The 56564-nt window shown below is 66.0% G+C and carries 52 protein-coding genes and 4 pseudogenes (1 of these 56 running past the window's edge); 32 read left to right on the top strand and 24 right to left on the bottom strand.

Translation table 11 applies throughout. The annotated features are described in order from the left end of the window. Nucleotides 1-140 carry the 3' end of a glycoside hydrolase family 32 protein gene (locus AC50YA_RS17350; RefSeq protein ID WP_494983476.1) on the top strand. The gene continues 1387 nt to the left of window position 1, outside the view, so the window shows 140 of its 1527 coding nt (coding positions 1388-1527); its start codon lies beyond the left edge, outside the window; its stop codon occupies nt 138-140. Nucleotides 141-165: 25 nt separating this feature from the next. On the opposite strand, the gene AC50YA_RS17345 is transcribed toward AC50YA_RS17350, so the two are convergent. The 4 genes and pseudogenes from AC50YA_RS17345 to AC50YA_RS17330 all read right to left on the bottom strand — a co-directional run bounded on the left by AC50YA_RS17345 (nt 166) and on the right by AC50YA_RS17330 (nt 3571). Beyond that, nucleotides 166-1254 (bottom strand): LacI family DNA-binding transcriptional regulator, encoded by a 1089-nt coding sequence (locus AC50YA_RS17345; RefSeq protein ID WP_494983475.1) that lies wholly within the window; start codon nt 1252-1254, stop codon nt 166-168. A gap of 148 nt (nt 1255-1402) precedes the next feature. Continuing rightward, nucleotides 1403-2533: pseudogene (locus AC50YA_RS17340) on the bottom strand (MFS transporter); the annotation flags it as partial. Nucleotides 2534-2717: 184 nt separating this feature from the next. After that, complete coding sequence (locus AC50YA_RS17335) at nt 2718-3224, bottom strand: SRPBCC family protein (RefSeq protein WP_494983474.1); 507 nt, start codon at nt 3222-3224, stop codon at nt 2718-2720. A 14-nt stretch (nt 3225-3238) separates the two neighbouring features. Next, a complete protein-coding gene (locus AC50YA_RS17330) occupies nt 3239-3571 on the bottom strand; it encodes an ArsR/SmtB family transcription factor (protein ID WP_494983473.1) in 333 nt (110 codons plus the stop codon). A 176-nt stretch (nt 3572-3747) separates the two neighbouring features. Between AC50YA_RS17330 and AC50YA_RS17325 the strand changes: the two genes are divergently transcribed. Together AC50YA_RS17325 and AC50YA_RS17320 are read left to right on the top strand one after the other, a co-directional pair. Continuing rightward, nucleotides 3748-4500 (top strand): GAF and ANTAR domain-containing protein, encoded by a 753-nt coding sequence (locus AC50YA_RS17325; protein ID WP_494983472.1) that lies wholly within the window; start codon nt 3748-3750, stop codon nt 4498-4500. 23 nt (nt 4501-4523) lie between these two features. After that, the gene (locus tag AC50YA_RS17320; protein WP_494983471.1) at nt 4524-4925 is read left to right on the top strand and encodes an Hpt domain-containing protein; all 402 of its coding nucleotides are present in this window, start codon (nt 4524-4526) and stop codon (nt 4923-4925) included. Here the strand turns inward: AC50YA_RS17320 and AC50YA_RS17315 are convergent. After that, entirely contained in the window at nt 4867-5166 is a 300-nt protein-coding gene (locus AC50YA_RS17315) for a DUF6855 family protein (protein ID WP_494983470.1), read from the bottom strand. The genes AC50YA_RS17320 and AC50YA_RS17315 overlap by 59 nt on opposite strands. Before the next feature lie 231 nt (nt 5167-5397). On the opposite strand from AC50YA_RS17315, the pseudogene AC50YA_RS17310 reads away from it, so the two are divergent. From AC50YA_RS17310 to AC50YA_RS17285, 6 genes and pseudogenes are all read left to right on the top strand, one after another. Beyond that, nucleotides 5398-5532 (top strand): annotated as a pseudogene (locus tag AC50YA_RS17310) (hypothetical protein); the annotation flags it as partial. Then, nucleotides 5529-6545 (top strand): magnesium and cobalt transport protein CorA, encoded by a 1017-nt coding sequence (locus AC50YA_RS17305; protein ID WP_494983469.1) that lies wholly within the window; start codon nt 5529-5531, stop codon nt 6543-6545. The pseudogene AC50YA_RS17310 and the gene AC50YA_RS17305, both read left to right, overlap by 4 nt. A 21-nt stretch (nt 6546-6566) precedes the next feature. After that, entirely contained in the window at nt 6567-7559 is a 993-nt protein-coding gene (locus AC50YA_RS17300) for an o-succinylbenzoate synthase (protein ID WP_494983468.1), read from the top strand. 149 nt (nt 7560-7708) lie between these two features. Further along, the gene (locus AC50YA_RS17295) at nt 7709-9796 is read left to right on the top strand and encodes a PhoX family protein (RefSeq protein WP_494983467.1); all 2088 of its coding nucleotides are present in this window, start codon (nt 7709-7711) and stop codon (nt 9794-9796) included. Between the two features lie 119 nt (nt 9797-9915). Beyond that, a complete protein-coding gene (gene menD / locus AC50YA_RS17290; protein ID WP_494983466.1) occupies nt 9916-11634 on the top strand; it encodes a 2-succinyl-5-enolpyruvyl-6-hydroxy-3-cyclohexene-1-carboxylic-acid synthase in 1719 nt (572 codons plus the stop codon). Nucleotides 11635-11806: 172 nt separating this feature from the next. Further along, the gene (locus AC50YA_RS17285; protein ID WP_494983465.1) at nt 11807-12805 is read left to right on the top strand and encodes a type IV toxin-antitoxin system AbiEi family antitoxin domain-containing protein; all 999 of its coding nucleotides are present in this window, start codon (nt 11807-11809) and stop codon (nt 12803-12805) included. 69 nt (nt 12806-12874) lie between these two features. Here AC50YA_RS17285 and AC50YA_RS17280 read toward each other — a convergent pair whose 3' ends face one another. From AC50YA_RS17280 to AC50YA_RS17260, 5 genes are all read right to left on the bottom strand, one after another. Next, nucleotides 12875-13678, bottom strand: coding sequence for an amino acid ABC transporter ATP-binding protein (locus AC50YA_RS17280; RefSeq protein WP_494983464.1), 804 nt, complete (start codon nt 13676-13678; stop codon nt 12875-12877). Between the two features lie 11 nt (nt 13679-13689). Beyond that, a complete protein-coding gene (locus tag AC50YA_RS17275; protein ID WP_494983463.1) occupies nt 13690-14481 on the bottom strand; it encodes an amino acid ABC transporter permease in 792 nt (263 codons plus the stop codon). A 113-nt stretch (nt 14482-14594) separates the two neighbouring features. Beyond that, nucleotides 14595-15395, bottom strand: a complete 801-nt coding sequence (locus AC50YA_RS17270) for an ABC transporter substrate-binding protein (RefSeq protein ID WP_494983462.1) — start codon at nt 15393-15395, stop codon at nt 14595-14597. Between the two features lie 288 nt (nt 15396-15683). Continuing rightward, a complete protein-coding gene (locus AC50YA_RS17265; RefSeq protein WP_494983461.1) occupies nt 15684-17114 on the bottom strand; it encodes an isochorismate synthase in 1431 nt (476 codons plus the stop codon). 142 nt (nt 17115-17256) lie between these two features. Then, complete coding sequence (locus tag AC50YA_RS17260; protein ID WP_494983460.1) at nt 17257-17970, bottom strand: GntR family transcriptional regulator; 714 nt, start codon at nt 17968-17970, stop codon at nt 17257-17259. 199 nt (nt 17971-18169) lie between these two features. Between AC50YA_RS17260 and AC50YA_RS17255 the strand changes: the two genes are divergently transcribed. From AC50YA_RS17255 to AC50YA_RS17230, 6 genes are all read left to right on the top strand, one after another. Next, nucleotides 18170-19543 carry an MFS transporter gene (locus AC50YA_RS17255; RefSeq protein WP_494983459.1) on the top strand — a complete coding sequence of 458 codons (1374 nt, stop codon included), beginning with the start codon at nt 18170-18172 and terminating at the stop codon, nt 19541-19543. Then, nucleotides 19540-20556 (top strand): L-idonate 5-dehydrogenase, encoded by a 1017-nt coding sequence (locus AC50YA_RS17250; protein ID WP_494983458.1) that lies wholly within the window; start codon nt 19540-19542, stop codon nt 20554-20556. Before AC50YA_RS17255 ends, AC50YA_RS17250 begins: the two co-directional genes overlap by 4 nt. Before the next feature lie 12 nt (nt 20557-20568). Further along, a complete protein-coding gene (locus AC50YA_RS17245; protein WP_494983457.1) occupies nt 20569-21345 on the top strand; it encodes a demethylmenaquinone methyltransferase in 777 nt (258 codons plus the stop codon). A gap of 3 nt (nt 21346-21348) precedes the next feature. After that, complete coding sequence (locus tag AC50YA_RS17240; protein WP_494983456.1) at nt 21349-22677, top strand: geranylgeranyl reductase family protein; 1329 nt, start codon at nt 21349-21351, stop codon at nt 22675-22677. Beyond that, a complete protein-coding gene (locus AC50YA_RS17235) occupies nt 22674-23774 on the top strand; it encodes a polyprenyl synthetase family protein (RefSeq protein ID WP_494983455.1) in 1101 nt (366 codons plus the stop codon). Before AC50YA_RS17240 ends, AC50YA_RS17235 begins: the two co-directional genes overlap by 4 nt. A gap of 407 nt (nt 23775-24181) precedes the next feature. Beyond that, nucleotides 24182-25021, top strand: coding sequence for a type IV toxin-antitoxin system AbiEi family antitoxin domain-containing protein (locus AC50YA_RS17230; RefSeq protein ID WP_494983454.1), 840 nt, complete (start codon nt 24182-24184; stop codon nt 25019-25021). Nucleotides 25022-25139: 118 nt separating this feature from the next. On the opposite strand, the gene AC50YA_RS17225 is transcribed toward AC50YA_RS17230, so the two are convergent. Together AC50YA_RS17225 and AC50YA_RS17220 are read right to left on the bottom strand one after the other, a co-directional pair. Then, nucleotides 25140-25568, bottom strand: coding sequence for a hypothetical protein (locus tag AC50YA_RS17225; RefSeq protein WP_494983453.1), 429 nt, complete (start codon nt 25566-25568; stop codon nt 25140-25142). A gap of 184 nt (nt 25569-25752) precedes the next feature. Then, nucleotides 25753-26424: pseudogene (locus tag AC50YA_RS17220) on the bottom strand (trimeric intracellular cation channel family protein); the annotation flags it as partial. A gap of 61 nt (nt 26425-26485) precedes the next feature. On the opposite strand from AC50YA_RS17220, the gene AC50YA_RS17215 reads away from it, so the two are divergent. The 10 genes from AC50YA_RS17215 to AC50YA_RS17170 all read left to right on the top strand — a co-directional run bounded on the left by AC50YA_RS17215 (nt 26486) and on the right by AC50YA_RS17170 (nt 37330). Then, the gene (locus tag AC50YA_RS17215; RefSeq protein ID WP_494983452.1) at nt 26486-27220 is read left to right on the top strand and encodes a sirohydrochlorin chelatase; all 735 of its coding nucleotides are present in this window, start codon (nt 26486-26488) and stop codon (nt 27218-27220) included. Between the two features lie 142 nt (nt 27221-27362). Then, on the top strand, nt 27363-29108 hold the full coding sequence (locus tag AC50YA_RS17210) for a nitrite/sulfite reductase (RefSeq protein ID WP_494983451.1): 1746 nt from the start codon (nt 27363-27365) through the stop codon (nt 29106-29108). Beyond that, entirely contained in the window at nt 29105-29854 is a 750-nt protein-coding gene (locus AC50YA_RS17205; protein WP_494983450.1) for a phosphoadenylyl-sulfate reductase, read from the top strand. The genes AC50YA_RS17210 and AC50YA_RS17205 overlap by 4 nt, the downstream gene beginning before the upstream one ends. Further along, a complete protein-coding gene (gene cysD, locus AC50YA_RS17200) occupies nt 29851-30798 on the top strand; it encodes a sulfate adenylyltransferase subunit CysD (RefSeq protein WP_494983449.1) in 948 nt (315 codons plus the stop codon). Before AC50YA_RS17205 ends, cysD begins: the two co-directional genes overlap by 4 nt. Next, nucleotides 30799-32232, top strand: a complete 1434-nt coding sequence (locus AC50YA_RS17195; RefSeq protein WP_494983448.1) for a sulfate adenylyltransferase subunit 1 — start codon at nt 30799-30801, stop codon at nt 32230-32232. Nucleotides 32233-32390: 158 nt separating this feature from the next. Then, the gene (locus AC50YA_RS17190; RefSeq protein WP_494983447.1) at nt 32391-33557 is read left to right on the top strand and encodes an RtcB family protein; all 1167 of its coding nucleotides are present in this window, start codon (nt 32391-32393) and stop codon (nt 33555-33557) included. Nucleotides 33558-33756: 199 nt separating this feature from the next. After that, nucleotides 33757-34893 carry an ABC transporter substrate-binding protein gene (locus tag AC50YA_RS17185; protein WP_494983499.1) on the top strand — a complete coding sequence of 379 codons (1137 nt, stop codon included), beginning with the start codon at nt 33757-33759 and terminating at the stop codon, nt 34891-34893. Nucleotides 34894-34930: 37 nt separating this feature from the next. Beyond that, a complete protein-coding gene (locus AC50YA_RS17180) occupies nt 34931-35656 on the top strand; it encodes an ABC transporter ATP-binding protein (protein WP_494983446.1) in 726 nt (241 codons plus the stop codon). Continuing rightward, nucleotides 35646-36638: an ABC transporter permease gene (locus AC50YA_RS17175; protein ID WP_494983445.1), complete on the top strand. Its 993-nt coding sequence runs from the start codon at nt 35646-35648 to the stop codon at nt 36636-36638. Before AC50YA_RS17180 ends, AC50YA_RS17175 begins: the two co-directional genes overlap by 11 nt. A 227-nt stretch (nt 36639-36865) precedes the next feature. Continuing rightward, a complete protein-coding gene (locus tag AC50YA_RS17170; RefSeq protein ID WP_494983444.1) occupies nt 36866-37330 on the top strand; it encodes an SRPBCC family protein in 465 nt (154 codons plus the stop codon). Between the two features lie 10 nt (nt 37331-37340). Here the strand turns inward: AC50YA_RS17170 and AC50YA_RS17165 are convergent, their stop codons facing one another. After that, nucleotides 37341-37835: a cupin domain-containing protein gene (locus AC50YA_RS17165; RefSeq protein ID WP_494983443.1), complete on the bottom strand. Its 495-nt coding sequence runs from the start codon at nt 37833-37835 to the stop codon at nt 37341-37343. A 75-nt stretch (nt 37836-37910) separates the two neighbouring features. Here AC50YA_RS17165 and AC50YA_RS17160 point away from each other — a divergent pair, with 75 nt between their 5' ends. From AC50YA_RS17160 to AC50YA_RS17145, 4 genes are all read left to right on the top strand, one after another. Next, the gene (locus AC50YA_RS17160; RefSeq protein ID WP_494983442.1) at nt 37911-38528 is read left to right on the top strand and encodes a TetR/AcrR family transcriptional regulator; all 618 of its coding nucleotides are present in this window, start codon (nt 37911-37913) and stop codon (nt 38526-38528) included. A 194-nt stretch (nt 38529-38722) separates the two neighbouring features. Further along, nucleotides 38723-39991 carry a uroporphyrinogen-III C-methyltransferase gene (gene cobA / locus AC50YA_RS17155; protein ID WP_494983441.1) on the top strand — a complete coding sequence of 423 codons (1269 nt, stop codon included), beginning with the start codon at nt 38723-38725 and terminating at the stop codon, nt 39989-39991. A 99-nt stretch (nt 39992-40090) separates the two neighbouring features. After that, nucleotides 40091-41557: an FAD-dependent oxidoreductase gene (locus AC50YA_RS17150; protein ID WP_494983440.1), complete on the top strand. Its 1467-nt coding sequence runs from the start codon at nt 40091-40093 to the stop codon at nt 41555-41557. Nucleotides 41558-41710: 153 nt separating this feature from the next. Further along, on the top strand, nt 41711-43948 hold the full coding sequence (locus tag AC50YA_RS17145) for a putative transposase (RefSeq protein ID WP_494983439.1): 2238 nt from the start codon (nt 41711-41713) through the stop codon (nt 43946-43948). A 204-nt stretch (nt 43949-44152) separates the two neighbouring features. On the opposite strand, the gene AC50YA_RS17140 is transcribed toward AC50YA_RS17145, so the two are convergent. From AC50YA_RS17140 to AC50YA_RS17110, 7 genes are all read right to left on the bottom strand, one after another. Then, the gene (locus tag AC50YA_RS17140; protein WP_494983438.1) at nt 44153-45529 is read right to left on the bottom strand and encodes an MFS transporter; all 1377 of its coding nucleotides are present in this window, start codon (nt 45527-45529) and stop codon (nt 44153-44155) included. A gap of 131 nt (nt 45530-45660) precedes the next feature. After that, nucleotides 45661-46113: a MaoC family dehydratase gene (locus AC50YA_RS17135; protein ID WP_494983437.1), complete on the bottom strand. Its 453-nt coding sequence runs from the start codon at nt 46111-46113 to the stop codon at nt 45661-45663. A gap of 1 nt (nt 46114) precedes the next feature. Next, nucleotides 46115-47314, bottom strand: coding sequence for a thiolase family protein (locus AC50YA_RS17130; RefSeq protein ID WP_494983436.1), 1200 nt, complete (start codon nt 47312-47314; stop codon nt 46115-46117). Beyond that, nucleotides 47314-48090 (bottom strand): 3-oxoacyl-ACP reductase FabG, encoded by a 777-nt coding sequence (fabG, locus tag AC50YA_RS17125; RefSeq protein WP_494983435.1) that lies wholly within the window; start codon nt 48088-48090, stop codon nt 47314-47316. Before fabG ends, AC50YA_RS17130 begins: the two co-directional genes overlap by 1 nt. A 32-nt stretch (nt 48091-48122) precedes the next feature. Next, nucleotides 48123-49277: an acyl-CoA dehydrogenase family protein gene (locus AC50YA_RS17120; protein WP_494983498.1), complete on the bottom strand. Its 1155-nt coding sequence runs from the start codon at nt 49275-49277 to the stop codon at nt 48123-48125. A 41-nt stretch (nt 49278-49318) separates the two neighbouring features. Continuing rightward, a complete protein-coding gene (locus AC50YA_RS17115; RefSeq protein WP_494983434.1) occupies nt 49319-49759 on the bottom strand; it encodes an acyl-CoA thioesterase in 441 nt (146 codons plus the stop codon). Beyond that, nucleotides 49752-51005, bottom strand: coding sequence for a CaiB/BaiF CoA transferase family protein (locus AC50YA_RS17110; protein WP_494983433.1), 1254 nt, complete (start codon nt 51003-51005; stop codon nt 49752-49754). The genes AC50YA_RS17115 and AC50YA_RS17110 overlap by 8 nt, the downstream gene beginning before the upstream one ends. Nucleotides 51006-51178: 173 nt before the next feature. Here AC50YA_RS17110 and AC50YA_RS17105 point away from each other — a divergent pair, with 173 nt between their 5' ends. Together AC50YA_RS17105 and AC50YA_RS17100 are read left to right on the top strand one after the other, a co-directional pair. Then, a complete protein-coding gene (locus tag AC50YA_RS17105) occupies nt 51179-52090 on the top strand; it encodes a LysR substrate-binding domain-containing protein (RefSeq protein ID WP_494983432.1) in 912 nt (303 codons plus the stop codon). Between the two features lie 124 nt (nt 52091-52214). Then, nucleotides 52215-53396, top strand: a complete 1182-nt coding sequence (locus AC50YA_RS17100; protein WP_494983431.1) for an acyl-CoA dehydrogenase family protein — start codon at nt 52215-52217, stop codon at nt 53394-53396. A gap of 118 nt (nt 53397-53514) precedes the next feature. Here AC50YA_RS17100 and AC50YA_RS17095 read toward each other — a convergent pair whose 3' ends face one another. The 3 genes from AC50YA_RS17095 to AC50YA_RS17085 are packed head-to-tail and all read right to left on the bottom strand — an operon-like array spanning nt 53515 to nt 55095. Beyond that, nucleotides 53515-53955: an SRPBCC family protein gene (locus tag AC50YA_RS17095; protein WP_494983430.1), complete on the bottom strand. Its 441-nt coding sequence runs from the start codon at nt 53953-53955 to the stop codon at nt 53515-53517. Nucleotides 53956-53976: 21 nt separating this feature from the next. Beyond that, nucleotides 53977-54804: a DUF1206 domain-containing protein gene (locus tag AC50YA_RS17090; protein ID WP_494983429.1), complete on the bottom strand. Its 828-nt coding sequence runs from the start codon at nt 54802-54804 to the stop codon at nt 53977-53979. A 3-nt stretch (nt 54805-54807) separates the two neighbouring features. Further along, the gene (locus tag AC50YA_RS17085; RefSeq protein WP_494983428.1) at nt 54808-55095 is read right to left on the bottom strand and encodes a hypothetical protein; all 288 of its coding nucleotides are present in this window, start codon (nt 55093-55095) and stop codon (nt 54808-54810) included. A 155-nt stretch (nt 55096-55250) separates the two neighbouring features. Between AC50YA_RS17085 and AC50YA_RS17080 the strand changes: the two genes are divergently transcribed. After that, the gene (locus AC50YA_RS17080; protein WP_494983427.1) at nt 55251-55787 is read left to right on the top strand and encodes a hypothetical protein; all 537 of its coding nucleotides are present in this window, start codon (nt 55251-55253) and stop codon (nt 55785-55787) included. Nucleotides 55788-55885: 98 nt separating this feature from the next. On the opposite strand, the pseudogene AC50YA_RS17075 reads toward AC50YA_RS17080, so the two are convergent. Continuing rightward, nucleotides 55886-56332 (bottom strand): annotated as a pseudogene (locus AC50YA_RS17075) (AI-2E family transporter); the annotation flags it as partial. Between the last annotated feature and the right edge of the window lie 232 nt (nt 56333-56564).

The following is a 56564-nucleotide window of genomic DNA, read 5'->3' as shown; positions in this document are numbered from 1 at the left end:
ATGCGTCGCTCGTGGAGGTGTACCGGAGCGGTTCGGTGGCCACCACGCTGCGCGCCTATCCGGCGCCCGGCGAACGGTGGGTGCTGCGGCTTCCCGACGGCGCGGCCGCGGACGTGTGGCAGCTGGAACAGCCTCAGTAGCGCCGCGCTGTTCGCCTGGCCGCAGTCAGGCCCGGCCGGCGGGGACCTGGCCCGTTGACTCGCGCACCACGAGCCGGCACCGGACCAGCGTCTGGCTGGGGACGCCGCCGCTGCCGCCGTCGCCGTCGTCGTCGCCGTCGTTATCTTCCGGTTCCTCCGACAATTCCCGGAGGAGCCCGGTCATGGCGGCGGCGCCCATCTCCCGCAGCGGGAGGGCCATGGTGGTGAGCGCCGGAACCATGGTGGATGCGATGCGGAATTCGTCGTCGTATCCCATGATGGAGAGGTCCTGCGGGATGGCCAGGCCCAGCCGGTTGGCCGCGAGCACCACGCCGATAGCCAGGCGGTCGTTCGCGCACACGATCGCGGTGGGCCGTTCCGGCGCAGCCACACCGTCCAGGAGCTTCATGGCGCCGTGGAATCCGGCGTCGATGTCCCAGCCCACCTGGAGGATCCTGCCCGGCCGCACCGGCAAACCGGCGGCCTCAAAAGCGTCCCGGTGGCCCTGGATCCGGCGCGGGGCGGCGGGCGTGACGCTGTCGCCGGCGAGGAACGCGATGTCACGGTGGCCCAGTTCCAGCAGGTGCGTTGCCGCCTCCCGGCCGCCGCGGACCTCGTCCGGAATGACAGCGGGAACGCCTGCTTCGGGACGGTCATCGAAGCAGTTGGCCAGCACCGACGGCACGCGCAGCATGTTGAGCGGGACGTGCAGGGGGCGCAGGCCCACGGTGACGTACATCAGCCCGTCCACCTGGCGGTCCAGCAGCGTGGCCACGGCACTTTCGTCACGGGCCTCGTCCAGCTCCGTATCCATCACCACGGTGACAAAACCCTGGGACCTGGCCACGGCGTCCGCGCCGGCGATGATATTTCCGTCGAACGGGCTGGTGACCACCTGGTCCGAGACGATCCCGATGATCCGTGACCGCCGGTTCCGCAGGCTCACGGCGATGGCGTTGGGTGTGTAGTTCAGCGTGGCCGCCGCTTCACGGATCCGGGCCTGGCTTTCCTTGGCCACGTTCCCGTCGCCGCGCCCGTTCAGGACCAGCGACACCGCGCTGCGGGACACACCGGCGAGCTTGGCGACGTCCAGTGCTGTGGCTTTGTGGTTCATTCTGTACTTACCTCCGGCGTGCGGTATTTTCCTGCAGTCTACCTAACGCGTGTGAGGTGTGCCCGGACCTTTCTGGGGCGGCGCCGTCCTCCCCAACTAGGTAGCGCTATCTGTCGTTTTGGGGCCTCAAAACGACTGTTGGCGCTACCTACTTGGCCCGCGGGGCGTTCGGGAGGCGCGGGACGCTGGCCGCCGCGACCAGCAGTGCCAGGGCCCCGAGGCCAAGCGGCAGGGCAGTGAGGGTGGCGATGCCGCCCACCAGCAGCGGCCCGCCGGCGTCACCGAGTTCACGTCCGAGCTCCGCCGATCCCATGGTCCGGCCCATCCGCTCCGGCGGAGTGGTATCGGCCAGATGCGCGAAGCCGAGCGGCGTGGCCAGGCCAACGCCGGCACCAATGGCTGCCGCGGCAATGAACACCGTGACCGGACCCGGGATCAGGGCGAGGAGTGCGACGCCCGCGGCAGTAACGAGGAGTCCCGCCGTCGTCCCGCGGTTATCGCTGATGCGGTGGGCGTCGCGCAGCCTGCCGATCCAGGGCTGGGTGAGCACGGACGTGATGGCCAGGACACTGACCGCGGCCGTGCCGGCAACCGGGCCAAGGCCGTGCCGGGTGGCCAGGGCGGGAATGAATCCGATCGCCGCGCCGAGCGCTCCCGTCGAGGCCGCCAGCACCAACGTCGGAACCAGGAAGCGCCGCTCAGCGACCTGCCGGGCAAGATTGAGAACTGTGTACCGCTGCCGGGGGAGTGGCGCCAGATGGGGGACGGACACCAGTACCCACACGGCGGTGGCCACTGCCAGGACCGAGAGGGCCCCGAACAGCAGGGCAAACCCGCCCGCGAGGATCAGGCCCGCCCCCAGCAGCGGTCCGATGACGTAGCCCAGGCTCTTCCACGAACCGTACCGGCCGAAGTAGGTCCCGGCCTTCTTGCCTCCCGCCAGCCGGGCAACCATCGCGGACGACGCCGGCGAAAAAGCCGAAGCCGCGGCGCCCTGCCCCAGTCGCGCCAGTCCAAGCATCAGGGGATCCGCCGCCCAGAGCCCGATCAATGACAGCACCGCGAAGGCCAGAAGGCCGCCGACGACGACGGGCTTGGTTCCGATCCGGTCGCTCAGCGCGCCGAAAACGGGCTTGAGGAAGACTTCGGAAACGTCATAGAGAGCGAGCAGGATGCCCAGGTTAAGCAGCGTCAGGCCGATGTTCTCGCTCTGTGCGCCGAGTCCCGCCGCGATGCTGTGGGCACCGAAAGCGGTGACGAAGCCAGCCGCATATAGGGGGGGCGGTAGATGCCCGGGCGTTCACCGTCTGTGCCGGGGCGTTCACGCGCGCACTTCGCGACGGGGCGCCTGCTTTAGGGAAATCACGCCGCAAAGCGTAACAACAGCCCAACTGAGTAGCGCAAAGTGTCGTTATGGGCGCTGAAAACGACAGTTGGCGCTACTCAGTTGGGCCGGAGGAAGCTTAGGTGAGGGACGCCGCCAGCTCCTCGATGATCTCGAACTGCTCGCGCACGCCGCCTTCCATGCCGGTCTGCGCAATCATGTCCCGGACTTCCTTGCTGCCCGCATCGGTGCGGATCCGCACGGTGGTGCCGCCGCCGTCGGCCTCGTTAAACGTGACCGTATTGAGCACAGCCCCCTCCTCGCTGTCCGGCGCCGTGCCCGGCATCTCCAGCACCTCCGTGTGGACGATCCGCTCGTTCGGCACAATCTCGCGGTAGGTCCCGTGGAAGGCGATCTGGAATTCGCCGTGCGCCAGCATCACGTAACGCCACGCGCCGCCGACGCGGAAGTCCATGGCCGCCAGTGTCATGTCGCCCCGCCGGCCCGGCCACCATTTCTTGACGAGTTCGGGAGTGGTCCAGGCCCGGTAGACGAGGTGCCGGGGTGCGTTGAGGGTCCGCGTGATGAGGATTTCCGTGTCGCTGGGGAACGTCACGTCCACGGTGCTGCTGCTCGCCTGTGCCATTGTCCTGCTCCTTTTCAATGCTCTTCTTTGAGGTCCTCCAGCACGTCCTCCAAGAGGTCGAAACGCTCCTCCCAGAGGTGCTGGTAGCTGGCCACCCAGTCGTGGATGGGCTTGAGGGCTTGCGGATTGAGCCGGTAGAGCCGCCGCCGGCCTTCGTCACGTACGACGACGGCGCCCACCTCGCGCAGCACCCGCAAGTGCCGTGATACGTGCGGCTGCGCCAGGCCCAGGAGGTCCACCAGTTCGCTGACCGGGCGCTCGCCTTGCGTGAGGGCGTCCAGGATTTCCCGACGGCGTGGCTCAGCCACCGCGTTGAACGCATCTGTTGTGGTTGCTGCCCGTGCCATAACGCGATTGTATACCCATATGGATATGCATTGGAAGGGTCATCCGCCCCGAGTGTCGATAAGTCGAAAAAACGAGTACACACTACGCATGCTTTCTTTCTCGCTGCCGCATAGCGTCAGTTGAGGGTCCTGGGGGACAGTTGAGCACGTCGACTTTGGGGGGCAGGGGGCAGGCCATGAGCCGAGAGCTACGCGCACGTCAGCAGCTTCGGGCCGGTGAGGGAAGCCTGTTGGATTTCCGCGCAGACAGGGAGGACGATTCCCTCCGCCTACTCGCGCTGGCTGCAGTTTCAGCTCTCGCCGAGCGTACCGGACATGCTCTGGACGGCGCCGTGACACTGGCCCGGCGCGGCCAGACACCGCTCACATCCGGTAACAGTGAGCGTGCCATCGGCCTGGCCAGGTGGGATCAGGGCAATGGTGACGGTCCGGTGTCGCAGGCGTTGTCTGGGCGGTTGGCCATCATCGTCAACGACTTTTGCCGGGATCCTCGATGGCCCGGGTTCTGGCGTCCGCTCCGGGATGCCAGCTACCGGTCGGTGGTGTCTGTGCCACTTCCGCTGGAACCGGGATGCTCCGCGGCGTTGACGCTTCTGACAGACAAAACCAATGCCTTCACTCCTGCTGTAGTTGCCGACGTCGTGGCCTTCAGCAAAGTTGCAGCCAGCAGCTACCTCATGGCATCAGAAATCAGGGAAGCCCTGGCCGCGGCCTGTCATCTGCGCACGGCAATGCAGGGCCGGACCTCAATCGATGTCGCGTGCGGGGTGATCATGGGGCAGAACCGGTGCTCTTATGAGGAAGCCTTCAAAATTCTCGCCAACGCCTCCAGCCACCGGAATGTCAAGGTTCGGGTGCTCGCGGAATCCCTCCTTGAGGATCTGCCCGGGGGAACCCCAGCCACGCATTTTCAAGGAATGAAGCGGTAGCCCCGTCTAACGGAAGGACACTCATGGCGCAGGACGACGCCAACGCCCTGCCCCTCCTTGATCCGGCAGTGCTGGACAGGCTGCGCACCGAGCTCGATGACGATGGCGGCGTGTGGAAGGTGTTCGTGCAGAACTTCATCGAGCATCTGCCCCACAGGACTGAAAAGGTGCGACTGACCCTCACCACCGGTGACCTGACCGGTGCGATGGATGCGGTCCTCAGCCTCAAGACTTCCAGTCAGATGGTAGGCGCGGAGCGCCTGGCTGGACTTGCCATGGACCTGGAACGGTCCCTTCGTCAAGAGAGCGTCGACGCTGAGCCGGCCCGGGTCCTGCCCCGGCTGGCAGCGGACCGCCTTCGGCAGATCATACGCTGCGCCCGGCAGACCACCCTTCTTTTGCAGAAATACCTGCACTCCGGGTGAGGCCGTGAGTGACATCCCCGCCCCGGTTTTTCGAGAGCGAGAGGTCAGGGTCCCGGCCCCAGGCCTCGACGCTGTCCTCCGGCGCGGGCTTACTTTCATCGGCAGCCCCCAGCGGAACCCAGTCACCTTGCTCGAGCAGCCACGAGTGGAGGTCCTCAATGGCCTGAAGATGGTACTTCAACGTGGTCGAGCCCACCTGGCAGACCAACGCCGGAGGGTCCGCGTCAGGATCCCGGTACATCGTGTACTCAGATCATCCCGGAGCCGTCACCAGCTCCCAAGGATCAGCCTTCGTTCCTTCCGCCACGACCATACCCACCTTCCTGGATTCCACTTGGAGCTCCAGCCTATGGGCAGCAACACAACGCGTAAACAGCGGGCCAAGCGAACGCTGCCAGGTCCACCCCGGACCACGCGGTGCCCGGCATCTCTATGACCTCCGTGTGGACGATCCGTTCGTTCGGCACAATCTGCAGGGTCCCGGGTGACGGAGATGGGGCGCTTCTACCGCTTCCTCGACGCCAGCCTGCCCGCACTCCTGGACGGCTGGGAGCGCGAAAGGAACACTGGGGTCAAGCGACGTTCTGACAAGGAGGCATGGCCATGACCATCATCGATAACGCGGTGTACGTGGACGGGGTTAGGACGGCGGACCCCGAAGGCCTGGACGAGACGTACTTCGTCCTGAGGCAGCGCGAAGGAATGGCCTGGATCGGACTGTACCGCCCGGACCCCACGGAACTCAGGTCCGTGGCCGAGGAATTCGATCTGAGCCCGCTCGCAGTGGAGGACGCCCTGGCCGGACACCAGCGGGCCAAGCTGGAGCACTACGGCGAATGCGTCTTCCTGGTACTCCGCCCCGCCCGCTACCTCGACGACGTAGAGAAAGTGGACTTCGGCGAGATCCACGTTTTTGTCGGCGCCGATTACGTGATCACCGTCCGCCACGCCGAATCTCCGGACCTGGCAAGGGTGCGCCACCGGATGGAATCCACGCCGGAGTTCCTCGCCCTGGGCCCGGACGCCGTGCTTTACGGGATCCTGGACCAGGTGGTGGACGAGTACGAACCCGTGGCCGCGGGGCTGGAGAACGATGTGGACGAGATCGAGGACGACCTCTTCGGCGCCGATCCGGACGTGTCGCGCCGGATCTACGAGCTCTCCCGCCAGGTCATCACCTTCCAGCGCGCCACCAGTCCGTTGGTTGGCATCCTCCAGGCCCTGATGGCCGGAACACCGGAGCGCGAACCGGGGACCGAACTGCAGGACCACTTCCGCGACGTACTGGACCACGTGATCCGGCTGAATGAACGGGTGGCGTCCTTCCGTGCACTGCTGCAGAACGCCCTGGCTGTTAATGCGGCGCTGGTGGCGCAGCGGCAGAACGACGAAATGCGCAAGCTCACCGAATCCAGCTTCGCCCAGAGCGAGCAGGTGAAACGCATTTCGTCGTGGGCGGCCATCCTGTTTGCGCCGACGCTGGTAGGCACCATTTACGGCATGAATTTCACCAGCATGCCCGAGCTGAGCTGGGTCTTCGGCTACCCTTTTGCCCTGGGCCTGATGGTTGCCATGGGGCTGGTGCTCTACTGGACCTTCAAGCGCAACAAGTGGATCTAACGCTGCCGGTACAGTGAATCCATGCCCGCCGCCTTCCCGTCCCTGGACGAACTGCTCGCCAACGCGCATGTGGTGACCCTGCCCATGCGGGTGAAGTTCCGCGGCATCATGGAACGCGAAACCCTGCTGCTGCGCGGCCCGCTCGGCTGGGGCGAGTTCTGCCCGTTCCCCGAATACGCCGACGCCGAGGCCTCCCGCTGGCTCGCCGCCACCATCGAGGCCGGCTGGCACGGCTTCCCGTCACCCGTCCGTTCGGTGATCCCCGTTAACGCCACCGTGCCTGCCGTCTCCGCGGACCGGGTACCCGAAGTCCTGGCCCGGTTCGGCCGGGTGGACGCCGTCAAGATCAAGGTGGCCGAGCGTGGGCAGACGCTCGACGACGACGCCGCCCGGGTCGCCGCCGTCCGCGAAGCCCTGCCCGACGCCGCCATCCGCGTCGACGCCAACGGTGGCTGGGACGTGCCCACCGCGGTATCGGCACTCACGCGGCTGTCCGCCGTCGGACTTGAATACGCCGAACAGCCGGTGCCTACCGTCGAGGGGCTCGCCGAGGTGCGGCGCCAGCTCCGCGCCGCCGGAACGCCGGTGCTGATCGCGGCCGACGAAAGCGTGCGCAAAGAATCCGATCCCCTTAAGGTGGCCCGGGCCGGTGCGGCGGACTTGCTGGTGGTTAAGGTCGCACCGCTCGGGGGAGTACGGCGCGCGCTGGACATCGTGGCGCAGGCCGGGCTCCCCGCCGTCGTCAGTTCCGCGCTGGACACCTCCGTGGGCATCCGCGCCGGGCTGGCTTTGGCGGCTGCCCTGCCCGAGCTGCCGTACGCGTGCGGGCTGGGGACGGTGTCGTTGTTCACCTCGGACATCACGCTGGATCCGTTAGTGGCCGACGACGGCGCCATCCGCCTCCGCGATGTTGCCGCCGACGCCGGGCTGCTGGAGCAGTATGCGGCCCCCGCGGAACGCCGCGACTGGTGGCTGGCCCGCCTCGCCAGGGTCCACGCCCTCCTCGCCCCCTGACGCTCTCTCACTTCCTCCACGTTTTTGGCGACGCTCTCGCAGTTTCTGCAGGTCACCGCCGGTTAACCCGAACTTCACCCGGCGGACGGCTGGGCGTCGGAACCGGCTGACAGGGTGGCCGGGACCCGATCGTAAATCTGGAGGCCCCCTTGTCTGAAACGACAGCCCGCAAGTTCACCCTGCTGCCTATGCTCGGCCACACCAAGGGCAAGCGCAGCGCCGTCACCTGCGCCTTGAAGTGCGACAACGCCTGCTCCGGCGATGTCTGCAACACCAGCTCCAACAGCTACTTCCGCGACATCGCGTCCGCCACCATGTCCCGCCGCGCCGCCCTGGGCTTTGGCGCCGCCGGTGCGCTCGCCGTCGTACTCGGCAGTGCCATTACCTCCGCGGAACCGGCACTTGCCGGCGGTCCCGGGCTGGCCCCCGCCGCGAAGGAGGGCTTTGCCAAGTCGAAGCTGACGTTCACGCCGATCGCTCCGGTGGATGCCGCCGTCGACGCGTTCACCGTGCCGGAAGGCTTCACCTGGCAGCCCGTGATCCGCTGGGGAGACCCGATCTTCAACGGCACGCCGGACCTCGATCTGAACAATCAGACGGCCGCCGCGCAGGAGAAGCAGTTCGGCTACAACAACGATTACACCGACATCCTGGAGATTCCGAACACGAAGGGCCGCCGCGCCGTGCTGTTCGCCAACCACGAATACACCAACGAGAGCATCATGTTCCCGGCCACCATGCCGGCGGCCGACGTCCGCGCGGTGGGGGCCGCTGCCCACGGGCTGACCGTCGTCGAGCTGGAGCGCAAGAACACCACCAAGCCGTGGACCTACGTCAAGGGCGCGCCGCTGAACCGCCGGTACCTGAACAACACGGCCTACGAACTGACCGGCCCCGCCGCGGGTTCCGCGCTGGTCAAGACCGTCGCGGACCCGAGCGGCCGCAAGATCAAGGGCACCCTGGGCAACTGCTCCGGCGGCACCACCCCGTGGGGCACCATCCTGTCCGGCGAGGAAAACTTCAACGGCTACTTCGTCTCCCCGGGCACGTCCGCCAGTGATAAGCGTTACGGCCTCACCAACAAGGCCACTGCGCGCAAGTGGGAACTGGACGATCCGCGCTTCGACACCCGCAACGCCGGCTACGAAAACGAAGCAAACCGCTTCGGCTGGATCGTGGAAGTTGACCCGTTTGATCCCACGTCCACGCCGAAGAAGCACTCCTCGCTGGGCCGCTTCAAGCACGAGGGCGCCAACGTGATTGTGGCAGATTCCGGGCACGTGGTGGCCTACTCCGGCGACGACGAGCGCTTCGACTACCTGTACAAGTTCGTCTCTGCGGGCAAGTACCGCCCCGGTACTTCGGCTGCCGACCGGGCGCACAACATGACGCTGCTCTCGGCAGGCAACCTCTACGTCGCCAAGTTCACGGGCAACTCGCCCGTCGCGGAGATCACGGGGGTTGGCAACGTTCCCGCCGACGGTTCCTTTGACGGCACCGGCGAGTGGCTGCCCCTGGTGGTGGACGGCGCGTCCGCCGTGCCCGGCATGACCGTGGAAGAGGTCCTGGTCTACACGCGCCTCGCCGCGGACAAGGTGGGCCCCACCAAGATGGACCGTTGCGAGGACGTTGAGCCGAGCCTGCACACGGGTAAGGTTTACGTGGCCTGCACCAACAACTCGGACCGCGGCAAGGTGGGCAAGGAAGGCGCTACGGAAATCAACCCGCGCAACGCCAACCGCGACGGCCACATCGTGGAAATCACCGAGACCGGCGACCAGACCTCCACTGCCTTCACCTGGAACCTGCTGATGGTCTGCGGCGATCCGGGCCAGGGCGACGTCACGTACTTCTCCGGCTTCCCGGTGGACAAAGTCTCGCCCATCTCCTGCCCGGACAACCTCGCGTTCGACTCCGTAGGCAACCTGTGGATCTCCACCGACGGCGCCCCCGCCGGCATCGGCAAGGCCGACGGCCTCTTCAAGGTCACCCTCGAAGGCGCCGAGCGCGGCAAGGTGGAGCAGTTCCTGGCCGTGCCCAAGGAAGGCGAAACCTGCGGACCCATCGTCCACGACGACGAACGCACCGTGTTCGTGTCCGTGCAGCACCCGGGCGAGGAAGGCTCGTTCGCGGACCAGCACTCCTTCTTCCCGGACTACGTTGCGGAAGGCGCGACGCCGGCCCGCGGCCAGGTGCGCGCGCCCCGTCCGTCAGTGGTCCAGGTGTTCCGCGGCTAGTTCCGCAACCCGTTCCCCGTTGCTCTATCACTTTTGGTCCCTTTGCCCGCGCTTTAGGGACTGCAAGTGATAGAGCAACGCTGGAGGGTGAGAGCGTTTGAGGGTGGCAGACTGGGTCGGTGACTTCTGAGACTTCCCCGGACCTTCTGGACGCCCTCGCCGCCGCGCGGATCGCCGTCGACGCCCTGATCGACGGCGGCGTCCAGTACGTGGTGGTCTCGCCCGGTTCGCGCTCGGCTCCGATGGCCTACGCGCTGGCCGAGGCCGAAACCGCCGGCCGCGTGGAACTCCTGGTCCGCATCGACGAACGTTCCGCAGGCTTCACAGCCCTGGGCCTGGCCTTGTCCACCGGCGCCCCGGCGGCCGTCCTCACCACGTCAGGCACCGCCGTCGGGAATCTCATGCCCGCCGTGATGGAAGCCAACCACGCGGCCGTCCCGCTGGTGGTGGTGTCCGCGGACCGGCCGGAGGAGTTGCAGGGGACCGGCGCCAACCAGACCACCATCCAGCTGGACCTGTTCGGTGAGCACGTGCGCTTTGCCGCCGACGTCCCGGCCGGCAACAGCCCCGTCCGCGCGGTGGAAACGGCGCTGGCTGCGGCCACCGGCGCGTTTTCCGACTTCGCGCCCGGGCCGGTCCAGCTGAACCTGGCGTTCCGCGACCCGCTGGTTCCCGCACCGGACGAGGGACTTCCGACGGCAGCCGGGCACTCCAGGTTCAGGATCGGCACCGACCCGCTCACCATGAACCTGCCGCCCGCCCCTGCCTCGCTGGAGGAAAGACGCACCGTGGTGCTGGCAGGGCACGACGCCGGGCCCGTCGCCGAAGCGTTCGCCCGCGCCCACGGCCTGCCGCTGCTCGCGGAACCGTCCTCAAATGCCCGGTTCGGCCCCAACGCCGTGGGTCCGTACCGCCTGCTGCTGGAACACTTCGGACCGTCCGCGGCGCTCCCCATCGAACGGGTGGTGATGTTCGGCCGGCCCACACTGTCCCGCCCGGTTGCCGCACTTTTGGAGCGTGCCGACGTTCCTTCCGCGCTGTATCAGCCTGTCCCTGTGGCCTGGTACCAGCCGGGCCGGCGCACGGAACTTCCGCTGGAGAACCTGGCCGACCTCGCCGATTTCGCCGGCCGCGGCCCGTCCGATTGGCTGGATACCTGGCTGCTGGCCGGGGCTGCCGCGCAGCACGCGCTCGACGGCGTCCTGGCCGCCGAGCCCGCCGCCACCGGACCGTCCGTGGGCGCCCTGGTCTGGCAGCACGCCCGCGGCCAGTTGATGCTCGGCTCCTCCAACGGCATCCGCGACGTTGACCTGGCCGGCCTGCCCGCCGCCGAGCCTGCCGTCACCGTGTACGCCAACCGCGGCCTCGCTGGGATCGACGGCACCATCTCCACTGCCACCGGGATTGCCCAAGGCGGCCGCCAGGACACCACGCTGTTGCTGGGCGACGTCACCTTCCTGCACGACGCAGGCGGCCTGCTCCTGGGTTCCGGCGAACCCGAACCCGCGCTGAGGATCGTGGTGCTGAACGACGCCGGCGGTGCCATCTTCGGCCTGCTCGAACACGGCGCGGTCCAGGAATCGGGACGCTACGCGGACGCCGTCGAACGACTCTTCGGCACCCCCCACACCGTGGACATCGCGGCACTCGCCGCAGCGTACGGCGTCGGGCACTGCTCGGTAAGTACGACGGCGGGACTCGCCGAAGCGCTCGCCCAGCCCATCGTGGGGCGCAGCATCATCGAGGTCCGCACGGACCGGGTTGGCCTCCGCGCCCTGCACGCCCTCATCAACGCCGCAGCAGCCGCCGCCGTCGCGGGAGTCCTCGCCCGGTACTGACGCGCTTTCGGCTGCCTGACGCGCGTTCGGCACCGGGACACCCGTATCCGCGCGTCCTGGTGCCGATCGCGTGTCCGCGGCCCGAAGCCGTTTCCTGAGCTTGGAGTTGGTGTTGTCCACATAGGGCCGACGGTGGCTTCACATCGCGAGCTATCAGTGAAATCTTGGCTTCATGACCGTAATCCCCAAGCTGGTCCTGACGAGGGATCTGGCGTCGATCGGCGTCAGCACGCGCCAGTTGCCGGCCGCAGTCAAGGCCGGCACGCTCGTGCGCATCCGCCAAGGCATCTATGTTGACGCGGCCTCATGGAAGGGGCTTCAGGCTTGGGAACAATACAGAGTCCGGATCGAGGCTGCGGCCGAAACCTGTCAGTCGCCCACCATCTTCTCGCATCATTCGGCTGCATCGACGTTGGGAATTCCAACCATCGATCGCGGCCAGCCTGTTCATGCGCTGACCACGTTCCGGGGAGGGGGAAGGTCGCGGGCCGGAATCCGCAGGCACCTGGTTGAGGCCGGCACCATCGACGCCTGCGAAGCTGACGGGCTCCTCATCACGTCCCGGGTCCAGACTGTCCTGGACATCGCTGCGTTCGTCCCGTTCGCTGAGGCCTTGGTTCCCCTTGACCACGTCCTTAAACCGGATGCAGGCCGAGGCCTGCAGGCACTCACTAAAGAGGAGCTACTCCGCGCTCTGCCGGCGCGGTATGAACCTGCGGTCGAACGGCGGGTACGGGCCGCCATCGAATTCGCCGATCCTGCCTCGGGGTCTGCTGGTGAGTCATACAGCCGGGGGCTAATTCATTTGGCAGGGTTCGCGGCGCCAACTCTCCAATACGAAATTCGCAACGCCAGAGGTCGGGTGGGCTGGTCGGACTTCTACTGGGAGGGCAGCCGCACCGTTGGAGAGTTCGACGGGTTCGCCAAGTACGAGAAGGCTGAGTACCTCAAGGGCAGGACACCCGGGCAGGTTGTGGTGGCCGAGAAAATGCGGGAGGACAACATCCGGGCCACCGGCCGCAACGTCGTGAGATGGGTCTGGTCGGATCTTTGGACTGGTGGAGAACTTGAACGCAAGCTGTGGGAAGCGGGGGTGCCACGCCGTCGTCGGCCTTCCGTAGGACACGGCAACGGGACCAGGACGCAGAATCGGTCCGGGGACACCCCTTAACGGGTGTCCCCGGACCGATTGCGTGTCCTGGAACCAGATGCGCGTCCCCAGCGGCGCGCGGTGCGTGCCCTACTCTTCGATCTCGATGTGCGTCGGGTCCAGAACGCGGCGCAGGAACTCCTTGGTGCGGGCCTGGGCGGGTGCGGAAATGACCTGCTCGGCCACGCCTTCCTCCACCACCACGCCGCCGTCCATGAACACCACGCGGTCGGCAACCTCGCGGGCGAAGCCCATCTCGTGGGTCACCACCAGCATGGTCATGCCCTCCTTGGCCAGGTTCCGCATGACCGAGAGGACATCGCCCACGGTCTCGGGGTCCAGAGCGGAGGTGGGCTCGTCAAAGAGCATCAGTTCGGGGTTCATGCTCAGCGCCCGGGCGATCGCAACACGCTGCTGCTGGCCGCCGGAAAGCTGGTCCGGGAAACGGTCGGACAGGTGCCCCAGGCCCACGCGCTCCAGGTTGTGCTGGGCCACCTGATCGGCCTCTTCCTGGGACCGTTTCAGCACCTTCGTCTGCGCGATGGTGCAGTTCCGCTTGGCGTCCAGGTGCGGGAACAGGTTGAACTGCTGGAACACCATGCCCACCTTGCGGCGCATCTTGTCGATGTCCACATCGGGGTCGGTAGCTTCGAAGCCGCCCACGTGGATGGCGCCCTCGTTGGGCTGCTCCAGGAGGTTGACGCAGCGCAGGAGGGTGGATTTGCCGGAGCCGGAGGGGCCAATCAGGCACACCACTTCGCCGGGGGCAACGTCCAGGCTGATGCCCTTGAGGACCTCGTTGCTGCCGTAGGACTTGCGCAGGTCCTTGATGGATACGCCGGCGGCGTTGATGGTGCCGGTGTTGCCGGCGGAGGAATTTACGACGTCGTTCATGGCTTCCCTGCCTATCGCTTGGTCCGCGCGGAGCGGCTTTCGAACTTCCGGGCCAGGAGGCTCAGCGGGATGGTGATGACCAGGTAGAAGGCGCCGGCTACAAGGAGCGGAGTGAGGCCTGCGCCCAGGCTGGAGATGCCGTCGCGGCCGAACTTGGTGAGCTCGTACTGCGACGCCGTGAGGCCCAGGACGTAGATCAGCGAGGAGTCCTTGGTCAGCAGGATGACCTCGTTGGTCAGCGGCGGAAGCACGATCTTGAACGCCTGCGGAATGACGATGGACACCATGGCCTGCCACTGCGGCATGCCCAGCGAACGTGCGGCTTCGAGCTGCCCCTTGGGCACAGCCTGCAGGCCGGCGCGGAGGGTCTCAGCGATATATGCCGAAGCCACCATACCCAGCGAAATCATGACGATCAGGGCGACGTTCCACTGAACGCCAAACGCGAGCGGTACACCGTAGCCGAAGGCGATGAACACCAGCAGCGCCGGCACGCCGCGGAAGAATTCGATGTAGCCGGTGGCGATCCAGCGGTACAGCGCGAAGCTGGAGAGCTTCATCAGGGCCAGCAGCAGGCCGCCGGAGAGGCCCACGACGAAGCCGAGGAACGTGTAGACGAGGGTGTTCTTGAGGCCCACCAGGAAGATGTCCGGGAACATCGGGCCGATCTTGCCAAAGTTGAAGACGCTGTTGCCGACGGTCTTCCAGTCGGTGGCCAGGACCAGCGCGGCCACGGCCACAACGAAGATGCCGATCTGGACGTACAGGCTCACTCTGGCCCGTTGACGTGCTGTCATTGCCATGGGGTGCTCACATTCATTTGCGTGGCCGAGGCCCCGGACGGACTGCATCGCAGCTCGTCAGGGGCCCCAGCGGCGTCATTCTCAGGGCTGTGAAGGTCAGTCCGAAACGCCGGTTACTTGGCGGTCTCGCCGAACCAGGTGGTTTCGAACTTCTTCAGGGTGCCGTCATCGGTCAGGCGCTTCAGGGTTCCGTTGACCTTCTCGGCCATGGCAGTGTTCCCCTTCTTGATGGAGATGCCCAGTTTCTCGCCCGTGGCGTAGTCATCCACGCGCTTGAACTTGGAGTCATCCTTGATGGCGTAGGCCAGGATTGACTGGTTGCCTAGGGCTGCGTCGATGGTGCCGGCCTGGAGAGCCTGGACCAGGAGGCCGCTGTCCTCGAACTGCTGGGCGTCGATGCCGTTTTCCGCCGCGTACTTGGCGCCGGTGGTGGCCTGCTGGACGCCCACCTTCTTGCCCTTGGCGCTGTTGATGTCCGTGATCCCGGACGCCGTGGTGGCCACGAGGGTGAGGTCATCGTCCATGTACGGCTTGGAGAAGTCCATGACCGACTTGCGGACGTCCGTGATGGAAACCGAGGAGATGGAGAGGTCGCAGCCGGTCAGCGCGGTTCCGGTCTCGATGGCCTCGAAGGAGCTGTCCACGATACTGAGTTCGGCGCCGAGGTCCTTGGCTACTTCGTTGGCGATGTCGATGTCGAAGCCAACGATCTTGCCGTCCTTCTGGAATTCGAAGGGCTCGTAGGGGACGTCGGAGCAGATAGTGAGTTTGCCGGCGTTGATGAGCTGGATGCCGCCCTCGGACGCAGCCGGGGTGGTGCTGCCGCCGCAGGCAGTGAGGGTGAGCGCGCCGGCGGCCAGGATTGCTGCTGCCTTGGCGGCGATCTTGGCCTGGGCCAGGGACTTGAGCTGCATGTTCTTTACCTTTTGTTGCAGGGGTATGCGGTTTGTTGCAGGGGTATGCGGTACTAAATCGGTTCATAGTGTATCGCCGAATGGGAGATGTGCATCACACGAAACTTAGTTTCACTATTGGATAACTAAAGCACAGCCTAAATCAAGACCCGGGAAGCCGCCCGTGTCTGGAATTCCGGACACCCCTCCCAACTTCCCGCTCGTTGCTCTATCACTTTTGGTCCTCAAACCCGGGGTGAAGCGACCAAAAGTGATAGAGCAACGAGGGTTGGGTGGGGGATGGCGGCCTTAGTTGGAAATCCCCAGCGACTCCAGCATCGGCCGGAACTTCGCCCAGGTCTCCGCCAGCTCGGCTTCGGGCTGGGATCCGTCGACTATGCCGCAACCGGCATATAACCGCACGGTATGAGGGTCTTCGATCACGGCTCCGCGCAGCGCGATGCCCCATTCGCCATTGCCGGCAGCGTCGAGCCAGCCGACCGGTCCCGCGTACGGGCCGCGGTCCAGGTGTTCAAGCTTCCGGATCAGGGCGCCGGCCACCAGCGTGGGCGTGCCGCAGACAGCGGCTGTGGGATGCAGCGCGTTGATCAGCGCGAGGCACGTGGGCACATGGCCCTCCACCTCGGCGAGCTCCGCCTTTACGTCCGACGCCAGATGCCACACGTTCGGCAACTCCAAAATGAATGGCTCATCGTGCGCATTCATGGCCTCGGAAAACGGTGCCAGCTGCGACGTCAGCGACTGGATCGCGATCTCGTGCTCGTGCCGCTGCTTCTCGGACCCGGCCAGTACCCGCTCGGCATAGTCCATGGGAATCCCGGCCTCGCCGTGCGCATCGCGGCGGTCCAGCGTCCCGGCCAGCACGCGCGCCTGGGCAGTGCGCCCCTCCACCTGGATCAGCATCTCCGGGGTGGCGCCCACCAGCCCGTCCACGCCATAAGTCCAGCATTCGCGGTATCGCACGGCGAGCTCGCGCAACACCTGCGCGGCGTTCACGCCCGACGGCACCGTGGCCACAATGTCCCGTGCCAGCACCAGTTTCTCCAGCGCACCGGTCTGGATCTCCGCCACACCCGCGGCCACGGCGGCCATCCAGTCTTCCTCGCTGAGCGAGCCGGTGTGCAGGGTGGCCCCGTCGGCGGAAGGCAAAGGACGCACGACGGCGCCGTCCCACTCAGCGGGGCGGCCGCCGGACGTGCCGTCCCCGGCTAAGCCGGACTCACCAACGACACCGGACTCACCAACGGCGCTGGCGTCGCCAACGGCGCCGGCCTCACCAACGACGCTGCCACCGCTCAGCCAGCCGGCCAGCGTGGCGAGTGCGCCCTCCTCGGTGAGTTCGCCGTCGTCGAACGTGAGTTGGGTGAGCCAGTACTGGCCGTCACGGACGCCCACCACGATCTCGGGCACAATCAGGCGCGATACATGGGTGGATTTCTTGGAAAACGCGAAGGAGCCGAAAGCCACCGGGCCGGTGCCGGGCAGCTCCACGGAGTCGCTGATGTCCGCTTCGAGGACCAGGTGGCGCCACCAGATGTCGGCCTCGAGGAAACGCTCGGGGCCGGTGGCCGTGAAGCGGGCAATCTCGCCGAAGCCCACCAGGCCGGCTTCGCGGCGGGTCCAGCAGAGGACGTCGTCCCGGACCAGAAACTGCGGAAGTCCGCCGGCGGATGCGTTGCCATCCAGGGGGACTGTGAGGGTGCGGAACGTGCTCGTCATGATGAGACAACACTACTCCCGCGCGTGCGTGCGGCCGCGTTGGGCCGTGCCGGTCGCGCCGGGGGAGCACCCCGCGATGAGCCCTGGCTGCGCGGGACGCGCCGGCCGCGCCTCCGGCGAAGCGCCCGCGAAGTCCCCGGACTCAGACCCGGGCGGGCCGGCCGGTGCGTCGCTCGGGCCCGGAAGGGGCGGAGAACAGGTCCGGCCGTGCGGCGCGCATGCTCGCGACGTCGTCCAGGATGAAGCGCAGGTGGCTGCGCAGCCCGTCTTCCGCAGCCGAAAGGTCGCCGGCGAGGATCGCGTCCAGCACGCGTCGGTGGTCGGCGGCGTACTCAGTGATGCCGCGGTAGCCGCTGAGCCCCAGATAGCGGGCGCGGTCCAGGTGGCCCTTGGCGTTGGAAACGGTGGCCCAGGCTGTTTCATGGCCGGCGATCGCCAGCAGGGCCCGGTGGAAGTCCTCGTCCAGCGGGTAGAACTCCTCGCGGGTGGTGCAGGCGTCCTGCCGGTCCAGGAGTTCGTAGAGCGCGGCTGCGGCTTCCGGGGTGATGTTACGGGCACAGTCGGCCAGCGACGCCACCTCGATGGCCTCGCGGATGAACTGGGCTTGCGCCACGATGTCCGGGTCCAGGTAGGTCACGTACGTGCCGCTCTGCGGGCGGATCTCCACCAGACCTTCCTGCGCGATGAGCATCAGGGCTTCTCGGATGGGCTGGCGGCTGGTGCCTAGATGGTGCGCGAGCTCGTTCTCGGAAAGGAGGGTCCCGGGCGCGTCCTCGCCGGAGATGATGCGCTCACGGATCTGCGCATACGCCGTCATCCGGGCGGAGATGCGCGGGGTGGTGTCGGGGGCGGCCATGCCTCCACAGTAGCTGTGCCGCCTTGACTGGGCATCGCCCGCCAGGGAGCGAGGACGGAGTTGCGTCATCTATTGACACACTGGTATGGCAGTGCTTGAATGGCAGTCGTTGTTCCAACGCGGGGACAAGAAAAGACGTCTGGCCATGCCGCATCATTGAAGCTCTGCATCCGGCCAGACCCGTAGAACAGAGGGGTTCATGACGGCAACAATCCAGGTAGGCGCCACCCAGCGCTCATCCAAAGACCTGATCAGAACTGCAGTATCCGGCTGGCTCGGAACTGCCATGGAATACATGGACTTCCAGCTCTATTCGCTGGCAGCCGCCATCATCTTCCCCAAAATCTTCTTCCCCAACTTCGACCCCGTAGTGGGCCTGCTGATCGCCTTCATGACCTACGGCGTGGGCTTCCTGGCCCGCCCGGTCGGTGCCTGGTTCTTCGGACGCATGGGTGACCGCGTGGGCCGCAAGAAGGTCCTGGTCATCACCATCATGATGATGGGCGTGTCCACCATGCTCATCGGCTTCCTGCCCGGCTACGCCCAGATCGGCCTCGCCGCGCCGATCATCCTGGTGCTCCTCCGCCTCGCACAGGGCTTCGGCGCCGGCGCCGAACTCTCCGGCGCGTCGGTCATGCTGGCCGAATACGCCCCGCCGAAGAAGCGCGGCCTGATCGCCTCCTTCGTCTGCCTCGGCACCAACTCCGGCACCCTGCTGGCCTCCGGCCTGTGGGTCCTGCTGACGCTCCTGCCCGAAGAAGCACTCATGAGCTGGGGCTGGCGCCTGCCGTTCATCGCCAGCATCGGCATCACGCTGTACGCCCTCTGGATGCGCCGCAACCTCAAGGAAAGCCCCGTTTTCGAGGCCGCCCGTGAGCAGGAAATCTCCGACGCCGCTGCTGCTGCCGCCTTCGCCGCGAAGTCCGGCACCGCCGTCGGCCAGTCCGCCCCGGCCGTCAAGTCCAAGCGCAAGGGCAAGGCCTTCTTCCTGGCGATGGCCCTGCGGATCGGCGAATCCGGCAACTCGGCCATGATCCAGACCTTCCTCATCGGCTACATCGTCACCGGCCTGAGCATGGACAAGAGCGTGGGCACCTTCGCGTTGCTGATCGGCTCCTTCCTCGGCTTCGCCACGGTTCCGTTGGCCGGCTGGCTCTCGGACAAGGTGGGCCGCCGCAGCATGTACCGTGCCCTGTCCGGCTTCCAGATGTGCTTCGCCATCCCGGCCCTGCTGATGATGCAGTCCCGCGATCCGTTCCTGGTCTCGCTGGCCCTGATCATCGGCCTGTCCGTCTCCGTGCTTGGCATGTTCTCGGTCCAGTCCGCCTACGTGAACGAACTCTTCGGCTCCCGCAACCGCTACACCCAGCTGGCCATGGCCAAGGAAATCGGCGGCGTGCTGTCCGGCGGCCTTGCCCCCATCATCGCCGCAGGCCTGCTGGCACTGTTCACCAACTCCTGGTGGCCGGTCGCCGGAATGATGGTCCTGTACTCGGCCATCGCCTTTGTGGCCACCTTCTTCGCCCCCGAAACCAAGGGGCGCGACCTGACCCTCGTGGAGGACGCAGTATGAAAGCCGTCGTTGTCCATTCCGCCGGAGACCTGCGTCTTGAGTACCGGCCGGACCCGGCCTGCCCGGCCGGCTCGGTGATCGTCGACGTCGAATACGGCGGGATCTGCGGCTCGGACCTCCACTACGTCTCCCACGGGGCGTCCGGACTGAGCATCCTGGCCGACCCCATGGTGCTGGGCCACGAGGTCGCCGGCAGGATCTCGATGCTCGGCGAGGGCGTGACGGGCTTCGCGGTGGGCGACGCCGTGACCGTCCACCCGGCCGTGTCCTGCGGCGAATGCACCGACTGCCTCGCCGGTCGCACGAACCTGTGCCCGCAGGTCACTTACTTCGGCAGCGCCGCGCACCGGCCCCACACTGACGGCGCCTTCGCCTCCCGCAAGGCCGTCCCGGCGGGCCAGCTCCGCCGCCTGCCCGCCGGCGTCACCACCCGCCAGGCCGCCGTCGCTGAGCCGCTCGCGGTGGCGATCCACGCCGTTGACCGGGCTGGCAGCCTCGCCGGCAAGGACGTTCTGGTGAACGGTGCCGGGCCCATCGGCGCGCTGCTGGTGGCCGCCGCACGCCGTGCTGGCGCTGCCAACGTCGTCGCCAGCGATCTGTCGGAGACTTCGCTGGCGATCGCCAAACGGATGGGAGCCGACGACGTCGTGCTGGTGGGTTCCGGCGCGCAGCTTCCCGAGGTGGATGTTGCGTTCGAAGCCTCCGGCGCTGCCCGCGCCCTGGGCGGTGTCCTCGCGGCAGTGCGCCGCGGCGGCATCGTGGTCCAGGTGGGCAACCTGCCGGCCGGGCCCGTGACGGCCGAGCTCGCCGCACTCGTTTTCCGTGAGATTGATTACCGCGGGACCTTCCGCTTCGCGGACGAGCTGGATGACGCCCTCGCGTACCTGGCGGACGGTCTGGACGTTGAGCCGCTGCTGACGCACACGTTCGACGCCGGTGACGTGGCCGAGGCGTTTGCCGTGGCTTCGGACCGCGGGACGGGCTCCTCGAAAGTCCTTCTCAAGTTTGTCTGAGACAATTGCATGGTGAACCGAGCATCCTTGGAAAAGCGTCCGGACGAAGTAGCCACGATGTTTGACGACGTCGCACCTAAGTACGACGTCGTCAACGATGTCCTCTCCATGGGGCAAACCCGCCGCTGGCGCAGGATCGTGGTGGACGCCATGGACATGAAACGAGGCCAACGGGTGCTGGACCTGGCCGCGGGAACCGGCACCTCCAGCGAGCCATATGCCGATGCAGGCATAGATGTCATCGCCTGCGATTTCTCCCTCGGCATGCTCAAAGTTGGCAAGCGCCGCCGCCCGGACATCAACTTCATTGCCGGCGACGCCACTAACCTGCCTTTCGCGGACAACAGCTTCGACGCCAGCACCATCTCGTTCGGGCTACGCAACGTCAACGAGCCCAAGAAGGCGCTGGCCGAGATGCTCCGCGTCACCAAGCCCGGCGGCAAGCTGGTCATCGCCGAGTTCTCCGCGCCGGTGGTTCCGCTGTGGCGCACCATGTACACGGAATACCTCATGCGTGCCCTGCCGGCCATCGCCGTGAAGGTAGCCTCCAATCCGGACGCTTACGTCTACCTCGCCGAGTCCATCCGCGCCTGGCCGGACCAGGACCACCTGGCCGCCTGGCTGCAGGAATCCGGCTGGGAAAAGGTTACGTACCGCAACCTGACCGGCGGGATCGTGGCCGTGCACCGCGCCACCAAGCCGCTGGAATCCAAGCCAGAGGGCGCAGCGGAGGCCATCGCCGCGCACAAGGGCCCCGTGGCCAAACTCCGACGAAACATCCAGCGCTGACCAGTGAATGTCCTGATTGTCGGCGCGGGGCCAGCCGGCTCCACCGCCGCGTATTACCTTGCCAAGGCCGGCATCAGCGTGACCGTCCTGGAAAAGACCAGCTTCCCGCGCGAGAAGGTCTGCGGCGACGGCCTCACCCCGCGGGCAGTCCGCGAAATCCAGAAGCTCGGACTGCCGCACCCTGAAGCGGACGGCTGGCGCCGGAACAAGGGCCTCCGCCTGATCGCCGGCGGCCGCACCATCGAACTGCCCTGGCCCGAGGTCTCCGACTTCCCGCAATACGGCCTGATCCGCACACGCCTGGGCTTCGACGAGGAACTGGCCCGCCACGCCCAGGCCGCCGGCGCACAAATCCTCGATCGGCACAGCGTCACCGAAGCCCTGCGGTCTGAAGACGGCCGCGTGACCGGTGTCCGCGCAGCGCTCCTGGACGAGTCCGGACGCAAGACGGGGGAGTCACACCACTTCAGCGCCGACGTCGTACTCGCCGCAGACGGCAACTCCACGCGAACCGCCGTGTCGCTGGGCATCCAGAAGCGCGACGACCGCCCCCTCGGCGTCGCCGTCCGCACCTACTTCACGTCGCCCCGGCACAACGACGACTGGATGGAAGGCTGGCTGGAACTCCCCGGCCGCGACGGGAAATTGCTCCCCGGCTACGGCTGGGTGTTCGGCGTGGGCGACGGCACGTCCAACGTGGGCCTCGGCATCCTGAACTCGTCCAAGGAATTCGGCAAGCTCGACTACAAGCAGGTCCTGCGCGAATGGACCGCCGCCATGCCCGCCGAATGGGGCTTCACCCCGGACAACCAGGTGGGCGAAATCCGCGGCGCCGCGCTGCCCATGGGCTTCAACCGCACCCCGCACTACTCGCCCGGCCTCCTGCTCCTGGGCGACGCCGGCGGCATGGTCTCCCCGTTCAACGGTGAGGGCATCTCCTACGCGATGGAATCGGCACGGTTCGCGGCGGAGTTCATCATCGACGCGTCCGCGCGCTCCTTGTCCAACGGGACGTACGACGCCGACGCGCACCTCGCGGGGTACGCGGACTATGTGCGGGGCCAGTGGGGATCGCACTTCACGCTGGGCCGGGCATTTGCCTCGCTGATCGGAAAACCCGCCGTTATGAAGCTGGCACTGCGGACCGGGATGCCCATTCCCGTGCTCATGCGCTTTGTGGTGCGGCTGCTGGCAAACCTGACCGACCCGGCCGCGAAAGGCTTCGAGGACCGGGCCATCCGCGTCCTGGAATCGCTGGTTCCGGCCACATCCAACACCCCACCGGCATCGAACCAGCGGTATCCGCAACAAAAAGTTAGGGTTAACCAGTGACTAACTCCGCAGACCACAGCTGGACGCACGCCGGGCACGGCCTGCCGGACTCCGAACCCAGCCTCAATACCACCGCCATTGCCACGGGACTGCAGCTGCCCGCCGGCTTCGCGGCCATCGCGGAGGACGCCGAGCTGGGCCCCGCCATCACCAACAACCTGGCCCGTGTGGAGAAGAAGCTCCGCGAGGCCATTGCCAACTCCGACCCGCTGGCTGATGCGACGTCGCGTCACCTTGTGGAAGCCGGCGGCAAGCGCATCCGGCCGCTGCTGACGCTGCTGTGCGCCCACCTTGGCGACGCCTCACTTCCCGCCGTGGTGCAGGCGGCCGTGGTGGTGGAACTGACCCACCTGGCAACGCTGTACCACGACGACGTGATGGACTCGGCCCCGTTCCGCCGCGGCGCCCCGACGGCCCACGAGGTCTGGGGAAACTCCGTGGCCGTCCTCACCGGCGACCTCATCTTCGCCCGCGCGTCCATCCTGGTGTCCGAGCTTGGCTCACGCGCGCTGGGAATCCAGGCCCGGACGTTCGAGCGCCTGTGCCTGGGCCAGCTGCACGAAACGGTGGGCCCGCGCCCGGACGAGGATCCGGTGGAGCACTACCTGTCCGTCATCGCTGACAAGACCGGTTCCCTGGTGGCCGCGTCCGGCCAGCTCGGTGCCATCTTCGCCGGTGCCGACGAGGCCTACGAGGACCTCCTGGTGGAGTACGGCGAGAAGGTGGGCGTGGCCTTCCAGCTCGCCGACGACGTCATTGATGTCACCGGCGTCAAAGTGAAGTCCGGCAAGTCACCGGGCACAGACCTCCGCGAAGGTGTGCCCACGCTGCCGGTCCTGTTCCTCCGGCGGGATGCCGCAGCCGGTGACCAGTCCGCCGTCGACCTTTTGAAGCTCATTGATGGGGACCTGACCTCCGACGCTGCCTTGGCTGCCGCCGTGGCCGGGCTGCGCGAGCACCCCGTCACCGCCGAGTCCTGGGTGATTGCCCGCCGTTGGGCCGACGAAGCCATTGCCGCACTTGCGCCGCTTCCCGAAGGTGTTGTGAAGTCCTCGCTGGCCAACTTCGCCCTGGCCGTGGTGGACCGCGCCAGCTGATTCTCTTGTTTGCCTGTTTGCAGCGGGCCTCGGCGGGGTGAGCCTGCCGGGGCCCCGCTCGTTTAAATGCAATCTCGGTTAAATGCAATAGCCCCGGTTCTCAGCAGCGTTACGAGTCACACGCTGCGTCGAACCGGGGCTATATCTCCGTTCGCATCAGACCCGCCGGAGGCGTTTAGCGGATCCATGAACAGTATATGACAGATTTGTCACAGGATGCAAACCTGTTGTTACTGCGCGTGTCACAGGCTTTCTTCGCTCGTTCGTGGGGCACATTGCGGCGCCGCAGGGGCATCCCGGGCTGCACAGACGGCGTGTCCGTGTCGAAGTGCCCCGCGACGGCCACGTTGTCCACATGAGGCACCTTGGGTCTGCCCTTTGCTGGACTCCAAGTGCACCGTGGATCAATGGATATTGTGACTTTTCTCGGCACGCGGGCCGGCGTAGCCCGGGCCTCAACGCTCCGCGCGGCCGGATTTTCCCGAACCTCCCTCGACAATGCACTTGCGGCCGGGCGAATTGTGCGGATCCGACGAGGCATCTACAGCATGCCGCGTGAGGCAGACGTGTTCGGCCTGGCGCTGCAGCACAACGCTCTGCTGACGTGTCTGTCGGCCGCCCCCGTGTACCAGCTGTGGAGGATACATGACGCTGGTCCCGTGCACCTCAGTCCAGGGCATAAGAGGACACCGCCGGGGACGCTGACCCATGGTAGATGTGGACACCCGTCCCACCCCTGGCTGCCGGTGGCCGGCCTGGCCGACGTCCTGATTCATTCGTTGCGTTGCTTGCCAGCAGCGGAATCGCTGGTCATGCTTCAGTGCGCAGCCCAGCGGGGCGACATCAGCCTGGATTTCCTGCGGAGCAAGCTCCCCGGAAACCGCAACGCCCGCGCCAGGTCCGTCCTGGACAGCGTGATCCCGCGAGCGGATTCCCTTCTGGAGGTGTTGGCCAATTACCACTTCCGGCGGGCGGGACTGCATGTCCGCAGGCATGTCTTCATTCCAGAAGTTGGGGAGGTGGACTTCCTTATTGAGGAGTGTGTCGTAGTGGAAACCGACGGAGGCACCCATTTGGAGGCCCGGCAAGTGAAGAAGGACCGAAAGCGCAACAATGCCACCCTCATCGGCGGACGTCTTGGCCTGAGGTTCGGTTATGACGACGTTGTCTATCACCCTGAGCGAATGGTGAGCCAGGTGTTGGCAGTACTGGAACTGTCGCGGCAGGGGGCTTTCGGCGCGAGGTGAGTCGCGCCGTCGTGGGGCACTTTGGGCGACGTATCCGAAGAAACCGGCCTAGCGCGCGGCGCGTCCGTGTCGAAGTGCCCCGTATAGGCCGGGCAGGGGGCAGGGCAGGGGGAGGACCCTAGTTTTCTTCCTCGTCGTTGAAGGCCCACTCGAACATGTCGAAGACGAATTCGGAGAAGGTGCCTTCTTCGCTCTTCCACTGGCCGCGGGCGTTGTTGCGGCGGTACACGATGGGGTCCGGGATGCCGAGATCGCCTACGCGGAAGCCCCAGGTGAACTGTTCTTCCTCGTCCTCAAGGAACATCAGGAAGCCTTCGTCATCCACTTCCAGCTCTTCAGGATCCCAGAAGTAGTGGTAGGCCTCCATGATGTCCTCGCAGCCGCCCACCGCCAGGTAAAACTCCTTCAGGACCAACGGGACCTGGAACTGGTGTTCGGTGAGGGCCGCGTCCAGTTCGTCCGCGGGCAGGCCATCCTCTGCCTGCCATTCGTCCTCGAGATACGTCGGAACAAGCGCGCGGAACTTCTCGAGGAACATGTCAGTCATGCTCATATCCTAGCTAACTGCGGCGTGCTCCAGAGCCGCCGCCAGCCCCATCAGCCCCACCGCCACCAAAGCCCTCTGCCCCGTCCCCCCCGCCGTCCCCTCCGCCGGAGCCCCCGCCGTCCCCGCCGCCGGAGCCCCCGCCGTCCCCTCCGCCGGAGCCCCCGCCGTCCCCGCCGCCGGAGCCCCCGCGGGAGCCGCCGCCGGAGCCCCTCCGGTGCCAGCCGTGCACGGCCAGCGGAACATACCAGGACCGGCGCCAGGCAACCACGCGGAAAGCGAACACCACGGCAGCCACCGCGCACGCCGTCAGCACGTTGAAGGCCCCCGTAACCCAGAGCAGCGCGGTCAGGGCCGCCCCACTGAAAGCAGGCAGCGCGTAGAGGTCCCGGGGGTTGAAAAGCTGGGGCACCTCGTTCGCGGTGATGTCCCGCAGCAGGCCGCCGCCCACCGCCGTGGTCACGCCGAGCAGCATGGCGGCCACCGGGTTCATCCCCAGGGCAAGGGCCTTCAGCGTTCCGGTGATGCAGAAGAGGGCCAGCCCGCCGGCGTCGAACAGCACCAGCAGCGAGGTGTACCGCTGCACGCTGGAGTACAGGAAATACACCAGGACGGTCGCCAGCACCGGGGGAACCAGATACGCGGGGTTGGAGAAGGCTGCCGGCGTGGTGTTGAGGATGATGTCGCGGATGACGCCGCCACCGAGGGAGACCAGGGACGCCAGCAGCAGTGACCCCACCAGGTCGAACTGTTTCCGCGCCGCCAACAGGGATCCTGAGACGGCGAAGAAGAAGACGCCGGCCAGGTCCAGCCACACCAGGTCGATGTCGAACGGCAATGTGTCGAACGGCAATGTCATGAGGCGTCCCGGCGGTTTCAAGGTGGGCGAACAGGGCGGCTCCAAGGTTACGCTAGCCCCTATGAACAACCCGATCATGATCGCCTGTGCCCACGGGACGTCCAGCACCCAGGGCGCTGCGGAGGTCAACGCCCTGCGCGCAGCCATAGCCGCCCTGCGCCCTGGCCTGGACGTGCGCGAAGCCTACGTGGACGTCCAACAGCCGGACCTCGTGGATGTGGTGGCGGGACTGCCCGAGAAGGACAAAGCAGTTGTTGTGCCGCTGCTGCTGAGCGTGGGCTACCACGTCAAGGTGGACATCGCCCGCGCTGTGAAGAGCCGGCCGGGGAGCCTGGCTGCCTCGCCACTCGGCCCGGACCCGCGGCTCGCAGCCCTGCTGGACCAGCGCCTCCGGGAGGCCGGCGTCACGGACCGCGACGCGATTGTCCTCGCCGCTGCCGGGTCCTCCAATCCCAACGCCGCCGTCAGCGTCGAAGAGCTCGCCGACCAGCTCAGGGCGCTGCGCCGCAACCGTATTCTGCCCGCCTACGGTGCCTCTGCCCAGCCGTCGGTGCCCGACGCCGTCGCCATGCTGCGCCTGGAACTGGCAGGAGGCGCCGGGGCGGGGGAGTCCGCGGGGGCCGTGGACGACGGCGGCCGCGTGGTGATTGCCTCCTACCTGCTCGCGCCGGGGTTCTTCCACGACCAGCTGGCCAAAGCCGGCGCCGACCTCGTGACGGAACCACTGCTGCCGTCGCCGGTGCTCGCCGAGATCGCGCTGGAACGGTTCGACGCCGCCGTCGTACACGGTCAATAGGCGCCCGCCCGGGAACTGCAACCAAGCACAGCAGGCAGTCATCTTCAAGGGTCTCCGGCAGTTCGTGACGAAATGTTTCCCTAGGTGACCTCGCGTTTCCGGGCCTTTGTGACGCACTTCGGCAGGCACCTACAGTCGATGCATGACTGATACAGCTCTAGCCGGAGCGTCCGTGGACCCCGCCGTCGCCAAGCGCCCCGCGCGCGCCTCCCGCCCCGCTGCAAAGCCGCACGGGCAGTGGAAAGTGGACGGCAAAACCCCGCTGAACGCCAACGAAACCTGGAAACAGGAAGACGACGGCCTCAACGTGCGCGAGCGTATCGAGACCATCTACTCCAAGGATGGCTTCGACGCCATCCCCAGCCAGGACCTCCACGGCCGCTTCCGCTGGTGGGGCCTGTACACCCAGCGCAAGCCCGGTATCGACGGCGGCAAGACCGCCACGCTCGAACCGCACGAGCTGGAAGACAAGTACTTTATGCTCCGGGTCAGGATCGACGGCGGTGCGCTCACCACTGAGCAGCTGCGCGTCATCGGCCAGATTTCCGTTGACTTCGGCAGGGATTCCGCCGACCTCACCGACCGCCAGAACATCCAGCTGCACTGGATCCGCGTGGAGGACATCCCCGAGATCTGGAACCGGCTTGAGGGTGTTGGCCTGTCCACTACCGAGGCCTGCGGCGACGTTCCGCGTGTCATCCTGGGCTCGCCGGTGGCCGGCATCGCCAAGGACGAGATCATCGACCCCACGCCGCTCATCGCGGAGCTGGGCGAGCGGTTCATCGGCAACCCGCTGCTGTCCAACCTGCCGCGTAAGTACAAGACCGCCATCACGGGCCACCCCAGCCAGGACGTGGTCCACGAGATCAACGACTTTGCCCTGGTGGGCGTCCGCCACCCCGAACTGGGTGTCGGCTACGACCTCTGGGCCGGCGGCGCGCTGTCCACCAACCCCATGCTCGGCAAGCGGCTCGGTGCCTTTGTGAAGCCCGAGGAAGCCGCCGAAGTCTGGCTCGGCGTCACCAGCATCTTCCGCGACTACGGCTACCGCCGCATGCGCACCAAGGCCCGTTTGAAGTTCCTGATGGCCGACTGGGGTCCGGCGAAGTTCCGCCAGATCCTCGAGGACGAATACCTCGGCTACAAGCTGGCCGACGGCCCCGCCGCGCCCAAGCCCACCACTCCGGGCGACCACATCGGCGTGCACGAGCAGAAAGACGGCAAGTTCTTCATCGGCGCCACCCCGCTGGCCGGTCGCCTGTCCGGCGCGCAGCTGGTGAAACTCGCGGACACCCTCGAGGCGCGCGGCTCCTACCGCCTGCGGACCACCCCGCACCAGAAACTGGTGGTCCTGGACGTTGCCAAGGACCACGTGGAACCGCTGGTTGCGGAGCTGGATGCCCTGGGCCTCTCCGCCCGCCCGTCCGTGTTCCGCCGCGGCACCATCGCCTGCACCGGCATCGAATACTGCAAGCTGGCCATCGTGGAAACCAAGGTCACCGCCGCCACCGCCGTCGCGGACCTGGAACGCCGCCTGGCGGACCTCGCAGAATCCGGCGAACTGCCGCACGCGCTGTCCCTGCACATCAACGGCTGCCCCAACTCCTGCGCCCGCATCCAGACCGCGGACATCGGCCTGAAGGGCATGATGCTTCCAACGCCCGACGGCGACCCCTCCCCGGGTTTCCAGGTCCACCTGGGCGGCGGGCTGGCTTCCAACAGCCGCGAAGAGGCAGGTTTGGGACGCACCGTCCGCGGCCTGAAGGTATATGTCGAGGACCTGCCGGACTACGTGGAACGCGTTGTGCGCACGTTCGTGGCTAAGCGCGCCGAAGGCCAGACCTTCGCCGAGTGGGCCCACGCAGCAGACGAGGAGGCCCTCCAGTGAGCAAGCACGCATTGGGAGTCGATCCAGTGGCATCGCCTGCCGCCGCCCTCCGCACCCACGACGAGCTCAAGGTCATCGCCGAGTCCGGCGCTGCCGAGCTCGGCTGGGATGCCCCGGCCCGCGACGTCATCGCCTGGGTGGAGCGCAACTTCGACCTGTCCGCCGTGGCCGTCGCGTGCTCCATGGCCGACGCCGTCCTGCCGGCGCTGGTCGCGGACCAGCTGCCCGGGGTTGACGTCCTGTTCCTGGAGACCGGCTACCATTTCCCGGAAACCTACGCCACGCGTGACGAGGTGGCCGCGAACCTCCGCGTCAACGTGGTGGACGTGCTCCCGGAGAACACCGTGGAACAGCAGGACCGGCTCCTGGGCAAGGACCTCTTTGCCCGCGATGCCGCCCAGTGCTGCGCCCTCCGCAAGGTGGCCCCGCTGCGCCGCACCTTGGCCGGCTACGAACTCTGGTTCACCGGCGTCCGCCGCGACGAGGCCCCCACCCGGACCAACACCCCGCTGGTGACCTGGGACGAAGTCAACGGCCTGGTCAAGGTCAACCCGGTGGCCGCGTGGACATTCGACCAGCTGGTCCAGTACTCCGATGACAACCTCCTGCCCGTCAACCCGCTGCTTTCCCAGGGTTACCCCTCCATTGGCTGCCAGCCCTGCACCCGCAAGGTGGCGCCCGGAGACGACCCCCGCGCCGGCCGCTGGGCAGGCACCGACAAGACAGAATGCGGACTACACGTATGAGCACTTTCCTAACCGAGGAGACCACCCAGGTGACTGAAGCCGCCGTATCCACGCGCCTCTCCAGCCTGGACGCCCTCGAGTCTGAAGCGATCCACATCATCCGCGAAGTCGTGGCCGAGTTCGAGAAGCCCGCGCTGCTGTTCTCCGGCGGCAAGGACTCCGTGGTGATGCTGCACCTGGCCACCAAGGCCTTCTGGCCGGGCAAGGTCCCGTTCCCCGTGCTGCACGTGGATACCGGCCACAACTTCCCCGAGGTCATTGACTTCCGCGACCGGACGGTGGAGCGGCTGGGACTCAAGCTCGTCGTCGGAAGTGTCCAGGAGTTCATCGACCGCGGCGAGCTGGCCGAGCGCGCCGACGGCACCCGCAACCCGCTGCAGACCGTCCCGCTGCTGGACGCCATCCAGCGGAACAAGTTCGACGCCGTCTTCGGCGGCGGCCGCCGTGACGAGGACAAGGCCCGCGCCAAGGAGCGCATCCTGAGCCTCCGCGACGAATTCGGCCAGTGGGACCCGCGCAACCAGCGACCCGAACTGTGGAACCTCTACAACGGCCGCCACACCGTGGGCCAGCATGTCCGCGCGTTCCCCATCAGCAACTGGACCGAGCTGGACATCTGGCGCTACATCGAGCGCGAGAACATCGAGCTGCCGGGCCTGTACTACGCCCATGACCGCGAAGTGTTTGCCCGCGATGGCATGTGGCGTGCGGTGGGCGAGGTTTCCCAGCCGATGCCGCACGAGGAAGTCATCGTCAAGACGGTCCGCTACCGCACCGTGGGCGACATGTCCTGCACCGGTGCCGTTGAGTCGGACGCAGCCACCGTGGGCGACGTTGTGATCGAAGTTGCCGCCTCCACCATCACCGAACGTGGCGCCACCCGTGCAGATGACCGCATCTCCGAGGCCGCCATGGAAGACCGCAAGAAGGATGGGTACTTCTAAATGAGCACTTCAATCATCGAGGCAGCGCTGGAAACGGCCCTGCCCACCACCCTGTTCCGCTTCGCCACCGCCGGATCGGTCGACGACGGGAAGTCCACTTTGGTGGGCCGCCTCCTGCACGACTCCAAGGCGATTCTTGCTGACACGCTCGACGCCGTTGCCCGCACCTCCGCGGACCGCGGCTTCGGCGGCGCGGGTGCCACCGGCACCCAGGCAATCGACCTGGCCCTCCTGACCGACGGCCTGCGCGCCGAACGCGAGCAGGGCATTACCATCGACGTGGCCTACCGCTACTTCGCCACGGACCAGCGCAGCTTCATCCTGGCCGACTGCCCCGGGCACGTTCAGTACACCAAAAACACGGTGACCGGCGCGTCCACGGCGGATGCCGTCGTCGTACTTATTGACGCCCGCAAGGGTGTCCTGGAGCAGACGCGCCGGCACCTGTCCGTGCTGCAGCTGCTGCGGGTGGCGCACGTGATTGTGGCTGTGAACAAGATCGACCTCGTGGACTTCAGCGAGTCCGTGTTCCGTGAAATCCAGGCCGACGTGCAACGGGTGGCCCGCGAACTGGGCATCGGCTCGGCCGAGCTGGGCAGCGCGGACCACATCGATGACCTGCTGGTGATCCCGGTGTCCGCCCTCGACGGCGACAACGTGGTGGACCGTTCCGAGCGCACGCCCTGGTACGACGGCCCGGCCCTGCTGGAGGTCCTTGAGACCCTGCCGGCCGCGGACGAGATCGACACGCAGCTGGAGAGCTTCCGTTTCCCGGTGCAGCTGGTTATCCGGCCGCAGGGTGCGCTGGCTCCCGACGCCGTCGCCGGTGGCCTGGACGTGGAAGCCTTCCGCGACTACCGCGCATACGCCGGCCAGATCACCGAGGGGTCCGTGAAGGTGGGGGATTCCGTGTCAGTGCTGACCCCCGGCCAGGCTGCCCGCACCACCACGGTGACCGGCATTGATTTCGCCGGAGAGTCACTGCAGGAAGCGTTCGCCCCGCAGTCCGTGGCGATCCGCCTGGCGGAGGAATTCGACGTCGCCCGCGGTGATACGATTGCCGCCGCCGGAACCTTCCCGGAGTCCACTGCCGACCTGTACGCCGCGCTGTGCTGGCTCTCGCCCAAGCCGCTGCGTGAAGGTGCCAAGGTGCTGGTGAAGCACGGTACCCGCACGGTCCAGGCGCTGGTCCGCAGCGTGAGCGGCAAGCTGGACCTGGCCACCTTCAAGCTCGAAGGCGCGTCCAGCCTGGAGCTGAACGACATCGGCCACGCGCAGCTCCGGCTCGCCGCGCCGCTGCCGCTGGAGAACTACCTGCACCACCGCCGCACCGGCGCGTTCCTGGTGATCGACCCGCTGGACGGCAACACGCTGGCCGCGGGCCTGGTCAAGGACCACCCGGGCGACCACGAGGATGAGCGCTACTCCATCTGAGTCTCAGCTTGAGCTGCCCTGCCCCGCATGACCGGTGTTGCCCCGACACCGGTTATGCGGGGCAGAGCCGTCCGTGGGGCTTTCGGGCCTGGCCCTGGGGCCTGGTCCTTGCGGGCCGGCAGGCGCCAGACCATTATCGTGAGTGGGAGGCCCGCGGCATGGAAACCATCAACAGCAAGCTCATCAACTGGGCCTCGATCCTTGACACCAAGACGCGCGAGCAGGCGCTGGCCACCGCCACGCTGCCGTTCATCTACCCGCACCTTGCCCTGATGCCGGACGCGCACCTGGGCAAGGGCGCCACTGTCGGCTCGGTGATTCCCACCCTGCGCGCGATCATCCCTGCTGCCGTCGGTGTGGATATCGGCTGCGGCATGATCGCCGTGCGGACCCAGTACTCGGTCAAGGAGCTGCCCAAGGACCGCAAACGGCTGCGCGAGGACATCGAACGGGCCATTCCGTTGTCTGCAGGCCACAACAACCGGCGGGTCGGCGCCACTGCCGAACCTCGCCTTGCCGAGCTCCGGAGGCTGGCGGCGCAGGCCGGGTTCAACCCGGCCCAGTATCTGGCGAAGTGGGAACTTCAGCTGGGCTCGCTGGGATCGGGCAACCACTTCATTGAGGTCTCCGCGGACGAGACCGACGCCGTCTGGCTGTTCCTGCACTCCGGCTCGCGGGGCGTGGGCAACAAGATCGCGCAGCACCACATCGGCGTGGCCCAGCAGGTGACCCGGAAACGCGGGACCAGGCTGCCCGACCCGGACCTCGCCTACCTGGAGGAGGGTACCAGCGAGTTCGCCCGGTACATCAAGGAACTTCGCTGGGCGCAACATTTTGCCCTCCTGAACCGCGAGGAAATGATGGACCGCGTCATCGCGCAGTTCGGGCACTGGGTGGGCGGCTATGTCACGGAGCGCGAGCGGATCAACTGCCACCACAACTTCACGCAGCAGGAGACCCATTACGGCAAGTCCGTGTGGGTGTCGCGCAAGGGGGCGATCAGAGCCGAGCGCGGCGATCCGGGACTTATCCCCGGGTCCATGGGGACGGCGTCGTACGTGGTGGAGGGGCTCGGCAATCCCGTCTCGCTGAACTCCTCCCCGCACGGGGCCGGCCGCGAGTACTCCCGGACGGCTGCCCGCAAGACGTTCTCCTTGGCCGAGCTGAAGGATGCGATGCGCGGCATCGAGTTCAGGGCCACTGAGGCGTTCATCGACGAGATTCCGGCGGCGTACAAACCGATCGATGTGGTGATGCGCGACGCGGTGGACTTGGTCACGGTGCGGCACAAGCTGCGGCAGCTGATCAACGTCAAGGGGGACTGAGCGGCCCGCTCGCCGGAAGAGGGCGGGTTCGCACGGAACGGAACGGCGTCCGGGCACCGTTCCGGCGAGCTCGGCGAACTGCGTAACGTGGAGGCCGGAATGTGACGCTGCATGAACCCGCGTGACCCCCCGTTTCTGCTTCATTGAATGGGTTTATGTCACTCCCTATGGTGAAACAATGACTAGTTCCAAGCCCGGGATGACCCGTATCGTGGCAGGCGAAAGCGCAGTACCCAAGCGCAAGCGCGCCATCGAGGCGGCCCTGGCCATCGGGCTCGTCTTCCTGATCGCCGCCGGTGCCGTAGTGGCGTCGTCCATTTCCCGTAATTCGGCGGCAGAGGCAGCCATTCCGGCGCCCACTCCGGCTGCGGAACTGAAGCTTGGTTATTTCGGAAACCTGACCCATGCCCCCGCCTTGGTGGGCGTGAAGCAGGGGATCCTCGCCCGGAACCTGGGCGACACCAAGCTCAGCACCGAAACTTTCAACGCGGGGCCTGCCGCGATCGAGGCGCTGAACGCCGGCGCCATCGACGCGGCATACATCGGCCCAAATCCCGCGATCAACTCGTTTGTCAAGAGCGAGGGGGAGTCTGTGAGCATCATCGCCGGTGCCGCCGCGGGTGGCGCGCAGCTGGTGGTGCGTCCCGGGATCACCTCCGCGGCGGACCTCAAGGGGAAGACACTCGCGTCGCCGCAGCTCGGCGGCACGCAGGATGTGGCGCTCCGTGCCTGGCTCGCCGCGGAGGGCTACAAAACGAACGTTGACGGCAGCGGCGACGTCGCGATCAACCCCACGGAGAACGCCCAGACGCTGAAACTGTTCCAGGACGGAAAGCTCGACGGCGCCTGGTTGCCCGAGCCGTGGGCGTCCCGTTTGGTGCTCCAGGCCGGAGCCAAGGTCCTGGTGGACGAAAAGGACCTCTGGGACGGCTCTCTCTCCGGCAAGGCCGGCGAGTTCCCCACCACCATCCTGATTGTGAACAAGAAGTTCGCAGCCGCGCATCCGGAAACCGTGAGGGCCCTGCTGAAGGGCCACGCCGAGTCCGTGGCGTGGCTGAATGACACGCCCGCCGCAGAGAAAACGGCCGTCATCAACGACGCCCTGCAGGAATCGGCAGGCGCGGCGCTCCCCGCCGATGTCCTTGATCGAGCCCTGCGGAACGTGGTGTTCACGGTGGATCCGCTCGCGGGAACCTACCCCAAGCTCCTCGAAGACGGGGTGAAAGCCGGCACCACCAAGCAAGCGGACATCACCGGACTGTTCGACCTCCGTGCCCTGAACGAAGTCACCGGGACTGCCAGCCGCGTCTCCGCCCGCGGCCTCGGCCAGGACTGACTCTCAAACACCCCACCAACTACCTAAGGACGGGACCATGCCAGTCGTACTGGAAAACCTGGGCAAGCGCTTCGGCGACGGCGCCCCGGTGCTGGACGACGTCAACGCCACCATCGGCGCGGGCGAATTCGTTGCCCTCCTCGGTGCGTCCGGCTGCGGCAAATCCACCCTGCTGAACATCATGGCGGGACTGGAGGTGCCGACGTCGGGCGCCCTTGAAGTACCCAGCGACGGAGCAGCTTTTATGTTCCAGGACGCCGCCCTCTTCCCCTGGCTGACGGCGCGGGAGAACATCGAGCTGGCGCTGAAGCTGCGCGGTGTGGGGAAAGCTGAACGCCGGATCAAGGCCGATGAGCTGCTCGAGTTGGTGCACCTGGGCGAGGCCGGGGACAAGCGTCCGCACGAGCTTTCCGGCGGTATGCGCCAGCGCGTGGCTCTGGCCCGGGCCCTGTCGCAGGACCGGCAATTGCTGCTGATGGATGAGCCGTTTGCCGCCCTGGACGCCATCACCCGCGACCTCCTGCACGACGAACTGGAACGCATCTGGAAGGAAACCGGGCGCACCATCGTTTTTGTGACCCACAATGTCCGCGAGGCCGTGCGGCTGGGCCAGCGTGTGTTGCTGCTGTCGTCCCGACCCGGCCGCGTGGTCCAGGAGTGGGCTGTTTCCGAGGAACACCGAACCGACGCCGGCCTGGCCGGACAGCTGACCGGGGTCATCACCGCCCGGCTGCGGGAGGAGATTCGCCGCCATGCCAAATAACCCCACGCCCCTCGCCGAGAGCGACCCGCTGGTCGAGGCTGACGAGACCGGCATTTCGACAAGCTCAATCCCCGGACAGCCGGAAACCCGCAAAGTCCACGCGGCCCTGACCCGCTCTTCCACCGGGCACGAGGACCTGCGCGAGCTCGAAGCCGGGCTTGATTCGCTCCAGTCCGACGCCGCGCGCAACCACCGGATCGACTGGAGCCGTGTCCTCCTGCCCGTCGCGGCGCTCGTGGTCCTGGTCCTGATCTGGCAGTTCTACGTTTCCCTAGGCCTCAAACGCCGCGACCTGGTTCCCGGTCCGCTCGACGTCCTGGGCCAGATCGGTGCGCTCTGGGGCGAGGCCAAGCTGCAGGAAGCGGTGTGGACCTCGCTGCAGCGCGGGCTGGTCGGGTTCCTGATCAGCGTTGCCATCGCCACGCCGGTGGGGCTGCTGCTGGCCCAGGTTGCGCCGCTGCGCCGTGCCTTCGGGCCGCTGATTTCCGGCCTGCAGGTCCTGCCGTCCGTTGCCTGGGTGCCTGCTGCCATCATCTGGTTCGGCCTCACGGATGCCACGGTCTACTTCGTGGTGTTTATGGGCGCCATCCCCTCGATCATCAACGGACTGATCTCCGGCGTGGACCAGATCCCGCCGCAGTACCGGCGCGTGGGCACGGTCCTGGGCGCCAACCGCTTCCAGATGGCCGTGCAGATCATCCTGCCTGCCGCGCTGCCGGGCTACTTGGGCGGGCTGAAGCAGGGCTGGGCGTTCTCCTGGCGGTCGCTGATGGCCGCGGAAATCATCGCTGTGGGCGGCACCATCGGCTTCGGACTCGGCTCGCTGCTTGACCAGGGCCGGGTCCTGTCTGACATGACGGTTGTGATGGCTGCGATCCTGCTGATCCTGGCCGTCGGCATCCTGATCGAGCTGCTGGTGTTCGCCCCGATCGAGAAGCGCCTCCTCCGCAGCCGCGGCCTGCTCGCCGGGAGCACGCGCTAACCCGGCAACACCCCTCAAGCGGCAGAAACCTGTCAGCAGAGCCCGATGGCGAGTCCCGCCGTCGGGCTCTGCTGTATGTTGGCAACCTGCGGAACTGGGGCACTTTGACATGGACACGCTGGTAGTTGAGCTGGCTTTGGCCGTTATCCCGGCCAATGTGCCCCACGAGGGCGAGTCCCGCCGTCGTGGGCTCCCTGCAGGGGCAGGTCGTCTGGCAGACTGGCGCCATGACTGTCAGCTTCGTGTGCCGCACCGCGTCCGCCCTCCCGCGGGAGCGCCTGTTCGATCTCGCACGCAGCATTGAGGCGCACCTGGATTCCCAGAAGGCCGCCGGGGAACGGGCCGTAGGCGGGGTCACGTCCGGCCTGATCGGCGAGGGCCAGGAGGTGACCTGGCAGGCCCGGCATTTCGGTGTCCCGCTGAAGATGACAGGCCGCATCACCGAACTGGACTTCCCCGGGAGCTTCACGGACGAACAGGTCAGGGGCCCGTTCAAAACGTTCCGCCACGTCCACGAGTTCGAGGCCACGGCCATCGGCAGCATCATGACGGACCGCGTGGAGTTTACGGCGCCGTTCGGGATCTTGGGGCGGCTGGTGGAGGACCTGGTCCTGCGCCGCTACCTGCAGCGGCTCATCACCAACCGCGGCCGGTTCGTCGCTGGTCTTCGGGACCAGGCTTTCCGCGACTAGGCCTCCAGAACTAGGGCTCCGGGAATGGCGGCGGCCCCAGGATCTCGATACCGCCGTTCAGCTGCCCTGATTCACGGATGCGGTCAAAGTCCACAAGACCTGTTCCTTCGCCATCCGTGAGCGGCTCGCTCGCGCCAAAGTAGAAGGCCTGCGCGCCGCCGGGGGTGTGCAGGCACAGCACGCGGGTCCCCTCCTGGAGGACTTTGAAAGCGTGCGGGACACCCCTCGGCGCAATGGTCACGCCACCCGCTGCGACGTGATGCTCCGTGCCGTCCATGTTCATCAGGATCTCGCCGGCCAGGATGTACATCGTTTCGTCGGAGTCCGGATGGGTGTGCATCGGCGTGACCTTGTTCAGGGCCATCTCATCTTCGAAGAGCAGGAAGGCCCCCGCGGTGTCTTCCTCCGTGGCCTTCCAGGTCTGCACCCCGCCGCCGAAGAACCAGCGCCTGGCCCCTTCGCCGGGCTGCCGGACAACTGCGGATGCTGAGCTCTTCGTCTTCATGATGGTCGCCTCGATAGTGGTCGGAAGACTTATGGGACTACTGTCCCATAACAAGACTGGAGTACCATGAAGAGCATGTCAAGACCATATGCCGACGTCGGCCGCACCGGCCAGAAACGCCGCACCCTTGATGCCCTGGTCGCAGCGGCGCGCCAACTTGTCGCGGATGGCGCCGCGCCTACAGTGGACGATGCTGCGCTGGTCGCCGGGGTCGCCCGCAGCACCGCGTACCGGTACTTCCCGGGGCAGCGGGAGCTGCTGGCTGCCGCCCATCCGGAAACCGCCGCCACGTCGTTGCTGCCCGAAAATCCGCCGGCCGACGTCGCGGAGCGGCTGGACGCCGTGATTGCCCAGTTCACCCGGATGATTCTCGAAACCGAAGCGCAGCAGCGGACCATGTTGAGGCTTTCACTGGAGCAGACCGCCGACGAACGACGAAGCCTGCCCCTGCGCCAGGGCCGGGCGATCGCGTGGATCGCCGAGGCACTGTCGCCGCTCCAGGGGCAGATGACGGAGAAGGACATCCACCGGCTGGTCCTGGCCATCCGCAGCGCCACCGGCATTGAGTCGCTGGTCTGGCTGACGGACATCGGCGGCCTGAGCCGCGACGAGGCTGTTGTCTCCCAGCGTTGGACCGCACGCGCCTTGCTCCAACAGGCTTTGCAGCAAGGAGCTCCGCCCGGCGCGGACTAGCCCCCCGCCGCCGAACTGGGGCACTTTGACACGGACGCGCCGGCGATCGATGCGGCCTTGGCGTTCCTGACGGCCAATGTGCCCCACGACGGCGACCCGGGGCGGCCCACGCCTATGTGACGCAGGGTTACCTTACGTGAACTGGTGTTTCCACTGCCGTTGTTGGTGAAACTGCGCGGCCCTACCGTTGATTCATGGCAATTCAGGATATTTACCCCACAGCACTGCGGCTGCTCGGCCGCACCGTGTTGGTGGTGGGCGGCGGCCCCGTGGCTGCCCGCCGCGCCAAGGGTCTGCTCGACGCCGGTGCACAGGTCACCGTCGTGGCTCCCGTTGCCTCCGCCGCGCTCCGCGAACTGGCCGACGCCGGCCTCCTCACCTGGGAGCCGCGCACTTACGTTCCATCCGACGTCGACGGCGTCTGGTTCGTCCAGACGGCCACCGGCGATCCCGCCGTGGACACCCAAGTGTCGGCCGACGCCGAGGAGCAGCGCATCTGGTGCGTCAACGCCTCCGACCACGAGGCCTCAGCCGCGTGGACGCCCGCCGTCGCCGTGGTGGATGACGTGCAGATCGCCGTGAACGCCGGGGGAGACCCGCGCCGTGCCATGGCCCTGCGTGACGCCGTCGCCACCGCCCTGGAAACGGGCGACCTCCCGCTGCGCCGCCGTCGTGCGTCTGCCGGCTCCGTTGCCCTTGTGGGGGGCGGGCCCGGGGACACCGGCCTCATCACCGTCCGCGGCCGCCGGCTCCTGGGCCAGGCCGACGTCGTGGTGGCAGACCGGCTCGGCCCGCGCGAACTGCTCAACGAACTTGCCCCTGACGTCCGCGTCATTGAGGTGGGCAAGACTCCCGGCCACCATCCCGTGCCGCAGGCCGAGATTAACCGGATCCTTGTGGAGGAAGCACTGAAGGGGCACCGCGTGGTCCGGCTCAAAGGCGGCGATCCTTACGTCCTGGGTCGCGGCGGCGAGGAAGCCGAATACTGCCGGCAGCACGGCGTCGAAGTCGAAGTGGTCTCCGGCGTCACGTCCGCTATCTCAGTTCCGGCCGCCGCCGGCATCCCCGTGACGCACCGCGGCCTGGCCAAGGGCTTCAGCGTTGTCACCGGCCATGAGGAGCTGTCGGAGGTCCCCGCCCGGGCAGACCACACCATCGTCCTGCTGATGGGCGTGGCCGCGCTTCGCGACTCGGCCGATGCCCTGGCCGGTGCCGGTTTGTCTCAGGACACTCCAGTTGGCATCGTTGAGAACGGCTATCTGCCGAATCAGCGCGTAACGATTGGCACGCTCGGTTCCATCGCTGATCAGGCGGAAGCCACCGGCGTCGCAAATCCAGCCGTGATAGTGATCGGCGACGTTGTCCGCGTCAGCCCGTTCGCGCCGTCGCACTTCAAGACAGCGGACTACAGCACCACCACCCCGAACAGCCCCCGCACCACCGCAAGAGCCCTCACCACCTAGCCACCCACCCAACTAGGTCGCACTAACTGTCGTTATGAGCCCTCAAAACGACAGTTAGTGCTACCTAGTTGGGCCGGAACGAACAAAAGGAACACAGCCGTGTCATCAAGCACCTCCGTAGGATCTGCCGAGCGTCCGCTGCGCGTTGCCGTCGTGGGCTCCGGCCCGGCCGGCGTCTACGCCGCGGACATCCTCACCAAGAGCGAAGCCGTCAAGAGCGGCGAGCTGACCGTGAGCATCGACCTCTTTGACCGCTACCCGGCACCCTACGGCCTGATCCGCTACGGCGTGGCACCTGACCACCCGCGCATCAAGGGCATCGTCAACGCCCTGCACAAGGTCCTGGACCGCGGCGACATCCGCTTCTTCGGCAACGTGGACTATGGCACGGACATCTCCATCGAGGACCTCCGCACGCACTACGACGCCGTCATCTTCGCCACCGGCGCCATCAAGGACGCGGACCTGAACATCCCGGGCATCGAGTTGGACGGCTCCTACGGCGGCGCGGACTTCGTCTCCTGGTACGACGGCCACCCGGATGTTTCCCGCGAATGGCCGCTGGACGCCACGGAAATCGCCGTGATCGGCAACGGCAACGTGGCCCTGGACGTGGCGCGTGTGCTGTCCAAGCACGCCGATGACCTGCTGGTCTCCGAGATTCCGGACAACGTCTACGCCGGCCTGAAGAACTCGCCCGTCACGGACGTGCACGTCTTCGGCCGCCGCGGCCCGGCCCAGGTCAAGTTCACTCCGCTGGAGCTCCGCGAGCTGAGCCACTCCAAGGACGTGGACATCATCCTCTACGCCGAGGACTTCGAGTTCGACGAGGAATCGGACCGCCAGATCCAGAGCAACAACCAGACCAAGACGATGGTGGGCACGCTCACCAACTGGATCGCCGAGCAGCCCGAGGACCTCTCCGAGCTGACCGCTTCCCGCCGCCTGCACCTGCACTTCCTGCACAGCCCGGTTGAAATTTACGACGACGCCGCGACGCCGGGCAGGGTTGCCGGCATGAAGTTCGAGCGCACCGAGCTGGACGGCACGGGCAACGCCCGCGGCACCGGCGAGTTCGTGGACTACCCGGTCCAGGCCGTCTACCGCTCGATCGGCTACTTCGGCTCGGCGCTGCCGGAGATCGAGTTCGACCACAAGAAGGGCGTGGTACCGAACGACGGCGGGCGCGTCCTGGATGCCGCCGGCACCCACGTGCCGGGCGTCTACGCCACGGGCTGGATCAAGCGCGGACCGGTGGGCCTCATCGGCCACACCAAGGGCGACGCCCTCGAGACCGTGACGTACCTGCTGGAGGACCGCAAAAACCTGCCGGTTGCTGCCGTTCCCGGGGCGGACGCCGTCGTCGAACTCCTTGACGCCCGCCGCGTGAAGTTCACCAGCTGGGAAGGCTGGCTGGCGCTGGACGCCCACGAGCTCGCCCTCGGTGCTGCAGCCACGGAGGCCGGCGGATCGCACGGCGTTGAGGTCAAGCGTGAGCGCATCAAGGTGGTGCCGCGCGAGGACATGGTTGCCATCTCCCGCGACGGCGTAGCAGCCAACGTCTAGCTCCAGGGCTCCTGACATAGTTTGATGCTGTGGAATGACTTCCGCGTGATTCCGGTGTTTTTGTTGCGTGGTCAGCTGTTAATTTTCCCTTGGATGCGATAAAATCAAGACAAGAAAAAGTGTCGTGATGAGCGGGGTGGGAAGATGGGTGCGATGACTGCTCAACTGCCTCTTCCTGCCTCGATGGACGCCGGAGCTGTCCCGATAGGCGCCGCTGCGTCGCTGGTGGAAGACGAGGAAGGCGGCCGGGTTTTCGTTCATGGCGAGCTCTCCTATGGTTGGGATGCCGGGGATTCGGTGTCCCGTCGGTTCGCAGCGGCGAAACTGGCGGATATCAAAGCAGGTTCGGTCGCTGAGGTGGCTGCCGCGTTCGGGGTGGATCCGGGCACGTTATGGCGGTGGCGTCAGGTCCTGGCAGCGGGCGGGGTGCTGGGGTTGGCTCCTGAAAAGTCGGGCCCGAAAGGGCCCAGCCGGCTGACGGAAGCCGTGATGTCCCGGATCCGTTCCCTGCGTGCGACGGGATTGTCGCTGCGCGCTGTTGGAACAGCTGTGGGCGTCTCCGAATTCAGCGTCCGGCGCACCCTGGCCATGGAAACCCCGGCCCCGGAGGAGTCTGCTGCTGCGCACCCGGGTCGACCGGAAGCGGAGCCCCTGCAGGAGGAGTTGCCGGTTCTGCCCGGGGCGGTGGACCGGTCCGGGGAGCGGGCGGGCGCCCGTGCCGGGTTGTTGGAGTGCGCGGCGCCGGTGTTCGCACCCGCGGCCCGGGTGCCGTTGGCCGGACTGTTCCTGGCCCTGCCCGCCCTGGAGAACACCGGGCTGCTGGAGTGCGCCAGGGAGACCTTCGGGGCGTTGGCGAACGGATTCTACGGTCTGGAGACCATCCTGACCGGCGCCGTGTTCCAGGCTTTGGCGGGGGAACCACGGGCCGAGGGGATCACCCGGATCGACCCGGTGGCCCTGGGCAGGGTGCTGGGCCTGGACCGGGCCCCCGAAGTGAAAACTCTCCGCCGTAAAACCGCCGCCCTCGCCACGACAGGCAGGGCCGGAGACCTGCTCACCTCCATGGCTGCCAGACACCTCAACGGCAGTCACGAAGAAGGCGGGGATCTGGCCGCGGTGCTCTACGTTGACGGACACGTCCGCGCCTACCAGGGCACCAGGAAGATCGGGAAGGTCCACTCCACGAGGTTGAAGTTCCCGGTCCCGGCGACCGAGGAAACCTGGGTCGCCGACGCCCATGGCGCCCCGGTCCTGGTGGTCATGGCCGAGCCCGGGGCCGCGCTGACCGGGGAACTGCGGCGGCTGCTGCCGATCCTGCGCACCATCATCGGCGATGAGCGCCGGGTCCTGGTCGGCTTCGACCGCGGCGGCTGGTCCCCGGCCCTCTTCCAACACATGAGCTCAGCAGGTTTTGATGTGCTGACCTGGCGCAAAGGCACCACCGAGGACATCGGGCCCTCCCTGTTCACCGAGGTCACCCACACCGACGCCCACGGACAAACCCGGTCCTGGACCGCGGCCGACACGGCCGTGGAGGTCCCCATCGGTACCACCGGGGAAGTGTTTCCGATGCGCCAGCTCAGCCGCCAGGTCAACACCCCCGGCGGCGGGTCACGGCAGATCCACATCCTCACCACCAACACCGACATGCCGGCCGGGGAGATCGTGTATCGGATGGGCGCACGATGGCGGCAGGAAAACTATTTCCGCTACGCCCGGATCCGGTTCGCCCTGGACTCCCACGACGCCTACACCAGTAGCGATGATGATCCGGAACGGTCGGTACCGAACCCGGCCAAACGCAAGGCCTATCAGCGGGTCCTGGCCGCCAAAACCCGGTACGAGAAGACCCTGGCCGACACCGACGCGGCGATGCTCACGGCCCGGACACCGCCGCCGGGAACGACCACGGCCCTGGTCACCAACACCATGCACAACAAGATCACCGCGGAATTGTTCGCCGCTGAAACCGCTCTCGAGGCCGCGCAGGCAGCCCACCGGGAGATCCCGGCCCGGGTACCCCTCGGGGACGTAGCCCCGGGACAACAGGTCCTGGAAACCGAAACGAAACTCCTCACCCACGCGCTCCGGATGGCAGCGTTCAACACCGCATCCGCCTTGGCCCGCGAGATCCGCACCAACACCGGCTACGCCCGCGGCGAGGACGAGGCCCACGCCCTGATCCGGCAGGCCCTCACCGGCAGCGGCGACATCGACCCCCGCGTGGACGGCTACCTCACCATCCGCCTGGACCCGCTCCCCACCCGACGGGCAACCACCGCGATCAGTGAACTCTGCGACCACCTCACCACCACCGAAACCCGCTACCCCGGCACAAACCGAATCCTACGATTCGAGATCAAAAATCCGGAAACGTCACTCACAAACTAAATCTCCACGTCCAGAGTCCTGAGCTCCGACTGCTAGTTCCCCCGCACTACAGCGCGAACTGGCAGCTAATGACCGCAAATTCCACATTTGAGGGCATTTGCTGCCGGTTCGCGCTTCCCCTTTAAGTGTCCAGGGCTTAGCGCTCTTGGTGCTTACATCCTGCCAAGCCGGGCACGGATCAGCACCAATGCGCCGTCGACGGCCTCAGCAGGCGTCCGCTTCCGAGTTGAGGTCCCGCCCTCTGGTTTCCGGTGCAAAGTACCCGGATATCCAGCCGATTGCGGCGTAGCTCATAAGTATGGCGGCAACCGGAAACCAGCCGGGGCCGGTGGCAGCCACCACAGCGGCGGCAATGATGGGGCCGAGCCCGCCGGAGAGCACTGATCCCACTTCCTTGACTGTGGTCATGAAGGAGAACCTGCGCTTGGAACCGAACATTTCCACCAGCCACGTGGATTCAACGCCGTACATATTGGGAATGGGGCCGCCAATGTAGATCACGAACACCAGTGCCACCAGTATGGGGTTCCGGGTTTCAATGAGGAGCATTGCCGGAATGGTGAACGCAAACTGGAACGCTGAAAGCCATAGCCATACTTTTCTGCGGCCGAACCTGTCCGTGAGCTTTCCTGTCAGCAGGACCGTGGCGATGCCCATTATCGAACCGAGCATGACGCCCGTGGTGACGACGTTGGCGTCCATCTTGACCACAGACACGGTCCATCCGATCAGGAAGCCCTTCACCAGGTACACCGAGCCGTTCTCACCCAGCTTGATGCCCAAAGACACGAGGAAGGGTTTCCGGGCATCTGCCACATCCCGCCACACGCCCTGCTGCTTCTCTTCCGCACGCAGCGCCGCCCTGCGTTCTTTGATTTTCTCGAAGACCGGGGATTCGCTGATGGAGCGCCGCAGATACAGGGCCATAAGGGTAGTGACGATGCTCAGCAGGAACGGAATGCGCCAGCCCCAGCTCAGGAACTGGTCTTTGGGCAGTTGTGAAAGTAATAGCCACATGGAGCTGGCCAGCAGGACACCAGTGGCGGTCCCCATGGCCACCACAGCACCGTAAAAGCCGCGGCGTCCATTGGGTGCGGACTCCACCAACAGCAGCGAAGCGCCGGAGAGCTCCGCGCCCGCACCGAACCCTTGGATCAAGCGCAGCAACACCAGCATGATCGGCGCTCCGACGCCGATCTGGGCGTACGTTGGCAACAGGCCCATGCCCAGGGTGGCCACCCCCATCATGGCCAGCGTGATGATCAGGACGAACTTCCGGCCGTACCTGTCACCCAGATAGCCAAAGTAAATGCCACCCAGGGGCCGGACCAGGAATCCTGAACCGTAGGCTGCAAAACTGGCCAGCAACGCCATGGCCGGGTCCGCGTTCGGAAAGAACAGCGGCCCGAAAACCAGGGCGGCCGCCAGCGTGTAGAGCGTGAAATCCATGTACTCCAGCGCCGAGCCAAGCCACGAGGAGATGGAGGTGCGGCGAAGTTCAGCCGGAGAGACGTTCGGCTCTTGGATGGTGGTCTGCGGTGTTGAGGCCGCATTTCTTAACTGCAGGTGTTCTGTAGCCACGGAGGATCTCCTTAGCGACGAGCCAGTTAGCAGGCTCTGCCGTAACGTCATTGTTCGGATGTTGCCCGGGCGAGAGGAAATTCCACCTCGTGGGCAGTAGTGCCTTGCTGTCTTGCGGTCCTGCCGCCGGGTCAGCGCCTCAGCAGGGCAACGGTCTCCGCGATGCAGGCAGGTTTGGCCGAGCCTTCAAGGTCGATCTCATGCAGGAAGACCAGCTGCCGCCCGTGTGCGGTGGCGGTCACGGACTTCAACGTGAGCCGGTCCCGGATGCGTGAATTTACCGTGGCCGGAGCCGGGAACCTGACTTTATTCAGCCCGTAATTGATCACCATCGCCACGCCCTGGACTCTGTACACCTGGGCTGCGAGATACGGAAGCATGGAAAGGCTCAGGTATCCGTGTGCCACCGTGGCACCGAAGGGTCCGCTGGCTGCGCGCTCCGCATCAACATGTATCCACTGATGATCCAGCGTGGCGTCCGCAAACGCCTGGATCTGATCCTGTTGCAGTTGGTGCCAGCCGCTCACCCCGAGCTCCTGGCCCACCGCATCCTCGAGCTCCGCGGTGTTCTCGAAAATCCTCATCTCATACCCTTTCCAGCAGCATGGCCACGCCCTGGCCAAGGCCCACGCACATCGTAGCCAGGCCCCGGGAGGCGCCTTCGCGTTCCATCCGGCCCAGCAGCGTGACCACGATCCGTGATCCAGAGGAACCCAGCGGGTGCCCCAAAGCGATCGCGCCGCCGTCGTTATTTACCGTTCCTTCATCCAGCCCCAGCAGACGCATGCAGGCAAACGACTGGGAGGCAAAAGCCTCATTAAGTTCGACGGCGCCAATACCGTCAAGCGTCCACCCCGCCTTCGCCAGGGCTTTCCGGGTTGCCGGTACCGGCCCGATGCCCATCACCTCCGGGGCAACGCCGGCCACCTGGCTGGTGACTATCCTTGCCCGCGGCGTCAGCCCCCAGCGCGCAACGGCCTCGCCACTGGCGACTACGATGGCAGACGCGCCATCGTTGAGGGAACTCGAATTCCCGGCCGTCACAATGCCGCCAGGCTTCACAATTGGTCGCAGCGCGGAGAGGGCATCCAGGTCGGAACCGCGCCGCGGCCCCTCATCCGTATCAACCAGCGACGGCCCACCCCGGTGGCCAGGTACGGGTACGGGCACAATCTCATCCCGGAACCGGCCGGCGTCGATCGCGGCGAGCGCGCGGTCATGCGAGCGCAACGCAAAGGCGTCCGCGTCCGCCCGGGAGACGCACTCCCGTTCCGCGACTTCCTCAGCTGTTTCCGGCATGGTCATGGTGGCGTTGGGCCGCTCCTTCATTCGCGGATTGACGAACCGTGCACCGATGGAGGTATCCGCGAGTTCACCGGGTTTGGCGAAGGGCTTCTCTGGTTTGGCCATCACCCAGGGTGCCCGGGTCATGGATTCCACGCCTCCGGCCACCACGATGTCTGCGTCACCGTTGCGCACAGACTGGGCGGCCATGCTGATGGCGGTCAGTCCGGAGGCGCAGAGACGATTGACGGTCACGGCGGGGACCGTGTCCGGGAATCCGGCCAACAGTACGGCCATCCGGGCGACGTTCCTGTTGTCCTCTCCCGCCTGGTTCACGCAACCGAGGATGACTTCGTCGACGCACGATGCATCCAATCGGGCCCTGGCGACGGCCGCCCGAAGCACCAGGGCGGCCAGATCGTCCGGCCGGACTCCGGCAAGGGCGCCTCCGTAGCGGCCGACAGGCGTGCGGGCGCCGCCGACAAGAAACGCTTCCGTCATCAGCGGGCACCGCCATTGATATAGAGGGTCTGCCCCGAAACGTAGGAGGAGTCGTCGCTGGCAAAGAAGGCGACGGCAGTCGCTATCTCCTCGGGCTGGCCAACGCGTCCCAGGGGAGTCCGGGCGGCCACCTCTTCCTGGTGCTGGGCCGGGCTGCTGCCAACGCGCTCCGCCGTTGCCGCGGTCATGGACGTGGCAATGTAGCCGGGCGCCACCGCGTTGACATTGATGTTGAACGGGCCCAGCTCAATGGCAAGCGTTGACGTCAGGCCCTGGATGCCGGCCTTGGCCGCGGCATAGTTGGCCTGTCCGCGGTTTCCCAGTGCGCTGCGGCTGCTCAGGCAGACGATCTTGCCGTATTTGGCCGGCACCATGTAACGCTGCGCGGCCCGGGAACACAGGTAGGCGCTGGTCAGGTTCGTGGTGACCACCGCCTCCCATTCGGTGAGGTTCATCTTGAAGAACAGATTGTCGCGGGTGATGCCGGCATTGTTCACCAGGATGTCCAGGCGGCCGAACTCGTTGTGGATTTCTTCGAAAACTCGGTCAACGGCGGATTCATCCGTTACGTCGCAGATGGCGGCAATGGCCTGGCCGCCCGCTGTCACCACCTCGTGGTGGGCGGAAATCTGTTGCGCTGTTGCCTTGGCGCCGTCCGCGTTGAGGTCAAGCACTACTACGGTCGCGCCCTCGGTGGCGAGCCTCAGTGCGGTGGCGGCGCCGATTCCCTGCGCGCCGCCGGTGACAATTGCCACCTTGTTGTTGAATCTGCTCATGGCTTTTTCCTTCGATTGCGTTTGGACCGGGTCTAGCTGAAAGCTGAGATTCCGGTGATTTCACGGCCCACCAGGAGGGACTGGATGGAATCGGTGCCCTCGTAGGTGGAGACCACTTCCATGTCCGTCATATGCCGTGCCACGTGGTTTTCCAGCAGCACGCCGTTTCCGCCCAGCATGTCCCTCGCTTCTGAGCAGATCCACCGTGCCTTTTGTGCCGTGTGCATTTTGGCCAGCGAGGCCATCGGGCCGGTCATGCGGCCGTCCTCGGCCAGCGCCGCCAACCTAAAGCAGATCAGCTGCATGGCGGTGAGCTCAGCCAGCATATTGGCCAGTTTGTTCTGCACGAGCTGGAAACTGGCAATCGGCCTGCCGAACTGCTCGCGGGATTTTGAATACGCCACGGCCGCTTCGTACGCTGCAATGGCGTGACCGAGCGATTCCCAGGAGGCCCCGCTGCGGGTGGACGTCAGCACCCGTGTCACGTCCTTAAAGGAGTGGCATTCAGTGAGCCGGTTCCGTGCGGGCACCCTGACGTTGTCCAGGGTGATGTCCGGCTGCAGGATGGCGCGCTTGCCAATCTTGCCGGTGATCACCTCGGTGCTGTACCCCGCAGGGTACGTGCCGTCGTCGTTCCTTTCCATCACAAAGGCCTTGACCTTCAAGTCGGCCTCATCGCGGGCAAAAATAATCACGACGTCGGCCATGCTGGCGTTTCCGATCCAGCGTTTGCGCCCGGAGATGATGTAGCTGTCGCCCTCGCGCCGGGCGCTCGTTTCCAGGGCCACCGAATCTGACCCGTGGTCCGGTTCAGTCAGCGCGAAGGCGCCGATCTTTCCCAGCGCAGCCATTTCCGGGAGCCAGCGCTCCTTCTGTTCCTGGCTGCCCAGCATGTTGATGGTGCCCATGGCCAGACCGGACTGGACTCCAAGGAAAGTGTTAACTGACCCGTCACCGCGTGAAATTTCGGTGGCCACCATACCGGCGGCGAGCCGGCTCAGTCCTGGGCAGCCGAAGCCCTGGATGGTGGACCCGATGATTCCGAGCGCCGCCAATTTGGGAATGAGTTCGAACGGGAACTCTGCCCGTTCCCAGTAGCCATTGATGACAGGCAACAGATCCTTGTCCACGAAATTCCGGACCCTGCCCCTCAGCTCGCGCTCTTCGGCGGTGAGGAATTCGTCCATCAGGTAGAAATCCGTGCCGCTGTCGGCTTGGTCGGGTGTGATCACATCTGCTCCATTGGATTGCGGGTGGAATGTTGGTGCGCTTCCGTTTGGAAGTCTTCAAGCCAACGCCGTTCTGGTTCCTCAAGCGGCCGCGGAGCTCCGGTTTCCGGGGTGACCGAAACGAGTACCGTACGTCCGTCGACAGCAAGCAGGCCGTTTTGCCTGGCTTCGCAGTTGAGGGTGAAGGACGACGAACCGATCCTGGTAACCCAAAGGTCCACGGTCAGGTCCTCGCCATGGGTTACGGGTCTGCGGTAGTTCAGCTCAAGCGCTGCCACCACTGTGGGAGCGCCGGCCGGCCACGGATGCCCCGGCATGCCCGATCGCCAGCGAATCCTCGATTCCTCCAGGAGTGTGACAACGGCGGCATGGTTAACATGGCCGTTGGGATCCTGGTCGGACCAGCGCGGGGAGACCATTGTTCGGAACGGTTCAGGCATGGGCCAGGGCTTTCTGCGACTGGAGCCAGCCGCGGACCAGGTCCGAGCCGTTGTTCAGCTCCGGCGGCGCCAGCTCATAGTCAACGGGTGTGCGGGAGTACGCCACTGGATGCCGGACCGTTGGAATCTTGCGCGATCCCGTGCCCGCCAAAACCACTGGCTGCAGGCCGAGCCGCTCTGCAAATTCGATGCCGCCGCGGACGTCCTGAATGGGGGCACACGGCAGCCCTGCCTCGGAGAGCTGCGTGAACCACTGATCGGCAGACTGGGAGGCCAGCCGGCTGTGGAGCATGTCGCGGAGCTCGTCCCGGTTGGCATTGCGCTGCAGCGTCTTGGCGAACTTGGGGTCCTTGGCCACTTCCGGCATTGCCAACGCTGCACAGAGTCTCGCGAACTGGGCGTCATTGCCGGTGGCAATGATGATCATGCCGTCGCCAGTCTGCATAGATGCGTATGGGTACATGCTGGGGTGTTCATTTCCCATCCGGGTTGGCACCACGCCGCCAGTGACGTAGGCCGCGGACTGGTTCACCATGCCGGAAAGGGCGGAGTTCAGGAGGTTCAGTTCCACCAGTTGGCCTTCGCCTGTCTGGTCCTTGTGGTGCAGGGCGCCCAAAATTCCGATAGCCGCGTGCAGGCCCGTGATGACGTCGAAGAGAGCCACTCCCGCACGAAACGGTTGAGTGTCCTGATCCCCGGTGAGGCTCATCATGCCCGAGGCTGCCTGAACCAGCAGGTCGTAGCCCGGGATGTGGGCTCCGGCGCCAGTACCGAAGCCGGTAATCGAGGTGTAGATGATCTCCGGGTTCAGCTCCGCCGCTGTGGCGTAGTCCAGCCCAAGCCGTTCCATATTGCCGGGCTTGAAGTTTTCAATCATCACATCCGAGGCCCTCACCAGATCCCGTGCAACCTCAAGGTCCTTTGGATCCTTCAGGTCAAGGGCAATGGAGTGCTTGTTGCGGTTTACGGACAGGAAGAAGGTGGCTTCACCATCGCGTACCGGTGGCATGTAGGTGCGCGTGTCATCACCGCCCGGGCCCTCGACTTTGATCACTGTGGCCCCCATGTCTGCCAGGAGCATGGTGGCGTATGGGCCTGCCAGCACACGGCTGAAATCCGCGATGACGATCCCGCTGAGCGGACCGGAACCTGAGCGGCCGAAAACCTCATCAACTCCCCGTCTGCTTCGCGAGCCGCCAAGGCCCGCACCTTCGCGGCTCATTGGGTCGGTGCTCGGCTGTTTCATCTGTCTCCTCCGGGTGTGGTCTACGTCACCCACCCTCCCAAGACTATTGATGCACGTCCAATACATATTCGGTGTTGGATTGATACCCCAAGGTCATTAACGACGACGGCGGACTGTTCGGTATGTTGGGCACATGAACAATGTCGTTTGCCGGGTCCGGAGCTAGCCAGGCAGTGGAATTACACCAGATCCGGGCCTTCCTGGCCGTCGCCGAAGAGCTGCACTTTGGCAGAGCAGCAGCGAAACTGCACATGGCCCAGCCACCCCTAAGCCGCGCAATCCAGCGGCTGGAGCACGAGCTCAAGGCTCCGCTTTTTATCCGCAGCACCCGGACCGTCCATTTGACGGCAGCAGGGGAGGCGCTGCTGGCACCTGCCCGGGACATCCTGGATGCCTGCCGGAGATCCGCCCTGGCAGTGGCATCCGTGGGCAAGGGTGAAACGGGACGCGTGCGGGTGGCGTTCGCGGGCGTTTCATCGCACGTTTTGATTGGCAAACTCGCCAAGCTCGTCCGGGAGACGCATCCCGGAATCGAGTTTCAGCTCTACAGTTCAAATTTCGCGTTGCCGGCCATGGACAAGGTGATCAGTGGCGCCATGGAAGTTGGACTCGGCCGGTGGAACTTCATTCCGGCAGCCCTCGAGTCACGCATCGTGGCCAATGAACGCCTGGTCATTGCCCTGCACGAGGGGCACCCGCTGAGCCAGCGTACTTCGCTTCTGATGTCTGACCTGGAGGGACAGCCTTTTGTCACGTTGCCCCAGCATCCGGGAGCCATCCTGCACGACTTTCTGCACCGTCTTGCCAATGGCGCCGGCTACGCGCCGGCAATAGTGCATATGGCCCCGGATTCCCAGACACTGATGGCACTTGTGGCCGCAGAAATCGGAGTGGCGCTGACGGTTTCGTCGGTTCCGGATAATTTCCAGTACCCAGGGGTGGTGTTTCTGCCGCTGGACGACCCCGTGGAACCCATCCAGCTGAGGCTGGCCTGGCGCAAAGACAATAACAGCCCCGCGCTGGGCGAAGTGCTCAGGCTCTCGGAAGAAGTGCTGCCGACACCAGGGTCGTCACCCGATTCATGACTTCGCGGTATCAGTTGATGTCCCATTTAGTATTGGATCTGCAGTAATTCGGCTGGCACAGTGGTGATCACTCGCTGGCTACCCGGAGTCGACCGGGTTGCCGCCCCCACCCCAGGAGAATTCTGTGACCACGGCTGCGACCGCAACGCTGAACGACGACGTCCTCAACCTGGACAGCTTGCTGACCACTGACGAGCTGGCACTCCGCCGCAAAGTCCGCGGTTTTGTGGCAGAGCGCATTCGACCCAACATCAACGCCTGGTACGAAGACGCCCATTTTCCGCTGGACCTTGTACCTGAGCTGGGAGAGCTCGGCGTCCTGGGCATGCATCTGAAAGGGTACGGATGTCCCGGCCGGACCGCCGTCGAATACGGCCTCGCCGCGATGGAGCTGGAAGCCGGCGATTCCGGTCTGCGAACCTTCGTCAGTGTCCAGGGATCCCTGGCCATGACCGCCATCCACAAGTGGGGATCCGAGGAACAGAAGAACGAGCACCTGCCGCCGATGGCGCGCGGTGAAGTGATCGGCTGCTTCGGACTTACCGAACCCACTGCGGGTTCGGATCCTTCCAGCATGGCTACCGTGGCCAGGCCGGACGGTCACGGCGGATGGATCATCAACGGTGCAAAGCGCTGGATTGGCCTCGCATCCGTGGCTCAGATTGCTGTCATCTGGGCTAATACCGAAGACGGGATCCGCGGGTTCATCGTACCCACGGACACCGCCGGGTTTACCGCCACCGCCATTGGATCGAAGCTCTCCATGCGGGCCTCGATCCAATGCGACATCACCCTCGAAGACGCCCGGTTGCCGGGAACGGCAATACTGCCGGGAGCCAAGGGACTCAGGGGGCCTTTTTCCTGCCTCAACGAGGCGCGCTACGGAATAATCTGGGGCGCCATGGGTGCTGCCCGCGATGCCTACGAAGTCGCATTGGGCTACTCGAAAGAGCGAATGCAGTTCGGCAAACCGCTGGCCGGCTACCAACTTACGCAGGAGAAGCTGGTGAACATGCTGTTGGAAATCCAGAAGGGCACGCTGCTGGCCATTCACACCGGCCGGCTGAAAGATGCGGGAGCGCTGGAACCGGTCCAGGTCTCCGTGGGGAAGTTGAACAACGTCCGCGAAGCCATTGCCATCTGCCGGGAGGCGCGTACCATTCTTGGCGGCAACGGCATCACCCTGGACTATTCACCGCTGCGGCATGCCAATAATCTCGAATCGGTCCGCACCTACGAGGGAACAGACGAAGTGCACACCCTGATTCTTGGAAACCACATCACGGGTGTGTCAGCGTTCCGCTAGATGAATGCGGCGCCCCTCTCTGAGTTTTTGTCCAGATAATGCCGCCAAAGTCCGGCAAATTGCCGCAAGTTTGACGTGGTTAGCTGCCGGTTCGCGCTTCCTCTTTAATCAGCCGGGCTTAACGCCCGGCGCCGCCGGCCGCCATGAGTTCCAGCCGGTCGAGGGTTTCGCGGTTCCGGGCGCCGATCAGGGCGTCGCGCAGCACCTTGGGGACCAGCTTGCCCGGTCCGCGGATGGCGTCCTCGGCGATGGAAACCCGGCATTGCGTGCCCAGGTCCTCCAACGTGATCACCACTTTGGCTTCGCCGATCGGCCAGCCGCGCGCCACCAGTTCGAGGGAGCGGCAGGGTTCGACGGCGGCCACCCGGGTGCTGTCGTTGATCACCAGTGGCCAGCCGCCCACAGAGTGGTGCAGCCTGGAGCCGGTCTCAGGCCAGTGCGCGTCGACGGCCCGGATGCGGGAGGCGCCCACCACCCAGCCGGAGTAGAGCCAGCCGTCGGCGATCACGTTCCAGACGACTTGGGCCGGGGAGTTGAACAGTTGGTTCACGGTTGACATGGCTTTCCTTTCCCTTGGTGGCTACATCCTGCCAAACCGGGCCCGGACCAGCGCGAACAGGCCGTAGCAGATAAAGCCCGCCCCGATCGCGACAAGCAGGTACGGGCCGAACGGATGGTCGCGGAGCGCCTTCAGGCTGCCGTCCAGACCGGTGGATTCCTGGGGACTCTGCTTCCCCGCGGCGATCACAAACAGCAGCCCGGCCAGGTTCAGGGCGATTCCCTTAGCCACGTGCCCGGTTACGCCCAAAGAGTCGATGAGCTTGCCGCGTCGGGTGCCGTCAAACTCTAAGATTTCCTTCTTGAACCCCCGCCGGACACCTTTGACCACAAAGTAGACGCCGACGCCCATGGTGGTCAGGCCCACCGCCACCAGCGCAGGCAGCCCGAACGGTGCGTCCAGGAGGGCGGCGCTGAAATCCCGGGTGCTGTCTCCGGAGTCTCCCCGGATTCCCACGGCGAATCCTGCGAAGCTGAGCCCCACGCTTCCGTAAGCAACGGCCAAAAATCCGGAGGAGATCAGCTTTCCGAGCCGTTTCGCGCGAGGAAGACGCCGCGAACGGAGGGTGGCTTCACTGAGTTGCCACAACGCCAGGCCGGTGCACGCCACCACGCACGACCACAGCACGGCCGGCCCCCACGGGTTGGCGCCCAGCTGCTCGATGGCACCGGTGGCTTCCGCCTGCCCCGGCTGACCGAAGGCCAAGGCGATGGCAATCGCACCAACGATGATGTGGAGCAGGGCCATCACGGCAAAACCCGAGCGCGCCACAACGTCCAGCGCCTTGGTGTCGGACGCCTCCTCGACGGCGTCTGCCGCCTCGCTGATGCTGGATTCCCCGTCTGCCATGAGTCAGCCGTTCATGAACCCCTCTGCGTGGAGCTTCCCGGCCCCTTGGCCTTCAACGTGCACCGTGCAGCGGACCACCAGCTTGCCCGGAGCGTGATCCAGCTCCACGAGGCTGTCATTTGCGCTCAAAGCCGTGAAAACCTCGGAGCCAGCAACCACTGTTACGCCCTTGGCCTTGGCGGTCTCCCTGGCGTTCTCCAGGGCATCCTTCTCGAGGCCCGCCATGTATACGCCGTCATCTTCCCGGGCGGGGTCTCCGAATGCCCAGCCGAACAATGTCCCTGTTTCCATGGCGACGATATTACGCGCAACAGTGGTGGAAGTCGGGGTTTCGTAACATTGGTAAGTGTGCTTACCATGGCATGTCCATGACCTTAATGGGACACGGCCAGTACAGGCCGCACGAGCGGCATTTCGGAACCAGTTCGACGTTAGGAATCCACATCATGGCAGGTAATCTTGTTGCCCGGTCCGTTCACGACTTGACGGCTGCGGCGTGGTTCGGCGGATCGCTGATGGGCGCTATCGGGTTGAACGGCGCGGCTGCGGAAGCCAAGGACCCGGCTGAACGCACCCGTCTCTCCAGCGCGGGCTGGATGAAATGGGCTCCGATCCAGACGGCGGCATTCGCCTCGCATCTGGCGGCTGACCTCGCCATCGCGTGGGAGAACAAGGGACGCATCGCGAAGCAGGATGGAGTGGCCCGCGACACCGCGATCAAGACCGCGGTTACGGTTGCCGGTGCCGCCGTGACACTCTACGCCGGCATCCTTGGCAAGAAGGTAGAGAAGCTCGCGGGCGAGGGAGCGCGGGGCGCCACCGAACCGAATCCCGGTGCGTCCGAGGAACTGCGGTCGGCTCAGCAGCAGCTCAAGATCCTGCAGTGGGCCATCCCGGCCTTCGCTGCCGCCGTGATTATCCTGGGTGCCAAGCACGGCGAGATGCAGCGGCCCAAGAACGTGTTCCAGGGCCTCCGCCCCTAACGGGGACCAGCTCAGCGGCAGCGGCAACCCGCATTAACGCCCGACGGCGGTCCGGCACCCAGGTGCCGGACCGCCGTCGCGCTTTACGTCAGGAACGCTCCGGTGAGCAGGAACTGCTCCAGCTCGTCCAGTCCCGAGGAGGCCTGCTGCGCCAGCTCGGCCCACTGGCTCCGGACGGAGAAGTAGATGACCGTACCAACGCCTGCCAGCGGGAGCAGGAGCGCCACAAACGCCAGTCCCGTGGCCGCGGCGCCCGGCAGGCTGCGGCGGCGGAGCAAGTTGACGAACGGGCCGATGGCTGCGGCAAGGATCAGTGCGATCAGGACCGGAATGACCAGAAGCTTGATCTGCATCAGGGCGTACACGGAGACCACGGCCACTGCCAGGATCAGCAGGACCTGGGCCGAACGGATCCCCACTCTTCCCAGCCCATCGGCCCACAGCGCGCCGGGCGGCTTCCGCTCCCTCGGCTTCGCCGGGGTCTCGTCGCTCGGGGACTCTTCGTTCAAGGCCCGGGGGCTCGTGACATGGGGACTCCTCGTCATCGGCGGGCGCCCAGGATGCCGGCGGCACTCGGGGCTAACTACCTACGTCAGATAGTAAGCCTACTGATGGGTTGACTTGCGGAGAAACCCAAATCCGCGCGCCCCTCCCAAACTAGGTAGCGCTAAGTGACCCTTCTATAGTTGTCAAACACAGCTGGGGTTCGGGTTTGGCGCGTTGAGGGTTCGGTAGATCCGTCGGGCGAGATAGCGTTTCACGCATCGGCGGATTTCC

It is taken from the genome of Pseudarthrobacter sp. RHLT3-21, assembly GCF_059383495.1.
The sequence above is the reverse complement of the archived record's forward strand: the minus strand, read 5'-3'. Positions and strand labels throughout refer to the sequence as shown.

Bases quoted from the DNA above. Each gene is read 5' to 3' on its own strand.
- AC50YA_RS17335 (WP_494983474.1), bottom strand. From the start codon at position 3,224: ATGGCACAGGCGAGCAGCAGCACCGTGGACGTGACGTTCCCCAGCGAC.
- AC50YA_RS17225 (WP_494983453.1), bottom strand. From the start codon at position 25,568: ATGACTGACATGTTCCTCGAGAAGTTCCGCGCGCTTGTTCCGACGTAT.
- AC50YA_RS17185 (WP_494983499.1), top strand. From the start codon at position 33,757: ATGACCCGTATCGTGGCAGGCGAAAGCGCAGTACCCAAGCGCAAGCGC.
- AC50YA_RS17320 (WP_494983471.1), top strand. From the start codon at position 4,524: ATGGCGCAGGACGACGCCAACGCCCTGCCCCTCCTTGATCCGGCAGTG.
- AC50YA_RS17095 (WP_494983430.1), bottom strand. From the start codon at position 53,955: ATGTCAACCGTGAACCAACTGTTCAACTCCCCGGCCCAAGTCGTCTGG.
- AC50YA_RS17215 (WP_494983452.1), top strand. From the start codon at position 26,486: ATGAACAACCCGATCATGATCGCCTGTGCCCACGGGACGTCCAGCACC.
- AC50YA_RS17170 (WP_494983444.1), top strand. From the start codon at position 36,866: ATGACTGTCAGCTTCGTGTGCCGCACCGCGTCCGCCCTCCCGCGGGAG.
- AC50YA_RS17190 (WP_494983447.1), top strand. From the start codon at position 32,391: ATGGAAACCATCAACAGCAAGCTCATCAACTGGGCCTCGATCCTTGAC.
- AC50YA_RS17330 (WP_494983473.1), bottom strand. From the start codon at position 3,571: ATGGCACGGGCAGCAACCACAACAGATGCGTTCAACGCGGTGGCTGAG.
- AC50YA_RS17175 (WP_494983445.1), top strand. From the start codon at position 35,646: ATGCCAAATAACCCCACGCCCCTCGCCGAGAGCGACCCGCTGGTCGAG.
- AC50YA_RS17270 (WP_494983462.1), bottom strand. From the start codon at position 15,395: ATGCAGCTCAAGTCCCTGGCCCAGGCCAAGATCGCCGCCAAGGCAGCA.
- cobA (WP_494983441.1), top strand. From the start codon at position 38,723: ATGGCAATTCAGGATATTTACCCCACAGCACTGCGGCTGCTCGGCCGC.
- AC50YA_RS17305 (WP_494983469.1), top strand. From the start codon at position 5,529: ATGACCATCATCGATAACGCGGTGTACGTGGACGGGGTTAGGACGGCG.
- AC50YA_RS17260 (WP_494983460.1), bottom strand. From the start codon at position 17,970: ATGGCCGCCCCCGACACCACCCCGCGCATCTCCGCCCGGATGACGGCG.
- AC50YA_RS17280 (WP_494983464.1), bottom strand. From the start codon at position 13,678: ATGAACGACGTCGTAAATTCCTCCGCCGGCAACACCGGCACCATCAAC.
- AC50YA_RS17265 (WP_494983461.1), bottom strand. From the start codon at position 17,114: ATGACGAGCACGTTCCGCACCCTCACAGTCCCCCTGGATGGCAACGCA.
- cysD (WP_494983449.1), top strand. From the start codon at position 29,851: ATGAGCACTTTCCTAACCGAGGAGACCACCCAGGTGACTGAAGCCGCC.
- AC50YA_RS17285 (WP_494983465.1), top strand. From the start codon at position 11,807: ATGACCGTAATCCCCAAGCTGGTCCTGACGAGGGATCTGGCGTCGATC.
- AC50YA_RS17230 (WP_494983454.1), top strand. From the start codon at position 24,182: ATGGATATTGTGACTTTTCTCGGCACGCGGGCCGGCGTAGCCCGGGCC.
- AC50YA_RS17145 (WP_494983439.1), top strand. From the start codon at position 41,711: ATGACTGCTCAACTGCCTCTTCCTGCCTCGATGGACGCCGGAGCTGTC.
- AC50YA_RS17115 (WP_494983434.1), bottom strand. From the start codon at position 49,759: ATGCCTGAACCGTTCCGAACAATGGTCTCCCCGCGCTGGTCCGACCAG.
- AC50YA_RS17090 (WP_494983429.1), bottom strand. From the start codon at position 54,804: ATGGCAGACGGGGAATCCAGCATCAGCGAGGCGGCAGACGCCGTCGAG.
- AC50YA_RS17250 (WP_494983458.1), top strand. From the start codon at position 19,540: ATGAAAGCCGTCGTTGTCCATTCCGCCGGAGACCTGCGTCTTGAGTAC.
- AC50YA_RS17315 (WP_494983470.1), bottom strand. From the start codon at position 5,166: ATGTACCGGGATCCTGACGCGGACCCTCCGGCGTTGGTCTGCCAGGTG.
- AC50YA_RS17120 (WP_494983498.1), bottom strand. From the start codon at position 49,277: ATGGACGAATTCCTCACCGCCGAAGAGCGCGAGCTGAGGGGCAGGGTC.
- AC50YA_RS17135 (WP_494983437.1), bottom strand. From the start codon at position 46,113: ATGAGGATTTTCGAGAACACCGCGGAGCTCGAGGATGCGGTGGGCCAG.
- AC50YA_RS17130 (WP_494983436.1), bottom strand. From the start codon at position 47,314: ATGACGGAAGCGTTTCTTGTCGGCGGCGCCCGCACGCCTGTCGGCCGC.
- AC50YA_RS17255 (WP_494983459.1), top strand. From the start codon at position 18,170: ATGACGGCAACAATCCAGGTAGGCGCCACCCAGCGCTCATCCAAAGAC.
- AC50YA_RS17080 (WP_494983427.1), top strand. From the start codon at position 55,251: ATGGCAGGTAATCTTGTTGCCCGGTCCGTTCACGACTTGACGGCTGCG.
- AC50YA_RS17210 (WP_494983451.1), top strand. From the start codon at position 27,363: ATGACTGATACAGCTCTAGCCGGAGCGTCCGTGGACCCCGCCGTCGCC.
- AC50YA_RS17110 (WP_494983433.1), bottom strand. From the start codon at position 51,005: ATGAAACAGCCGAGCACCGACCCAATGAGCCGCGAAGGTGCGGGCCTT.
- fabG (WP_494983435.1), bottom strand. From the start codon at position 48,090: ATGAGCAGATTCAACAACAAGGTGGCAATTGTCACCGGCGGCGCGCAG.
- AC50YA_RS17165 (WP_494983443.1), bottom strand. From the start codon at position 37,835: ATGAAGACGAAGAGCTCAGCATCCGCAGTTGTCCGGCAGCCCGGCGAA.
- AC50YA_RS17085 (WP_494983428.1), bottom strand. From the start codon at position 55,095: ATGGAAACAGGGACATTGTTCGGCTGGGCATTCGGAGACCCCGCCCGG.
- AC50YA_RS17325 (WP_494983472.1), top strand. From the start codon at position 3,748: ATGAGCCGAGAGCTACGCGCACGTCAGCAGCTTCGGGCCGGTGAGGGA.
- AC50YA_RS17300 (WP_494983468.1), top strand. From the start codon at position 6,567: ATGCCCGCCGCCTTCCCGTCCCTGGACGAACTGCTCGCCAACGCGCAT.
- AC50YA_RS17275 (WP_494983463.1), bottom strand. From the start codon at position 14,481: ATGGCAATGACAGCACGTCAACGGGCCAGAGTGAGCCTGTACGTCCAG.
- AC50YA_RS17195 (WP_494983448.1), top strand. From the start codon at position 30,799: ATGAGCACTTCAATCATCGAGGCAGCGCTGGAAACGGCCCTGCCCACC.
- AC50YA_RS17180 (WP_494983446.1), top strand. From the start codon at position 34,931: ATGCCAGTCGTACTGGAAAACCTGGGCAAGCGCTTCGGCGACGGCGCC.
- AC50YA_RS17345 (WP_494983475.1), bottom strand. From the start codon at position 1,254: ATGAACCACAAAGCCACAGCACTGGACGTCGCCAAGCTCGCCGGTGTG.
- AC50YA_RS17160 (WP_494983442.1), top strand. From the start codon at position 37,911: ATGTCAAGACCATATGCCGACGTCGGCCGCACCGGCCAGAAACGCCGC.